46 protein-coding genes (2 of these 46 cut by a window edge) are annotated in these 57,189 nt (G+C 72.0%); 27 read left to right on the top strand and 19 right to left on the bottom strand.

The window, feature by feature from the left end:
• On the bottom strand, positions 1–645 hold the 5' end (the start) of the coding sequence (gene paaN, locus ACZ7MX_RS12920; protein WP_472131586.1) for a phenylacetic acid degradation protein PaaN. 1,038 nt of this gene lie to the left of the window's left edge; the window shows 645 of its 1,683 coding nt (coding positions 1–645); its start codon is at positions 643–645; its stop codon lies off the left edge, out of view.
• A 146-nt stretch (positions 646–791) separates the two neighbouring features.
• Between paaN and ACZ7MX_RS12925 the strand changes: the two genes are divergently transcribed.
• Positions 792–2,318 (top strand): 3-hydroxyacyl-CoA dehydrogenase, encoded by a 1,527-nt coding sequence (locus ACZ7MX_RS12925; protein ID WP_472131587.1) that lies wholly within the window; start codon positions 792–794, stop codon positions 2,316–2,318.
• On the top strand, positions 2,315–2,905 hold the full coding sequence (locus ACZ7MX_RS12930) for a TetR/AcrR family transcriptional regulator (RefSeq protein WP_472131588.1): 591 nt from the start codon (positions 2,315–2,317) through the stop codon (positions 2,903–2,905). Before ACZ7MX_RS12925 ends, ACZ7MX_RS12930 begins: the two co-directional genes overlap by 4 nt.
• A gap of 123 nt (positions 2,906–3,028) precedes the next feature.
• Here the strand turns inward: ACZ7MX_RS12930 and ACZ7MX_RS12935 are convergent, their stop codons facing one another.
• Positions 3,029–3,553 (bottom strand): Lrp/AsnC family transcriptional regulator, encoded by a 525-nt coding sequence (locus ACZ7MX_RS12935; protein ID WP_472131589.1) that lies wholly within the window; start codon positions 3,551–3,553, stop codon positions 3,029–3,031.
• A gap of 225 nt (positions 3,554–3,778) precedes the next feature.
• Between ACZ7MX_RS12935 and pdhA (ACZ7MX_RS12940) the strand changes: the two genes are divergently transcribed.
• The 9 genes from pdhA (ACZ7MX_RS12940) (at position 3,779) to ACZ7MX_RS12980 (ending at position 14,138) form a co-directional block, all read left to right on the top strand.
• Positions 3,779–4,969 carry a pyruvate dehydrogenase (acetyl-transferring) E1 component subunit alpha gene (pdhA, locus tag ACZ7MX_RS12940; RefSeq protein ID WP_467571359.1) on the top strand — a complete coding sequence of 397 codons (1,191 nt, stop codon included), beginning with the start codon at positions 3,779–3,781 and terminating at the stop codon, positions 4,967–4,969.
• Positions 4,966–6,003: an alpha-ketoacid dehydrogenase subunit beta gene (locus ACZ7MX_RS12945; RefSeq protein WP_472131590.1), complete on the top strand. Its 1,038-nt coding sequence runs from the start codon at positions 4,966–4,968 to the stop codon at positions 6,001–6,003. The genes pdhA (ACZ7MX_RS12940) and ACZ7MX_RS12945 overlap by 4 nt, the downstream gene beginning before the upstream one ends.
• On the top strand, positions 6,003–7,484 hold the full coding sequence (locus ACZ7MX_RS12950) for a dihydrolipoamide acetyltransferase family protein (protein ID WP_472131591.1): 1,482 nt from the start codon (positions 6,003–6,005) through the stop codon (positions 7,482–7,484). Before ACZ7MX_RS12945 ends, ACZ7MX_RS12950 begins: the two co-directional genes overlap by 1 nt.
• Before the next feature lie 153 nt (positions 7,485–7,637).
• Positions 7,638–8,522: an NTP transferase domain-containing protein gene (locus tag ACZ7MX_RS12955; RefSeq protein ID WP_472131592.1), complete on the top strand. Its 885-nt coding sequence runs from the start codon at positions 7,638–7,640 to the stop codon at positions 8,520–8,522.
• Positions 8,519–10,108: a molybdopterin molybdotransferase MoeA gene (locus ACZ7MX_RS12960; RefSeq protein ID WP_472131593.1), complete on the top strand. Its 1,590-nt coding sequence runs from the start codon at positions 8,519–8,521 to the stop codon at positions 10,106–10,108. The genes ACZ7MX_RS12955 and ACZ7MX_RS12960 overlap by 4 nt, the downstream gene beginning before the upstream one ends.
• Positions 10,105–11,247, top strand: a complete 1,143-nt coding sequence (locus ACZ7MX_RS12965) for a potassium channel family protein (protein WP_472131594.1) — start codon at positions 10,105–10,107, stop codon at positions 11,245–11,247. Before ACZ7MX_RS12960 ends, ACZ7MX_RS12965 begins: the two co-directional genes overlap by 4 nt.
• A 104-nt stretch (positions 11,248–11,351) precedes the next feature.
• Entirely contained in the window at positions 11,352–12,329 is a 978-nt protein-coding gene (locus ACZ7MX_RS12970; protein WP_472131595.1) for an NAD(P)H-quinone oxidoreductase, read from the top strand.
• Positions 12,330–12,465: 136 nt separating this feature from the next.
• A complete protein-coding gene (locus tag ACZ7MX_RS12975) occupies positions 12,466–13,326 on the top strand; it encodes a hypothetical protein (RefSeq protein WP_472131596.1) in 861 nt (286 codons plus the stop codon).
• A 248-nt stretch (positions 13,327–13,574) separates the two neighbouring features.
• Positions 13,575–14,138 (top strand): bacterial proteasome activator family protein, encoded by a 564-nt coding sequence (locus ACZ7MX_RS12980; RefSeq protein ID WP_030411532.1) that lies wholly within the window; start codon positions 13,575–13,577, stop codon positions 14,136–14,138.
• Positions 14,139–14,201: 63 nt separating this feature from the next.
• On the opposite strand, the gene ACZ7MX_RS12985 is transcribed toward ACZ7MX_RS12980, so the two are convergent.
• Positions 14,202–15,860, bottom strand: a complete 1,659-nt coding sequence (locus tag ACZ7MX_RS12985) for a Stk1 family PASTA domain-containing Ser/Thr kinase (RefSeq protein ID WP_472131597.1) — start codon at positions 15,858–15,860, stop codon at positions 14,202–14,204.
• A 321-nt stretch (positions 15,861–16,181) separates the two neighbouring features.
• Here ACZ7MX_RS12985 and ACZ7MX_RS12990 point away from each other — a divergent pair, with 321 nt between their 5' ends.
• Entirely contained in the window at positions 16,182–17,795 is a 1,614-nt protein-coding gene (locus ACZ7MX_RS12990; protein WP_472131598.1) for a protein kinase domain-containing protein, read from the top strand.
• A gap of 21 nt (positions 17,796–17,816) precedes the next feature.
• Here ACZ7MX_RS12990 and ACZ7MX_RS12995 read toward each other — a convergent pair whose 3' ends face one another.
• Positions 17,817–18,860, bottom strand: coding sequence for a phosphotransferase (locus ACZ7MX_RS12995; protein WP_472131599.1), 1,044 nt, complete (start codon positions 18,858–18,860; stop codon positions 17,817–17,819).
• Between the two features lie 224 nt (positions 18,861–19,084).
• Positions 19,085–19,744, bottom strand: coding sequence for a response regulator (locus tag ACZ7MX_RS13000; RefSeq protein ID WP_472131600.1), 660 nt, complete (start codon positions 19,742–19,744; stop codon positions 19,085–19,087).
• Positions 19,745–20,071: 327 nt separating this feature from the next.
• Between ACZ7MX_RS13000 and pdhA (ACZ7MX_RS13005) the strand changes: the two genes are divergently transcribed.
• From pdhA (ACZ7MX_RS13005) to ACZ7MX_RS13025, 5 genes are all read left to right on the top strand, one after another.
• Positions 20,072–21,289 (top strand): pyruvate dehydrogenase (acetyl-transferring) E1 component subunit alpha, encoded by a 1,218-nt coding sequence (gene pdhA / locus ACZ7MX_RS13005; protein ID WP_472131601.1) that lies wholly within the window; start codon positions 20,072–20,074, stop codon positions 21,287–21,289.
• A 2-nt stretch (positions 21,290–21,291) separates the two neighbouring features.
• The gene (locus ACZ7MX_RS13010; RefSeq protein ID WP_030411526.1) at positions 21,292–22,275 is read left to right on the top strand and encodes an alpha-ketoacid dehydrogenase subunit beta; all 984 of its coding nucleotides are present in this window, start codon (positions 21,292–21,294) and stop codon (positions 22,273–22,275) included.
• A gap of 23 nt (positions 22,276–22,298) precedes the next feature.
• A complete protein-coding gene (locus ACZ7MX_RS13015) occupies positions 22,299–23,780 on the top strand; it encodes a dihydrolipoamide acetyltransferase family protein (RefSeq protein ID WP_472131602.1) in 1,482 nt (493 codons plus the stop codon).
• A 168-nt stretch (positions 23,781–23,948) separates the two neighbouring features.
• The gene (locus ACZ7MX_RS13020) at positions 23,949–24,794 is read left to right on the top strand and encodes a helix-turn-helix domain-containing protein (RefSeq protein WP_472131603.1); all 846 of its coding nucleotides are present in this window, start codon (positions 23,949–23,951) and stop codon (positions 24,792–24,794) included.
• Between the two features lie 48 nt (positions 24,795–24,842).
• A complete protein-coding gene (locus ACZ7MX_RS13025; protein WP_472131604.1) occupies positions 24,843–25,298 on the top strand; it encodes a VOC family protein in 456 nt (151 codons plus the stop codon).
• Positions 25,299–25,304: 6 nt separating this feature from the next.
• Here ACZ7MX_RS13025 and ACZ7MX_RS13030 read toward each other — a convergent pair whose 3' ends face one another.
• Entirely contained in the window at positions 25,305–25,481 is a 177-nt protein-coding gene (locus tag ACZ7MX_RS13030; protein WP_261956762.1) for a hypothetical protein, read from the bottom strand.
• Between the two features lie 199 nt (positions 25,482–25,680).
• On the opposite strand from ACZ7MX_RS13030, the gene ACZ7MX_RS13035 reads away from it, so the two are divergent.
• The 3 genes from ACZ7MX_RS13035 to ACZ7MX_RS13045 all read left to right on the top strand — a co-directional run bounded on the left by ACZ7MX_RS13035 (position 25,681) and on the right by ACZ7MX_RS13045 (position 28,717).
• On the top strand, positions 25,681–26,520 hold the full coding sequence (locus ACZ7MX_RS13035) for a GNAT family N-acetyltransferase (RefSeq protein WP_472131605.1): 840 nt from the start codon (positions 25,681–25,683) through the stop codon (positions 26,518–26,520).
• 116 nt (positions 26,521–26,636) lie between these two features.
• Positions 26,637–27,320: a GntR family transcriptional regulator gene (locus tag ACZ7MX_RS13040; protein WP_472131606.1), complete on the top strand. Its 684-nt coding sequence runs from the start codon at positions 26,637–26,639 to the stop codon at positions 27,318–27,320.
• A gap of 143 nt (positions 27,321–27,463) precedes the next feature.
• Positions 27,464–28,717: an MFS transporter gene (locus ACZ7MX_RS13045; RefSeq protein WP_472131807.1), complete on the top strand. Its 1,254-nt coding sequence runs from the start codon at positions 27,464–27,466 to the stop codon at positions 28,715–28,717.
• 83 nt (positions 28,718–28,800) lie between these two features.
• On the opposite strand, the gene ACZ7MX_RS13050 is transcribed toward ACZ7MX_RS13045, so the two are convergent.
• Both ACZ7MX_RS13050 and ACZ7MX_RS13055 read right to left on the bottom strand, forming a co-directional pair.
• Positions 28,801–29,625: a maleylpyruvate isomerase family mycothiol-dependent enzyme gene (locus ACZ7MX_RS13050; RefSeq protein ID WP_472131607.1), complete on the bottom strand. Its 825-nt coding sequence runs from the start codon at positions 29,623–29,625 to the stop codon at positions 28,801–28,803.
• A gap of 153 nt (positions 29,626–29,778) precedes the next feature.
• On the bottom strand, positions 29,779–30,309 hold the full coding sequence (locus tag ACZ7MX_RS13055) for an LURP-one-related/scramblase family protein (RefSeq protein ID WP_393562653.1): 531 nt from the start codon (positions 30,307–30,309) through the stop codon (positions 29,779–29,781).
• Between the two features lie 64 nt (positions 30,310–30,373).
• On the opposite strand from ACZ7MX_RS13055, the gene ACZ7MX_RS13060 reads away from it, so the two are divergent.
• Entirely contained in the window at positions 30,374–32,176 is a 1,803-nt protein-coding gene (locus ACZ7MX_RS13060) for an NHL domain-containing thioredoxin family protein (protein ID WP_472131608.1), read from the top strand.
• 67 nt (positions 32,177–32,243) lie between these two features.
• On the opposite strand, the gene ACZ7MX_RS13065 is transcribed toward ACZ7MX_RS13060, so the two are convergent.
• The 7 genes from ACZ7MX_RS13065 to ACZ7MX_RS13095 all read right to left on the bottom strand — a co-directional run bounded on the left by ACZ7MX_RS13065 (position 32,244) and on the right by ACZ7MX_RS13095 (position 41,671).
• A complete protein-coding gene (locus ACZ7MX_RS13065; protein WP_472131609.1) occupies positions 32,244–32,897 on the bottom strand; it encodes a DUF4232 domain-containing protein in 654 nt (217 codons plus the stop codon).
• A 171-nt stretch (positions 32,898–33,068) separates the two neighbouring features.
• The gene (locus ACZ7MX_RS13070) at positions 33,069–33,953 is read right to left on the bottom strand and encodes a helix-turn-helix domain-containing protein (RefSeq protein ID WP_472131610.1); all 885 of its coding nucleotides are present in this window, start codon (positions 33,951–33,953) and stop codon (positions 33,069–33,071) included.
• Between the two features lie 188 nt (positions 33,954–34,141).
• Positions 34,142–35,038, bottom strand: a complete 897-nt coding sequence (locus ACZ7MX_RS13075) for an NlpC/P60 family protein (RefSeq protein ID WP_472131611.1) — start codon at positions 35,036–35,038, stop codon at positions 34,142–34,144.
• A gap of 289 nt (positions 35,039–35,327) precedes the next feature.
• Positions 35,328–36,128, bottom strand: coding sequence for a DUF4232 domain-containing protein (locus ACZ7MX_RS13080; RefSeq protein WP_472131612.1), 801 nt, complete (start codon positions 36,126–36,128; stop codon positions 35,328–35,330).
• A gap of 132 nt (positions 36,129–36,260) precedes the next feature.
• Positions 36,261–38,234: an AfsR/SARP family transcriptional regulator gene (locus ACZ7MX_RS13085; protein WP_472131613.1), complete on the bottom strand. Its 1,974-nt coding sequence runs from the start codon at positions 38,232–38,234 to the stop codon at positions 36,261–36,263.
• 1 nt (position 38,235) lies between these two features.
• Positions 38,236–39,531 (bottom strand): M18 family aminopeptidase, encoded by a 1,296-nt coding sequence (locus tag ACZ7MX_RS13090; RefSeq protein WP_472131614.1) that lies wholly within the window; start codon positions 39,529–39,531, stop codon positions 38,236–38,238.
• Between the two features lie 313 nt (positions 39,532–39,844).
• Entirely contained in the window at positions 39,845–41,671 is a 1,827-nt protein-coding gene (locus tag ACZ7MX_RS13095; protein ID WP_472131615.1) for an acyl-CoA dehydrogenase, read from the bottom strand.
• Positions 41,672–41,839: 168 nt separating this feature from the next.
• On the opposite strand from ACZ7MX_RS13095, the gene ACZ7MX_RS13100 reads away from it, so the two are divergent.
• From ACZ7MX_RS13100 to ACZ7MX_RS13110, 3 genes are all read left to right on the top strand, one after another.
• The gene (locus ACZ7MX_RS13100) at positions 41,840–42,313 is read left to right on the top strand and encodes an SseB family protein (RefSeq protein WP_030411509.1); all 474 of its coding nucleotides are present in this window, start codon (positions 41,840–41,842) and stop codon (positions 42,311–42,313) included.
• 186 nt (positions 42,314–42,499) lie between these two features.
• Positions 42,500–43,453, top strand: a complete 954-nt coding sequence (locus ACZ7MX_RS13105) for a pirin family protein (RefSeq protein WP_472131616.1) — start codon at positions 42,500–42,502, stop codon at positions 43,451–43,453.
• 123 nt (positions 43,454–43,576) lie between these two features.
• Complete coding sequence (locus ACZ7MX_RS13110) at positions 43,577–44,731, top strand: AI-2E family transporter (RefSeq protein WP_472131617.1); 1,155 nt, start codon at positions 43,577–43,579, stop codon at positions 44,729–44,731.
• Here ACZ7MX_RS13110 and ACZ7MX_RS13115 read toward each other — a convergent pair.
• The gene (locus ACZ7MX_RS13115) at positions 44,653–46,824 is read right to left on the bottom strand and encodes an ATP-binding SpoIIE family protein phosphatase (RefSeq protein ID WP_472131618.1); all 2,172 of its coding nucleotides are present in this window, start codon (positions 46,822–46,824) and stop codon (positions 44,653–44,655) included. The genes ACZ7MX_RS13110 and ACZ7MX_RS13115 overlap by 79 nt on opposite strands.
• A gap of 332 nt (positions 46,825–47,156) precedes the next feature.
• Between ACZ7MX_RS13115 and aspS the strand changes: the two genes are divergently transcribed.
• Entirely contained in the window at positions 47,157–48,920 is a 1,764-nt protein-coding gene (gene aspS, locus ACZ7MX_RS13120) for an aspartate--tRNA ligase (RefSeq protein ID WP_472131619.1), read from the top strand.
• Positions 48,921–49,111: 191 nt separating this feature from the next.
• Positions 49,112–50,860: a hypothetical protein gene (locus ACZ7MX_RS13125; RefSeq protein ID WP_472131620.1), complete on the top strand. Its 1,749-nt coding sequence runs from the start codon at positions 49,112–49,114 to the stop codon at positions 50,858–50,860.
• A 93-nt stretch (positions 50,861–50,953) separates the two neighbouring features.
• Here the strand turns inward: ACZ7MX_RS13125 and metG are convergent, their stop codons facing one another.
• Both metG and ACZ7MX_RS13135 read right to left on the bottom strand, forming a co-directional pair.
• Positions 50,954–52,669: a methionine--tRNA ligase gene (metG, locus tag ACZ7MX_RS13130; RefSeq protein ID WP_472131621.1), complete on the bottom strand. Its 1,716-nt coding sequence runs from the start codon at positions 52,667–52,669 to the stop codon at positions 50,954–50,956.
• Between the two features lie 257 nt (positions 52,670–52,926).
• The gene (locus ACZ7MX_RS13135) at positions 52,927–54,570 is read right to left on the bottom strand and encodes a vWA domain-containing protein (protein ID WP_472131622.1); all 1,644 of its coding nucleotides are present in this window, start codon (positions 54,568–54,570) and stop codon (positions 52,927–52,929) included.
• 528 nt (positions 54,571–55,098) lie between these two features.
• On the opposite strand from ACZ7MX_RS13135, the gene ACZ7MX_RS13140 reads away from it, so the two are divergent.
• The gene (locus tag ACZ7MX_RS13140; RefSeq protein ID WP_472131623.1) at positions 55,099–56,409 is read left to right on the top strand and encodes an alpha/beta hydrolase; all 1,311 of its coding nucleotides are present in this window, start codon (positions 55,099–55,101) and stop codon (positions 56,407–56,409) included.
• A gap of 122 nt (positions 56,410–56,531) precedes the next feature.
• On the opposite strand, the gene ACZ7MX_RS13145 is transcribed toward ACZ7MX_RS13140, so the two are convergent.
• Positions 56,532–57,189, bottom strand: the 3' portion of a protein-coding gene (locus ACZ7MX_RS13145; RefSeq protein WP_472131624.1) for a polysaccharide deacetylase family protein. Its footprint extends 155 nt past the window's final position; the window shows 658 of its 813 coding nt (coding positions 156–813); its start codon lies beyond the right edge, outside the window; its stop codon occupies positions 56,532–56,534.

The following is a 57,189-nucleotide window of genomic DNA, read 5'->3' on the forward strand; positions in this document are numbered from 1 at the left end:
GTTCCAGGTCGGGAAGGTGTTGCACCCGATCATCAGGGCCACGCCGCGCGGCACCGCCGTGAAGCTCTTGGACAGCTCCAGCGGGTCACGCTTGCCCTGCGGCTTGGACCAGGCCGCCTGCCCCGGGGTGCGGGTCTGCTCGGCGTACGCGTACGCCACCGCCTCCAGGCCGCGGTCCTGAGCGTGCGGTCCGCCGGCCTGGAACGCCATCATGAACGCCTGGCCGCTGGTGTGCATCACGGCCTGGGCGAACTCATGGGTGCGGGCGCTGATCCGGGCCAGGATCTCCAGGCAGACCGCCGCGCGCAGCTCCGGGCCGGCGTCCCGCCAGGCGGGGATCGTGGCGCGCATCGCGGGCAGCAGGACGTCCACGTCCGGGTGCGGGTAGCTGATCCCCAGCTCCGGCCCGTAGGGCGAGACCTCCTGGCCCGTCCAGTCGTCCGTGCCGGGCTGGGTGAGCTCGAAGCGCTTGCCGCGCAGCGCCTCGAACGCGGCCGCACCGTCGGCCGCGGCGGTCTCGCCGTACGCCTTGGGGTGCTCGGGGTGCGGGGACCAGTAGGCGCGGGTACGGATCGCCTCCAGCGCCTGGTCGAGGGTCGGGCGGTGCTTCTCGATCAACTGCGCTGCGGTCATTTCGGCGGCCATCGATGACCAACTCCTCGTCGAGCCGGGCGGAGAGCGGATAGGGCTGGGAGCGGACAGGACAACGGAGTTAGAGTAACCGAACGATCGGTCGGGGCAAGAGGGCCCGGCGAGCCTGTGGAAAAGTCGGTCGGGGAGGATCAGCTGGCATGACGGCAATCGGCACCGGCAACACCGTGGCAGTGGTGGGTACGGGCACCATGGGACAGGGAATCGCGCAGGTGGCGCTGGTCGCCGGCCATCGCGTACGGCTCTACGACAGCGCCCCCGGGCGCGCGGACCAGGCCGCAGGCGCGCTCGTGCGGCGGCTGGACCGGCTGGTGGAAAAGGGCCGGATCACGGCGGCCGAGCGGGACGCCGCCCGCGACCGCCTCTCCCCCGCCACGGCCCTGGCCGAGCTGGTCGACGCCGCGTTGGTCATCGAGGCGATCCTGGAGGAACTGAAGCCCAAACAGGAGCTGTTCAGGTCGCTGGAGGACATCGTCGGCGACGACTGCCTGCTGGCCACCAACACGTCCTCGCTGTCCGTGACGGCGGTCGCCGGCGGCCTGCGCCGCCCCGGCCGCTGCGTGGGCCTGCACTTCTTCAACCCCGCGCCGCTGCTTCCGCTGGTCGAGGTGGTCAGCGGCTTCGCCACGGACGAGGCGGCCGCCGCCACGGCGTACGACACCGCCGCGGCCTGGGGGAAGAAGCCGGTCCACTGCGCCGACACCCCCGGTTTCATCGTCAACCGCATCGCCCGCCCCTTCTACGCCGAGGCCCTGCGCGCCTACGAGGAGCGGGTCGCCGACCCCGCCACCATCGATGCGGTACTGCGCGACGGCGCGGGCTTCAAGATGGGGCCGTTCGAGCTGACCGACCTCATCGGGCAGGACGTGAACGAGGCTGTCACCCACTCCGTGTGGCAGTCCTTCTTCCAGGACCCCAAGTTCACCCCCTCCCTGGCGCAGCGCCGGCTGGTGGAGGCCGGGCTGCACGGCCGCAAGACGGGGCGCGGCTGGTACGACTACTCCGAGGGCGCGCAGCGGCCCGCGCCGCACACCGCGGCGCCCTGCCCGGCTCCGGACGCCGTCGCCCTGCACGCGAAGCTGCCCGGCCCCGCCGCGGTGCTCCGCGAGCTGATCGAGGAGGCCGGTATCAAGGTCACCCGAGACCGCACGCCCGCCGAGTCGGAGGGCTTCCTCCGGCTGCCCGGCGGGGCCTGCCTGGCGCTGACCAACGGCTACCCGGCGACGAGCGTCGTCTACGACAAGTACATCCGCTTCGACCTCTCGCTCGACTACCGGGCCGCCACCCGGATTGCGCTGGCACCCTCGGAGACCTGCTCCGAGTCGGACCTCGCGGAGGCCGTCGGGCTGTTCCAGGCGCTGGGCAAGGAGGTCAGCGTCATCGGCGACGTCCCGGGCATGATCGTCGCCCGGACGGTCGCGATGATCGTCGACTTCGCCGTGGACGCCGCCGCCCGCGGGGTGGCCATCCCTGAGGACATCGACACGGCCATGCGGCTGGGCGTCAACTACCCCGGGGGCCCCATGGAATGGGTTGAACGGCTCGGCGCCCACTGGGTGTGGGACCTGCTGGACTCGATGCACCACCAGAATGCCCAGGGACGCTACGTACCGTCCTGGGCGCTGCGGCGCCGTGCGGACCTCGACGAACAGGTGCTCTCATCATGACCATGGCCAAGCGCGACACCTACACGCCCGATTCGCTGCTCGCCGTCGCCGTCGAGGTGTTCATCGAGCGCGGCTACGACGGCACCTCCATGGAGCACCTCTCCAAGGCGGCCGGCATCTCCAAGTCTTCGATCTACCACCACGTGCGCAGCAAGGAAGAGCTGCTGCACCGTGCCATAAGCCGGGCCCTGGACGGCCTCTTCGGCGTGCTGGAGGAAGAGGCTGCCCTCCAGGGGCGGGCGGTCGAACGGCTGGAGCACGTCACCCGCCGGGTGACCGAGGTGCTGATGGACGAACTCCCCTACGTGACGCTGCTGTTGCGGGTGCGCGGTAACACGGACACCGAACGGTGGGCCATGGAGCGCCGCCGGGAGTTCGACCACGAGGTGGCCGCGCTCCTCAAGCAGGCCGCCGCCGACGGCGACCTGCGGGACGACGTGGACGTCCGGCTCGCCACGAGGCTGCTCTTCGGCATGATCAATTCGATCGTGGAGTGGTACCGGCCCGGGCGGGGCGGCGCGGCGCGCCGCGAGGAGGTCGCCGAGGCCGTGGTGCGCACGGCGTTCACGGGCCTGCGCCGGCTCTGACGGGCCCCTGCGGGGTCCACAGGGGCCCTTGAGCCCCTGACGGCCCGTCCTGCGGCACCGGGCGCCTCAGGCCCGTCCCGCGGCACCGGGGCGCCACAGGCCCGCCCCGCGGCACCGGGCGCTTCACTCCCCCTCGGGACCGAGATCGGTCTCCTCGAAGACCAGCAGGGTGCGGGTGCTGAGCACCTCCGGTATCGACTGGATACGGGTGAGGACCAGCTCCCGCAGCTCCCGGTTGTCCTTGGTGTGCACCAGCAGCAGCACGTCGAAATCGCCGCTGACCAGCGCGATGTGGGTGGCACCCGGCAGCGCGGTGAGCTGCTTGCGCACGGTCCGCCAGGAGTTCTGCACGATCTTCAGCGTGATGTACGCGGAGGCGCCCTGACCTGCCCTTTCCTGGTCGACGAGGGCGCTGAAACCGCGGATCACCCCGTCGTCCATCAGCCGGTTGATGCGCGCGTAGGCATTGGCGCGGGAAACGTGCACCCGCTCGGCCACGGAACGTATCGAGGCCCTGCCGTCGGTCTGCAGCATGCGCAGGATCGACCGGTCGATGGTGTCCAGCGGGCGGGCGACCGGGGCGGCCGTGGCGGGCGGTTCGGGCGTCGCTGGCTGACCGTTGTTATTGGCCATCTGTTCGTCCGGCATATGGTCCCGCCTCCCCTTTGTGGACGCCCTGTCTTCATCTGAAGCTGTGGAGAACCGTTTGTCCACAGGCTGAACCCGCCTGTAGCCAAAATGCATCAGCGACCGAACAATCGGTAGGGAAGGGCTCACCCGCCCCGACCGGTTTCATCCTGCCCATCCGCCGTTCGCCCACCACCCTTCTGCGGCGCCATCGCGCCACCCCTTCGAACCGAGGAGGTGCTCGACATGACGGTCCTTGAGCAGCCCGGCAGCAGCAGGAACAAGAGCAGCCTGGCCGGCCCGCCGCCCGCGTGGCGCCCGCGCGTCGATCCCGCGCCTCTCCTGCCCGACGAGGAGCCGTACCGCATCCTCGGTACGGACGCCGCCGCCCGGCTCGACTCCGGACTGCTGACCCGGCTGTACGCCCAGCTCGTGCGCGGCCGCCGGTACAACGCCCAGGCCACCGCCCTGACCCGGCAGGGACGGCTGGCGGTCTATCCGTCCTCCACCGGCCAGGAGGCCTGCGAGGTCGCCGCCGCGCTGGCGCTGGAGGAGCGGGACTGGCTCTTTCCCAGCTACCGCGACACCCTGGCCGCCGTGGCCCGCGGCCTCGACCCCGTACAGGCGCTGACCCTGCTGCGCGGCGACTGGCACTGCGGATACGACCCGCACGAACACCGCATCGCCCCCCTGTGCACCCCGCTCGCCACCCAGCTCCCCCATGCCGTCGGCCTGGCACACGCCGCCCGCCTCAAGGGCGACGAGGTGGTGGCACTGGCCATGGTGGGCGACGGCGGCACGAGCGAGGGCGACTTCCACGAGGCGCTGAATTTCGCGGCGCTCTGGCAGGCCCCGGTCGTCTTCCTGGTGCAGAACAACGGCTTCGCCATCTCCGTGCCGCTCGCCAAGCAGACCGCCGCGCCCTCCCTCGCCCACAAGGCGGTCGGCTACGGCATGCCCGGCCGCCTGGTCGACGGCAATGACGCGCCCGCGATGCACGAGGTGCTCGGCGAGGCCGTCCAGCGCGCCCGCCGGGGCGGCGGCCCCACCCTCGTCGAGGCCGTCACGTACCGCATCGAGGCGCACACCAACGCCGACGACGCCACCCGCTACCGCACCGACGCCGAGGTCGAGACCTGGCGGGCGCACGACCCGATAGCCCTGCTGGAGCACGAGCTCGCCGGCCGTGGGCTGCTGACCGACGAGTTCGTCGCCACCACCCGGGAGAGCGCCGAGCAGCTGGCCGCCGACCTCCGCGAGCGGATGAACGCCGACCCGGTGCTGAACCCGATGGACCTGTTCACCCACGTGTTCGCCGAGCAGACCGGCCAACTGCGCGCCCAGGCGGCCCAGTTGCGCGCGGAGCTGGAGGCAGAGGCCGCCGGACACACCGAGGACACCGCGGGCACCGCGCCCGCCGAGGAGGCCAGGCCATGACGACCACCGCTCCGGCCACCGCGCGCAGCAAGCCCGCCACCATGGCGCAGGCGCTGACCCGTGCGCTGCGGGACGCCATGGCCGAGGACCCGGCCGTCCATGTGATGGGCGAGGACGTCGGCACCCTGGGCGGCGTCTTCCGCATCACCGACGGCCTGGCCAAGGAGTTCGGCGAGGACCGCTGCACGGACACCGCGCTCGCCGAGGCCGGCATTCTGGGCACCGCCGTCGGCATGGCGATGTACGGGCTGCGGCCGGTGGTCGAGATGCAGTTCGACGCGTTCGCCTACCCGGCGTTCGAGCAGCTGGTCAGCCATGTCGCCCGGATGCGCAACCGCACCCGCGGCGCGGTCCCGATGCCGCTGACCATCCGCATCCCCTACGGCGGCGGCATCGGCGGCGTCGAGCACCACAGCGACTCCTCCGAGGCGTACTACCTCGCCACCCCGGGGCTGCAGGTCGTCACCCCCGCCACGGTCGAGGACGCCTACGGCCTGCTGCGGGCCGCCATCGCCTCCGACGACCCGGTCGTCTTCCTGGAGCCCAAGCGGCTGTACTGGTCGAAGGCCGAGTGGTCGCCGGACACGCCCACCCCGGTCGCGCCCCTGGGCCGGGCCGAGATACGCCGCCGCGGCAGCAGCGCCACCCTGATCACCTACGGCCCCTCGCTGCCCGCCTGTATGGAGGCCGCCGAGGCCGGCCGGGCCGAGGGCTGGGACCTGGAAGTGGTCGACCTGCGCTCCCTGGTGCCGTTCGACGAAGACACGGTCTGCGCGTCCGTACGGCGCACCGGACGGGCCGTGGTCGTGCATGAGGCCGGCGGCTTCGGCGGGCCCGGCGGGGAGATCGCCGCCCGGATCACCGAGCGCTGCTTCCACCACCTGGAGGCGCCCGTGCTGCGGGTGACCGGCTTCGACATCCCCTACCCGCCGCCCATGCTGGAGCGGCACCACCTCCCGGGCGTCGACCGGATCCTGGACACCGTCGCGCGCCTGCAGTGGGAGTCGGACTGGACCGAAGGACGTGGTGCGTGATGGCCGTGGTCCGTGAATTCACCCTGCCCGACCTGGGGGAGGGCCTCACCGAGGCGACGATCGTGCAGTGGCTGGTCGAGGTGGGCGAGGTCGTCGCCGTCGACCAGCCGGTGGTCGAGGTCGAGACCGCCAAGGCGATGGTCGAGGTGCCGTGCCCGTACGGCGGCGTGGTGACCGCCCGCTACGGCGACGAGGGGGCCGAAGTCCCGGTGGGCACCCCCCTGGTGACCGTCGCGGTCGGCGCGGTACCGGACGATCTGGCGGAGCAGGCCCCCACGGCGGGCGCCGGTTCGGGCACCGCCACCGGGACGGCGACCGCCCCCGAGGCACCGCCCGCCGACGCGGCGGAGAACGGCTCCGGCAACGTCCTGGTCGGATACGGCACGAGCGCGGCCGCGGCGCGGCGGCGCCGGATCCGCCCCGCGGACGGCGCGCGCCCCGAGGCGGGCGGCCCGCAGCCCCCGACCGGCGCCGAGCCGGCCACGCCGGCCGAGGAGGCCGGTGTGGACCGCCCGTCCCGCGCCGCGGACGCCGACAGCCGTACGGTGGCCGTCATCTCGCCGCTGGTGCGCCGCATGGCGCGGGAGAACGACCTGGACCTGCGGGAGGTGACGGGCACCGGGCCGGACGGCCTGATCCTCCGTACGGACGTCGAGTCCGCGCTCCGCGCCCGCCGGGAGCGCGCGCCGCAGCCGGCCACCGCAGCCGCCGCGGCCGAAGGGACGGCCCCCGCAGGCGCGACCGCCATGGCCGCCGCCCCCGGTGCCGCCGCCGGCCTCGCCCCCACCCCGGGCGAGGAGCGGATCCCGCTGCGCGGGATGCTCGGCGCGGCCGCCGAGAAGTTCAGCCGCAGCCGCCGCGAGATCCCCGAGGCGACCTGCTGGGTGGACGCGGACGCCACCGAACTCCTCGCCGCCCGCCGGGCGATGAACGTCCCCGGCACGCCCAAGGTGTCCCTGCTCGCGCTGCTGGCCCGGATCACCACGGCCGCGCTCGCGCGCTTCCCGCAGCTCAACGCCACCGTCGACACCCGCACCCAGGAGATCGTCCGGCTGCCCGCGGTCCATCTCGGCTTCGCCGCGCAGACCGACCGCGGCCTGGTGGTGCCGGTGGTCCGTGACGCCCAGGCCCGCACGGTCGAGGACCTCTCCGCCGAGATGGCGCGGCTCACGGAGAGCGCCCGGGCCGGCGGGCTGTCCCTGGCCGAGCTGACCCACGGCACCTTCACCCTCAACAACTACGGCGTCTTCGGTGTCGACGGCTCCACGCCGATCATCAACCACCCGGAGGCGGCGATGCTCGGCGTCGGCCGGATAGCCGCCAAACCCTGGGTGCACGAGGGCGAGTTGGCGGTTCGGCAGGTCGTCCAGCTGTCGCTCACCTTCGACCACCGGGTGTGCGACGGCGGCACCGCGGGCGGCTTCCTGCGGTTCGTGGCCGACTGCGTCGAGCGGCCCGCACTGCTGCTGCGGGGCCTGTGAGCCCGGCCCCCTCCGGACCCGTCCCCTGACGGGCCCGGAGGGGCCCCCTTCCAGATCCGTCGCCCCGAAAGGGATTCGCCGCCCCCTGACGGGCCCGGAGGGCACCGCGCAGGATTCCTGTGTGAGCGTGCCGGGGCCGGTGATACTCAAGAGGTGAACGACCGCACCGACCACGACGTGATCGTCCTGGCCGGCGGCGCGGCCCGGCGGCTCGGCGGGGCGGACAAGCCCGCCCTGTCCGTCGGCGGCCGCCCGCTCCTGGACCGGGTGCTCGCCGCCTGCCCCGATGCGGCCCGCGCCGTGGTCGTCGGCCCCGCGCGCCCGACGGCCCGCGCCGTGCTGCACGCCCGGGAGGACCCGCCGGGCGGGGGTCCGCTCGCGGCGCTGGACGCCGGCCTGCGGCACAGCACCGCCCCCACGGTGCTCGTCCTCTCCGCGGACCTTCCGTTCCTGACCGCCGCGACGGTACGCCGCCTGCTGGCGGCGGCCGCCGCCCCGGCGGACGGGGCGCTGCTCCAGGACGCCTCGGGCCGCGACCAGCCGCTGGTGGCGGCCTACCGCGCGGAACCGCTGCGCCGCGCGCTGGCACGGATCCGGTCCGCCCACGGCACACCCGCCGGCCTGCCGCTGCGCGCCCTGCTGGCCGGGCTCACGCTCGTGCGGGTCCCGGATCCCACGGACACCGCCGCCTTCGACTGCGACACCTGGGAAGACCTCGGCGCGGCGCGCGCCCGGATCAGGGAGCATGGACACGTGCTGGACGAATGGATCACCGCAGTCAAGGCCGAACTGGGCATCGACCTCGATGTCGACGTGGCGGCGCTTCTCGACCTCGCGCGGGACGCGGCGCACGGCGTGGCCCGCCCGGCCGCGCCGCTGACCACCTTCCTGATCGGGTACGCGGCAGGCCAACAGGGCCGGGATGTCAAGGAATTGACCGACCGGGCCGCCGCCCTGGCGAACCGCTGGGCCGCGGAGGCCGAGGGGCCGGCCGGCCCCGGGAACGCCCCCGGCACCGGAACGAAGCCCGCGGAATGACCGACGGCGAGACCGGCGGGGCGTACGGCGCCGCCCGGGACGACCGGCGCGGCGGCGACCCGTTCGAGGACGCGCTCGCACTGGCCAACCACACCCGCGCAGCGGCCACCGGCCCGGCCCGGCGCCCGGATTCCGGCCCCGCCACCCCGCCCGCGGGCGGCCCGTCCACGGCGGACTCCGCTGCCGCCCCCACCGCGTGCGGCAGCCACGACCCGGACACCGCCGCCGGCCGACCGTCCGGACCTTCCGGCCCCGCGGATGACGGCCGGCCGCCGTCCCCCGGCCCGCGCCGCAGGCCGCGCGCCACGCCCTGGCAGCGCGCCCGCGACCTCGCCGCGCACGCCGTCCCCGGGCCGCTCGCGCCGGTGGCCACCCCGCTCGCCGCGGCGCTCGGGCGGACGCTCGCGGTCCCGCTGACCGCACTCACCGACCTGCCGTCGTTCGACACCTCAGCCATGGACGGCTGGGCGGTCTCCGGCCCCGGCCCCTGGCGCGTCGACCGGCCCGCGGGCACCGCCGCTGCGGGCATCCTCGCCGGTCAGGCCCCTGCCGAGGCGCTCCAGGACGGCCATGCCATCGCGATCGCGACCGGTGCTCGTCTCCCGTCCGGCGCCACCGCCGTACTGCGCAGCGAGCACGGCGACGTACGCGAACTGCCCGGCGGCGGCCGGCAGCTGCACGCGCCGCGGGCGGTACCGCCGGGCCAGGACATCCGCCCGCGCGGCCAGGAGTGCCGCCGCGGTGACCACCTCCTGCCCGCCGGCGCGCTGGTGACCCCCGCCGTCCTCGGGCTGGCCGCCGCGGCCGGCTACGACGCGCTGACCGCCTACCCCCCACCGCGGGCCGAAGTGTTCGTCCTCGGCGACGAGTTGCTGGACCACGGGCTGCCGCAGGCGGGCCGGATCCGGGACGCGCTCGGGCCGATGCTGGGCCCCTGGCTGCAGGCCCTCGGGGTGACGGCGGCCGCCCCGCGCCACCTCGCCGACGACGCCGACACCCTGTACACGGCGCTGGCGGAGTCCACCGCCGACGTGGTGATCACCACCGGCGGCACGGCCGCGGGCCCGGTCGACCATGTGCATCCGACCCTGCGCCGCCTCGGCGCCGAGGTGCTGGTGGACGGCGTGGCGGTGCGCCCCGGGCACCCGATGCTGCTGGCCCGGCTGGCCCCGCGCCGGCACCTCGTCGGTCTGCCCGGCAACCCCCTCGCCGCGGTGTCCGGGCTCTGCACGCTGGCCGAGCCGCTGCTGCGGGCGCTTGCCGCCCGCCGGCCGCCCGCCCCGTGCCGTACCCCGCTGACCGCGCCGGTGCACGGGCATCCGCACGACACCCGGCTCGTCCCGGTGGCCTACCGCGATGACGAGCGGTACGGCCTGACGGCCGAGCCGCTGCACTTCCACGGCCCGGCCATGCTGCGCGGGATCGCCGCCGCCGATGCGCTGGCGGTCGTCCCGCCCGGCGGCGCCCAGCGCGGCACCGAACTCGAACTCCTGGAACTCCCCTGGTCAGCGGGGTGGTCGGCGGGCGGGCCGGCGGACCGTGCCGCCCTTGGGGACCCGTTCGGGCCGGCCGGAGGCATCGCGTGAAGCTCCCCTCCCACGACAGCACGGCGCACGAGGTGCCCGAGGACCGCTCCCACCGCCTGATACTGCCGCGCCGGGCGCCGAAGGCGCCGCTGCGGCAGGTCGCCCGCCGGCTGATGATGGCGATGCTGGTGCTGCTGGCGACGGTCTTCATCGTCTGGATGGACCGCGCCGAGTACCACGACAACGCCGACGGCGCGGTCGACCTGCTCGACTGCTTCTACTACGCGACCGTCACGCTCTCCACGACGGGCTACGGCGACATCGTCCCGTACGGCGACAGCGCGCGGTTGCTGAACATCCTGCTCATCACGCCGCTCCGCGTGCTCTTCCTGATCATCCTGGTCGGTACGACCCTGGAAGTGCTGACCGAACGCACCCGTGAGCAGTGGCAACTCAAACGCTGGAGAAACGCCGTGCGCGACCACACCGTCATCGTCGGCTACGGCACCAAGGGGCGGTCCGCCGTGCAGACCCTCCGGGCGACCGGCGTCGGCCGTGACCGCATCGTCCTCGTCGACCCCAGCACCAAGGTGATCGAGGCGGCGGTGGCCGAAGGGTTCGCCGGGGTCGTCGGCGATGCGACCCGCAGCGATGTGCTGCTGCGCGCCGAGATCCAGCGCGCCCGGCAGGTCGTCATCGCCACCCAGCGCGACGACACCGCCGTGCTCGTCTCGTTGACCGCCCGCCAGCTCAACAAGCGGGCCCATATCGTCGCGGCGGTGCGGGAGGAGGAGAACGCCCCGCTGCTGCGGCAGTCCGGCGCCGACGCGGTGATCACCTCGGCCAGCGCGGCCGGCCGGCTGCTGGGCCTCTCCGTGCACAGCCCCAGCGCGGGCGCGGTCATCGAGGACCTGATCCAGCAGGGCAGCGGCCTGGACCTGATCGAACGCCCGGTGGTGAAGGCCGAGGTGGGCAGGTCCGTACGCGAGACCGACGATCTGGTCGTGTCCGTGCTGCGCGGCCACCGGCTGCTCGGCTACGACGACCCGGAGGCCAGCCCGCTGCAGAGCACGGACCGGCTGATCACCATCGTCCGGGCGGCCGTGTCGGAGGAGCCGGACCTGCCCGCCAAGCAGTCGGCGCGGCCGACGCTCCCGGGCACCACCGTCTCCCCGATGCGCCGGCTGGACGACGAATGACGGCCCGTTAACCCCCTCCGACATGCGATGGCGTGACGACGCGTCCGTGGTCACCGGCCCCCGTGCCATCGCTCCGTCCGCGGACGGCGAGTAGCCTCGCGCCCATGCGAGCGATCACTATCCCGGAGCCCGGTGGCCCCGAAGCACTTGTCTGGACGGATGTGCCCGACCCGCAGCCCGGCGAGGGCGAGGTCCTGATCGAGGTCGCGGCCAGCGCCGTGAACCGCGCCGACCTGCTCCAGCGGCAGGGCTTCTACGACCCACCACCCGGAGCCTCGGCGTACCCGGGACTGGAGTGCTCGGGACGGATCAGCGCGGTCGGCCCGGGCGTGCACGGCTGGGCGGTCGGCGACGAGGTGTGCGCACTGCTGGCGGGCGGCGGCTACGCGGAGAAGGTCGCGGTGCCGGCCGGGCAGGTGCTCCCGGTGCCGCCCGGCCTGGACCTGGTCACAGCTGCCGCGCTGCCCGAGGTGACCTGCACGGTCTGGTCGAACGTCTTCATGATCGCCCACCTGCGGCCCGGCGAGACGCTGCTGGTCCACGGCGGCGCGAGCGGCATCGGCACGATGGCGATCCAGCTCGCCAAGGCCGTCGGGGCACGGGTCGCGGTCACCGCGGGCGGCCCCGAGAAGCTGGCCCGCTGCGCTGAGCTCGGCGCGGACATCCTGATCGACTACCGCGAGCAGGACTTCGTCCAGGAGCTCCGCAAGGCCACCGACGGCAAGGGCGCGGACGTCATCCTCGACATCATCGGCGCGAAGTACCTGCAGCGGAACGTGAAGGCGCTGGCCGTCAGCGGTCGACTTGCGATCATCGGGCTGCAGGGCGGGGTGAAGGCGGAACTGAACCTCGCCGCGCTGATGGCCAAGCGCGCCGCGATCACCGGCGCCGGGTTGCGCGCCCGCCCGCTGAGTGAGAAGGCGGCCATCGTCGCCGCCGTACGCGAGCACGTCTGGCCGCTGATCGGCAACGGCCAGGTCCGGGCGATCGTGGACCGGACGCTCCCGATGTCCGAGGCCGCGGAGGCGCATCGCGTCGTGGACGCGAGTGTGCACGTCGGCAAGGTCGTGCTGACCGTCTGAACCCACCGCTCCGGCCTTCCGGAGTCCCCTCCCGGGCCGTCGGTGGATAACCCGGCGGACAGTCCCAAGATGCCGTGCATCTGATCACATGTGACGCTGGGCTGGTCACCCGACGGCTCGGCACGGGAGGGGCACTGTGGTCGCTCCAGGTTTCCGTTCGCGCATTGCCAGCAGTCTGTTGGTCGCCGCCGTCGTCCTGCCCGTTCCGGTGGGAGCCGCCCCCGCGGCGGCCGCGGACCGGCAGGCCACACCGGTGGACCGCTCACCGCAGCTCGTCCGGCCGGGCGATTCGCCGGACGACGACGTGCCGGAGGAGTTCCGGCCCGAGATGCTCGGGGCCGAGGCCCTCGCCCCCGAGGAGTTCGGGAGCGATCTGCCACAGGTCGACGAGCCGTTCGCACCGGGCCGGGGGCACGCCGGCCACCCGGGGGTTCCGGCCCGCTTCCGCGAGCTCCCGGACGGCTTCCCCGGCTTCCCGTACGACATGGCGGGCTCTCCGCACCGGGTGCCGTACCACCACCCGGGCCGCTGGCACGGCCGGTGGCACCACCACCCCCACCCGTTCGGTCCGGGCTTCCACGGGGCGGGCCCGGGCAGTGCGGAGTTCGCGGGCCGCGGCCACTCCCGGAAGGCGGGGCCGGACGATCCGTCCGACTCCGACCGCGCCCACCTGCCCGGCCGTCGCGCTCCGGTGAAGCGGCATGCCCCGGCGGAGGCCGTATCCGACGCCGCACCCTCGCACTCCACGCCGTCGCACCGCGTCAGGACGGCGGAGCGGCGCAGTCACCGCTCGTACGAGATGCTGCCGCCGCTCCCGTCGCCCACCGTCCCCGACGACGCGACCACCGGCACCACGGACGGGGACGGGGACACGGCCCGCCCGTACGCCCTGGAGTCCCCGACGGCCCCGGTCGAGAGGGTGCTGCCGATGGGTGCGGGCCTGGCGCTGACGGGTCTCGGCCTGGCGTTCCTGGGTCTGCGGCTGCGCCGCCGCTGAGGCCGCGGCTTCCCGTTCCCTCTCCCCGTTCCACGTGAAACGAGGAGACGGGGAACGGAACACCGTTTCACGTGAAACGGTCCCGGTTGTTTCACGTGAAACGGTGGAAACGGTTGGCGTGGTTTCACAGGAAACAGCGCGAATGGTGGTTTCACGTGAAACACCGCGGATCAGGTGCCCCGGAAAGGTGGATCACGTTCTCCCGGGGGCACCACCGTCGAGAAGCCCTCGTACGAGAGAATGGCGGCATGGATATGCCGATGAACGAACGGTCGCAGGAGAACCCGCACGTCCTGGTTGTCGGCCCGGACGGCATGGCGCTCGGCAGCGCCGGCTCCGGTGGCGGGGACGACGGCGACGAGCCCCGCGAGGTCCCGGTGACGGACATGGTCGAACAGCCTGCGAAGGTCATGCGCATCGGCAGCATGATCAAGCAGCTGCTGGAAGAGGTGAAGGCCGCTCCTCTCGACGAGGCCAGCCGGGTCAGGCTCAAGGAGATCCACGCCAGCTCGGTGAAGGAGCTGGAGGACGGGCTGGCGCCCGAGCTGGTGGAGGAGCTGGAGCGGCTGTCGCTGCCGTTCACCGATGAGTCGGTGCCGACGGAGGCGGAGCTGCGGATCGCCCAGGCGCAGCTGGTGGGCTGGCTGGAGGGGCTGTTCCACGGTATTCAGACCGCGCTGTTCGCCCAGCAGATGGCTGCCCGCGCCCAACTGGAGTCGATGCGCCGGGCCCTGCCGCCCGGTGTCCTGCCCACGGAGGGCGACGAGGGCAAGCCCGGCCACGGCGGCGCCCGCTCGGGCCCGTACCTCTGACCGTATGCACGAGGGGCCGGCACGCGAGATGCGTGCCGGCCCCTTCTGTATGCGGTGCGACCGTCAGCCGCTGCGACCCGTGGAGATGGTCAGCTCGATCGTGGCGTTCTTGGTCGGGTACCACCAGCTGATGGCGGCCGGGGACTGATCCGTGACGGTGTTCTTGCCCCAGATCGCGCTGTCCTCTTCCTTGACGATCTTGTACTTCCAGCCGGCCGCCCTGATGCATTCCTTCACCGAGTCCAGGTTCTTGAACCGGAACGACGGGAAGAGGATCTTGCCCTTGTCGGCGTAGCTCTTGGTCGGGTTGGTGCACTCGGACGTCAGGATCGTCGCCGTCTTGTCCTCGGGGCGGACGCTCTCGCTGGGCGAGGCGGAGTAGCTGGACGGTGTGACGTCGCCGCCGGTGTCGTCGGTGGAACCGGCGCTCAGACCGATCCCGATCGCTATCGCGGTGACCACGACGACACCGACGATCGCCGAGACCACGATCACCGGGGTGTTGTTCTTCCGCCCGCCGGGCCCGCCGGCCGACGGCATCGAGGCGGTGACCGGCGGCGGGGGCGGGGTGTACGCCGGCGGAGCCTGGTAACCGCCCGTGTTGAACGGCGCCGGACCCGGGATCGGGCCGGGGGCCGGCGTCGGGTAGGCGTTGTTCGGCGGCGGGGGCGTCTGCGGGCCGAAGCCGACCGCCTGCGTCGGCTGATAGGGCTGCTGGACGTTCGGCGGGACCGGCGTCTGCGGGTTTCCGGACGCGGTGGGGAAGACCGCGGAGGACACCGAGGAGCCGCTGGTGCGCGCCCGCGGGCCCTCACCGATGATCAGCGGGGTGGCACCGGACTGGCCGGACCCGGCGATCCGCAGACACTCGTCCCGCATCGCCTCGGCGGTCGGGAACCGTTCGTTGGGGTTCTTCTTCAGCGCCCGGGCCACCAGCGCGTCCACGGCCGGCGGCAGCGAGCGGTTGATGCTCGACGGGACCGGCGGCTCTTCCTGGACGTGGGCGTAGGCGATGGCGAGCGGGGAGTCCGCGTCGAACGGCAGCTGGCCGGTCAGCAGCTCGAAGAGCATGATGCCGACGGAGTACAGGTCGGAGCGGGCGTCCACCCCGCGGCCCAGCGCCTGCTCGGGGGAGAGGTACTGCGGAGTGCCGACCACCATGCCGGTCTGGGTCATGGACGTCACACCGGACTGCATGGCGCGGGCGATACCGAAGTCCATGACCTTGACGACGCCGCGCTTGTTCAGCATGACGTTGCCGGGCTTGATGTCGCGGTGGACCAGGCCCATCTCGTGGCTGACTTCCAGTGCCGCGAGCACATCGGCGGTGATCTTCAGGGCCTTCTCGGTCGGCATCGCGCCGTGCTGGGCGATGTCGGCGTCGAGGTCGGAGCGCAGCGGCTGGCCCGCGACGTACTCCATGACGATGTACGGCACCATGCCGCCGTCGAGCTCGTCCTCGCCCGAGTCGAAGACCGAGACGATATTGGTGTGCGTGAGCTTCGCCACTGACTGCGCCTCGCGGCGGAAGCGCTCGCGGAAGGCCTGCTCGCGGCCGAGCTCGGTGTGCAGTGTCTTGATCGCGACGTCGCGGTCGAGCACGGTGTCGTGTGCGAGGTGCACGGATGCCATTCCGCCGGCCCCGAGAAGATCACGAAGCTGGTAACGTCCTCCGCCGACCGAACGGCCCTCGAATTGGCCCTGAGCGCCGTCCTGGCTCATCGTTCCGCTTCCCCCTAGGCGCACGGCGCACTACCCGTACGTTATAGCGATCAAAATCTGGAATTCCGGAGCCAAGTGTGCCCCAGGGCCCGGACACGTCAAGCTGTGTGCCCGTTCCGTGACCAGATGTGCAAGATCCGGTCACGGACCTGAGACGTTCGGCCCCTGGATCACCGGGGGTGAACTTGCGATGTCAGGCGAACGGCGGGTTTGATGGCCGGTCCACGACGGACCGGTGGGTGCCGCGGAACCTGTAGCGTGCTCTAGCGAAGACCGATGACCTTACCGCTCTCGGGCGGATCGATTCGACGGCGAGGACCGATGGCACCGACGCAGAGCCCCCAGGGCCCGTCCGATCCTGAGGCCACCGGCTCCCATGTCCCTGAGGCACCGGAGATGTGGGGCAACGGCGGGCTGGTCGGCGACGGCCGGTACCGGCTCACGGGGCGCCTCGGGCGCGGCGGTATGGCGGAGGTGTTCGCCGCCGAGGACGTACGCCTCGGCCGCACCGTGGCCGTGAAGCTGCTGCGTGCCGACCTCGCCGAGGACCCGGTGTCCAAGGCCCGCTTCACCCGCGAGGCACAGTCCGTGGCCGGGCTGAACCACCACGCGGTGGTCGCGGTCTACGACTCCGGTGAGGACCTCGTCGGCGGCAACACCGTGCCGTACATCGTGATGGAGCTGGTCGAGGGCCGGACCATCCGCGATCTGCTGCTGAACGCCGACGCCCCGCCGCCGGACCAGGCGCTGATCATCGTCTCGGGCGTGCTGGAGGCACTGGCCTACAGCCACCAGCACGGCATCGTGCACCGTGACATCAAGCCCGCGAACGTGATCATCACGAACAGCGGCGCCGTGAAGGTCATGGACTTCGGCATCGCCCGCGCCCTGCACGGCGCGCAGTCCACCATGACCCAGACCGGCATGGTCATGGGTACGCCCCAGTACCTCTCCCCGGAGCAGGCGCTCGGCAAGACCGTCGACACCCGTTCCGACCTCTACGCCACCGGCTGTCTGCTCTACGAACTGCTCACGCTGCGGCCGCCGTTCACCGGTGAGACCCCCCTCTCGGTCGTCTACCAGCACGTCCAGGACATGCCGGTGCCGGCCTCCGAGGTCGCCGAGGGCGTGCCGCCGGAGCTGGACGGCCTGGTCATGCGGTCGCTGGCCAAGGACCCCGACGACCGGTTCCAGACCGCCGAGGAGATGCGCGGGCTGGTCCAGTACTCGCTGCAGATGCTGCAGGAGCAGGGCGGGCACACCGGCACCTGGAACACCGGCCCGGTGGTCATGCACGAGGGCGGTCACTCCCCTGCCATGGGGACCGCCGCGACCACCGCGCTGCCGCACCCCGACGCCGGCCAGACCACGGCGCAGCCGATCCTCACGCACGGGATGCGGGAGGACGACGGCGGCTTCGAGGGCGGGCCCCGCCCGGCCAGGGGCGGCCGCGGCAAGGTCTGGCTGATCGCGGCGCTCGCACTGATCGCCATCGCGGTCGGCGTGGCCTTCGCGCTGCAGAACACCAAGGACCAGAACCAGAAGCACGAGACCCCGGCCACGCAGTCGCCGACGCCGAAGAAGCACAAGGAGACCACCGAGCCGACGACCGAGGAGCCGACCACTCCGGAGACCCAGCCGGAGGGCACCGGCGGCGACGGCGGTTCGTACACCCGGGAGCCGACGACGCAGCCGAGCACCCCGCCGACCTCCGAGCCGCCGACCTCGCAGCCGCCGACGACCGAGGAGCCGACCACCGAGCCGCCCACCGACACCACCGGTGGCACGGCCGACGGCGGCACGGCGGACGGCGGGACGGCCGACGGCGGCACCGCGGACGGCGGGACGGCCGACGGCGGCGCGACGGCCGGGACGGACAGCGGGGCGACCTCGGGCGCGGACAGCGGCACCACGCTGGGCACGACGGGCGGCTGACCGGCCGCGCGCCGTCACGGGTCAGCGGGTGAACGCGTCGTGTACGGCGCGGTATTCGCGGGTCCACCACACCGCCAGGGCGGCTGCCGCCGGGAACTGCGGATCGGTGCGGCGGTCGCCGAGCTGGTAGCGCCAGGTGAGCATCCAGAAGTCGTTCAGCCGCTCCCACCACACCCGGTGGACGGCCGCGGCCAGTTCGTCGGCGCCGGCTCCGCAGGCGCTGCGGTAGGCACCGGCGTATGCCGCGACCTTGGCCAGGTCCAGGGTGCCGCAGGGGCGTACGAAGAAGATCGCGGCGGCGCGCACCGCCTCCTCGGCGCGGGGCTGGACGCCCAGCCGGTCCCAGTCGACGATCGCGGTCGGCTCGGTGCCGCGGTAGAGCAAGTTCAGCGGGTGGAAGTCGCCGTGTACCCAGCCGGCGGCGGGCTCCGCACCGGGGGCGGGGCGCCGGTGGACCTGCCGTTCCAGGAGGGCCCGGCGCTCCAGCAGCCGGTGCTCGGCGAGCTCGTCGAAGCTGGTGCGCGGGCGGGCGCAGCGGGCCAGGTCCAGCAGCTCGTCGATGGTCTCGAAGGTCCGCTCGGGGTCGGCGCCGGCGTCCGTGCAGGGCAGCCGGGGCGGATGCGGTTCGTTCGCCATGACCTGTGCCAGCGCGGTGTGCACGAGCCCGAGCAGGGCGCCGAGCCGGCGGGACTGGCCGGCGGTCAGCGCGGTACCGCTCAGGTGCCGCCCCTCGACCCAGGGGTGCAGGGCGTAGCAGCGGCCGTCGAGGACGGTGACGGTGCGGCCGTCGGCGTCGGCGACGGGCGGGGCGACCGGCAGGCCGAGCGCGGCGAGCCGCCGGGTGGCCCGGTGCTGGCGGGTGAGCGCGGCCAGGTCGCCGTCCAGGTGGTGCTTGAGGAAGTAGCGGCCGCGGGTGGTGGCGAGGAAGTAGCCGTGGTTGAGCAGGCCCTCGGCGACGGGTTCACAGGACAGCGGCGCGCCGGCGCCGGTGTAGTGGCGGAGCAGGGATCCGAGGGCGTCTTTGTCGGGCGTCGCCGCCGTCCGGACTACAGATGAGCGCAGCACGCGCCAGATGTTAGATCAACTACACCTATGCGGGTGGGGGTACCGGAAAGCCTCACCCAGAGTGAGCGAGATGGAGGGCCGGCACCCCGGTGAGGTGGTGCAGGGTGACGAACTCCGGCTCGAAGCGCAGGAAGGCTCGATGCGCAGGAAGTGCAGGAAGACTCGACGGCACGGTGGGGGTCGGTGGGAGGAGCCCGCGGTGTGGCCGCCCCGTAAGTCGTCGGTCAGCGGCGCTCCGCCTGCCGGCGCGCCACATAGGCGGCGGCCTGGGAGCGGCGCTCCATGCCGAGCTTGGAGAGCAGGCTGGAGACGTAGTTCTTGATGGTCTTCTCGGCGAGGTGGAGCCGTTCCCCGATGGCGCGGTTGGTCAGGCCCTCGCCGATCAGGTCGAGGATCTTGCGCTCCTGCTCGGTCAGGCTCGCCAGCCGGTCGTCCCCCTTGGCGGCGTTGCCGTCGCGCAGCCGCTCCAGCACGCGGGCGGTGGCCACGGGGTCGAGCAGCGACTTGCCGGCGGCCACGTCACGTACGGCGGAGAGCAGTTCGTTCCCCCGGATGGCCTTGAGGACATAACCGGACGCACCGGCCATGATCGCATCGAAGAGCGCCTCGTCGTCCGCGAACGAGGTGAGCATCAGGCACTTGATGTCCGGATTCTGTGAACGGATCTCGCGGCAGACCTCGACCCCGCTGCCGTCCGGCAGCCGGACGTCCAGCACGGCCACGTCGGGACGCGTCGCAGGGATCCTGACCAGGGCATCTGCGGCGGTGCCGGCCTCGCCGACCACCTCGATGTCGGCCTCGACCGCGAGCATTTCGTGGACCCCACGGCGGACGACTTCATGGTCATCGAGCAGAAATACCGTGATTTTTCCGTCTTCGGGCACGGGCCCAGTCTCACACATCAAGTCTTCCCGTGCTCCAGGTCACCGATATAACGTGCCGTTGTCCCGGCGGCCTGCAACGCTGTGACCAGGAGTTGTTCCAGCCTTTGTGATTTTACTTGGAAATCCAAGCAAAATCGCAGGTCAGCGCCGTTTCCACTTCGGCTTTGACAATGGGTAACGTGCAATGAGCAGGCCACTGTCCGGGAGCTTTGTTCCACCCGGATCCGGCCGCGTTCGCACACACCCCGTGCGCCGTATCGGATACCGGGTGAGCCGCAATACGGCCACCGGCGGACCCCGGGGGCCGGACAGACGGAGGAGCAGCACGTGACCGTGGAAGGCACTGCGCAGCGGAAAAACACCCGCGGCAGCAGCAAGCGCACCACCGCCAAAAAGGCGACGCCGGCCAAGAAGGCGTCCCCGGCGAAGGCCCGTACCAACGGCCGGCCCGACGAGGCGGAGCAGGATCAGCTCGTACAACTGCTGACCCCGGAAGGGAAGCGGGTCGAGCACCCGGACTACGCCATCGACCTTTCCCCCGAAGAACTGCGCGGCCTCTACCGCGACATGGTGCTGACGCGGAAGTTCGACGCCGAGGCGACCACCCTCCAGCGCCAGGGCGAGCTGGGCCTGTGGGCCTCGCTGCTGGGCCAGGAGGCGGCCCAGATCGGCTCCGCCCGTGCCCTGCGTGACGACGACTACGTCTTCCCGACGTACCGCGAGCACGGCGTGGCCTGGTGCCGCGGGGTCGACCCGACGAATCTGCTGGGCATGTTCCGCGGCGTCAACAACGGCGGCTGGGACCCGAACAGCAACAACTTCCACCTCTACACCATCGTGATCGGTTCGCAGACGCTGCACGCGACCGGCTATGCGATGGGCGTCCAGAAGGACGGCACGGATTCCGCGGTCATCGCGTATTTCGGTGACGGTGCCTCCAGCCAGGGCGATGTCGCGGAATCCTTCACGTTCTCCGCGGTGTACAACGCCCCCGTCGTGTTCTTCTGCCAGAACAATCAGTGGGCCATTTCCGAACCCACCGAGAAGCAGACCCGGGTGCCGCTCTACCAGCGCGCCCGCGGTTTCGGATTCCCCGGCGTACGGGTCGACGGCAACGACGTGCTGGCCTGTCTCGCGGTGACCAAGGCGGCGCTGGAGCGGGCACGCACCGGCCAGGGCCCGATGCTGATCGAGGCGTTCACGTACCGGATGGGCGCGCACACCACCTCCGACGACCCGACGCGCTACCGCGGGGACGAGGAGCGGGTGGCCTGGGAGGCCAAGGACCCGATCCTGCGGCTGCGGGCGTACCTGGAGGCCGAGGGCCTGGTCGACGACGCGTACCTCGCGACCATCGACGAGGAGAGCGAGGCCCTGGGCAAGCGGGTCCGCGACGCGGTGCGCGCCATGCCGGACCCGGACACCATGGCGATCTTCGAGAATGTCTATGCCGACGGGCACGCGCTCGTCGATGAGGAGCGCGCGCAGTTCGCCGCGTACCAGGCGTCGTTCGTCGATGCCGATGTCCTGGCGGAGGGGAACTGACCATGGCCGTCCACGAGAAGATCACCATCGCCAAGGCGATCAACGCCTCGCTCCGCGCCTCCATGGAGGCCGACCCCAAGGTCCTCGTCATGGGCGAGGACGTCGGCAAGCTCGGCGGCGTCTTCCGGGTCACCGACGGGCTGCAGAAGGACTTCGGCGAGGACCGGGTGATCGACACCCCGCTCGCCGAGTCGGGCATCGTCGGCACCGCGATCGGGCTGGCGCTGCGCGGCTACCGCCCGGTCGTCGAGATCCAGTTCGACGGCTTCGTCTTCCCCGCCTACGACCAGATCGTCACCCAGCTCGCCAAGATGCACGCCCGCGCGCTGGGCAAGATCAAGGTGCCGGTCGTCATCCGCATCCCGTACGCGGGCGGCATCGGTGCGGTCGAGCACCACTCCGAGTCCCCCGAGGCGCTGTTCGCGCACGTCGCGGGCCTCAAGATCGTCACTCCCTCGAACTCCTCCGACGCCTACTGGATGCTCCAGCAGGCCATCGCGGGCGACGACCCGGTCATCTACTTCGAACCCAAGCGGCGCTACCACGACAAGTCGCGGCTGGACACCGAGTCGATCCCGGACCCGCTGCACAAGGCCCGGATCACCCAGAGCGGCTCGGACCTGACGCTGGCTGCCTACGGCCCGATGGTGAAGGTCTGCCTGGACGTTGCCAAGGTCGCGGCCGAGGAGGGCAAGTCGGTCGAGGTCGTCGACCTGCGCTCGCTCTCCCCGATCGACTTCGACACCCTGCAGTCGTCGGTGCAGAAGACCGGGCGCCTGGTCGTCGTCCACGAGGCGCCGGTGTTCTTCGGTGCGGGCGCGGAGATCGCCGCCCGGATCACCGAACGGTGCTTCTACCACCTGGAGGCCCCGGTCCTGCGCGTCGGCGGCTTCCACGCCCCGTACCCGCCCTCCCGGCTGGAGGACGAGTACCTTCCGGGTCTGGACCGGGTGCTCGACGCCGTCGACCGTGCGCTGGCGTACTGAGGGTTTGAGGAGAGTTCGTAACCATGACTACAGGCACCGCCAACGCCCAGCGCTTCCGCGAGTTCAAGATGCCCGACGTGGGCGAGGGGCTCACCGAGGCCGAGATCCTCAAGTGGTACGTCCAGCCCGGTGACACCGTCACCGACGGCCAGGTCGTGTGCGAGGTCGAAACCGCCAAGGCCGCCGTCGAACTGCCCATCCCCTACACCGGGGTGGTGCACGAGCTGCGCTTCGGCGAGGGCGTCACCGTCGACGTCGGCACCGCCATCATCGCGGTGGACACCGACCCGGGCGCGGGACCGGCCGAGGCCCCCACGACCGCGAGCGCGCCGCAGGAGGCCGCACCGGCCGAGGAGGACGCCGAGCCGCAGGGCCGGCAGGCGGTACTGGTCGGCTACGGCGCCGCGCCGTCCTCGACCAAGCGCAGGGCGCGCAAGCCGCAGGCCGGTGTGCCGGCCCAGCCTGAGCCGGTGAAGGCCGCGCTCCAGGCCGAGCTGAACGGACGCCCCGCGGCGCAGCCAGCCGCTCCCGCCGTACCGCAGCCGGGCGCCACGGTGACGCCGGACGCCCGGCCCGTGAGCGCCGGAACCGCCGGGCGGCCGCTGGCCAAGCCGCCGGTGCGCAAGCTCGCCAAGGACCTCGGCATCGACCTGGCGACCATCTCCCCGACCGGGCCGGACGGCATCATCACCCGTGAGGACGTGCACGCGGCCGCCGCCCCGGCGGCGACGCAGGCACCGGTCGTGGAGGCTCCCGCCGCGCCGGCCGCCGCTCCCGCGGTGACCGGTGTCGTGGACGCCGCGGCCCGCGAGCGGCGGGTGCCGGTCAAGGGCGTACGCAAGGCCACCGCGCAGGCCATGGTGGCCAGCGCCTTCACCGCGCCGCACGTCACGGAGTTCATCACCGTCGACGTGACCCGCACGATGAAGCTCGTCCAGGAACTGAAGCAGGACCCGGACATGGCCGGCCTGCGGGTCAACCCGCTGCTGATCGTCGCCAAGGCCCTCCTGGTCGCCCTCAAGCGGCACCCGGAGGTCAACGCGTCCTGGGACGAGGCGAACCAGGAGATCGTCTACAAGGACTATGTGAACCTCGGCATCGCCGCGGCCACCCCGCGCGGGCTGATCGTCCCCAACATCAAGGACGCCGGGTCCAAGACGCTCCCGCAACTCGCCGAGGAACTGGGCGAATTGGTCGCCACCGCCCGCGAGGGCAAGACCTCTCCGGCGGCCATGAGCGGTGGCACCGTCACCATCACCAACGTCGGTGTCTTCGGCGTCGACTCCGGTACGCCGATCCTCAACCCGGGGGAGTCGGCGATCCTCGCCGTCGGTGCGATCAAGCTCCAGCCCTGGGTGCACAAGGGCAAGGTGAAGGCGCGCCAGGTCACCACCCTCGCGCTGTCCTTCGACCACCGTCTCGTCGACGGTGAGCTGGGCTCCAAGCTGCTCGCGGACATCGCGGCGGTGCTGGAGCGGCCGAAGCGGCTGATCACCTGGGGCTGACCCGGGATGCGGGGCCGGTCGGGCAAGGGCGTCGTTTCACGTGAAACGACGCCTGGGGCCGGGGGCGGTGTTTCACGTGAAACACCGCCCCATGCCCACGCCGGGCCGGCCCGCCCTCATGCCCGGGGCGCGCCCGCTGCCGTCCCGTCCGGTGCCGTCGACGAGCAGTTGACCGCCCGGCCCGCGCCCGCGCTCCGGCCGTACGTCAGCTCCTACGCCGCATACCGCCAGGCCGGGGTCCCGCCCGCCCTCCACCGCGGGCTGCCCTCGCCCCGGCTGACCCTGATCTTCACCCTCGACGAACCGCTCACCCTGGCCGGCCACCCGGACCCCGGCCAGGCTCCCGGCAGCTACGCCACCCTCCTCGGCGGATTGCACACCCGTCCCGCGCTGATCACCCATCAGGGCCGCCAGTCCGGCATCCAGCTCGGTCTGCACCCGCTGGGCGCTCGGGCGCTGCTGGGCCTGCCGGCCGGTGAGCTGGCCGGTATCGATCTCCCCGCGGAGACGGTGCTCGGGCCGCGGGGCCGGGACATCGCCGAGCGGTTGCGGGCGGCCGCCGGCTGGCCGGAGCGGTTCGCGCTGCTGGACGCCCATCTGCTGCGGTGGCTGGACCGGAAGCCGGGTGGTGCGGGGCCCGCCCCGGCGCCCGAGGTCGCCCGCGCCTGGCAGCTGCTGACCGCCTCCCGGGGCGCCGTACCGGTCGCGTCGCTCGCCGCCGACACCGGCTGGAGCGCCCGCCATCTGACCTCCCGCTTCCGACACGAAACCGGCCTGACGCCCAAGACCGCCGCCCGCGTCATCCGTTTCGACCGTGCCCGACGACGGCTGGGCGCCGCGGCCCGTACCGGCTCGCCGCCGCTCCTCGCCGAACTGGCCACCGACTGCGGCTACTTCGACCAGGCGCACCTCGCCCGGGAGTTCCGCTCGCTGGCCGGCTGTCCGCCCAGCCGGTGGCTCGCCGAGGAGTTCCGAAACGTCCAAGCCCCGGCGGACGGCCGCGCGAAAGGCTGAGGCCGGCGGCCCACCCGGGGCCGTACCGACCGAGGAGGAACGGCGCTCATGCCGCAGACCACGCCTGGGACCACCGCATCCCCGCACGACTCCGTGACCGCACCCGCGCCCCAGGTGTGGCCGATGCTCCGGGCCCGGGACGCCCGCGCCCTGATCCGGTTCCTGACCGAGGCGTTCGGCTTTGAAGTGTCCGCGGTGTACGGCGACGGGGAGCGGGTCGCGCACGCCGAGCTCTCCTGGCCCGAGGGCGGCGGCATCATGCTCGGTTCCGTCCACGAGGCGGACGACGACCCCTGCGGGCTGCAACCGGGGGCCTTCGGCGCCTACGTGGTCACCGGCCGGCCCGACGCGCTGTGTGCCCGCGCCCGGGCCGCCGGCGCGGAGATCACCGACGAACCGGCCGACACCGACTACGGGTCGCGGGGCTTCAGCGCCCGCGACCCGGAGGGCAACCGCTGGTCCTTCGGCACCTACCGCGGCGCGCCGCAGCCGGTCCGTTCGTAGGGCCGGTCAGCCGCGGATGAGCTCCACGGCCCGGCTGAAGTGGGCCACCGGCCCGGTCGGGCCGGACTCATCGGCGTGTGCGGCGCCGCGGGTCAGCGCGACCCCCGCCCACAGACCGGCGACGATCAATGCCAGTACGACGGTGTTCCGCGCACGACGGCCGGCGTTCGTCCTGGACTGCATGGTCAACTCCCCTTGGAATCCCGGAGCCTCCCCGGCTCCACGCCTCCATTCACCCATGGAATCCGGGCCCCTCCGTACGCGCCAGGTACGGACTCGGGTCAGACCTGAGGTGGACCCGCCGTCCGCCTGTGGTCCCCCTTGCGACCGGGGCCGGGAAAGGGTTTGCCGTCGCCGTCCGGAGCCGCTTACCGTCGGCGGAATGAGCCGCGACATGATCATCCGCCGGTACCGGGACGCTGACCAGGACGTTGTCGTCGATCTTTGGTCGAGGGCCGTGCGCCGGGCGCATCCGTTCATCGAGGGGGAGGGCGAGGGCGAGCGCGCGCGGATCCTCCGCGAGGTGTATCTCGTCCGGGCCGAGAACTGGGTCGCCGAACGGGCGGGCGCGGTCATCGGGCTGCTCGGCCTACTCCCCGGCGGCGAGATCGGCGGGCTGTTCGTCGCGCCGGAGGCCCAAGGCGGCGGCGTGGGGCGGCAGTTGGTGGAACACGCGGCGGCGCGGTACGGCGCGCTGACCCTGGAGGTCTTCGAGGGCAATGCCCGCGCCCGCCGCTTCTACGCGCACCTGGGCTTCACCGAGCGGGGGCGGCGGGTGGACGAGGAGACCGGCCACCCGCTGCTCGTGCTGGAGCGGGCGGCACCGCTGAAGTCGGTGAGCTGGCTGCACGTGCGGGAGGGCCGCCTGCTGAGCGTCCGCACGCGCGGCAACGACACGTTCTACCTCCCCGGCGGGAAGTACGAGCCCGGGGAATCCGCCCCCGAGGCGCTGTCGCGGGAGCTGTCCGAGGAACTCGGCCTCGACGTCCCCGCCGGGACCCTGACGGAGGCGTTCGTCATCCATGACGTCGCGCACGGCAAGAACGGCCGCCGGCTGCACATGACCTGCTTCACCGGCGGGCCGCAGGACATCGTGCCGGTGCCGGGCCGGGAGATCGCCGAGTACGCCTGGTTCGACCGCCGGGAGGCGCGCGAGCGCTGTGCCCCGGCGCATTCCCAGGTCGTGGACCGCCTGGTGGCCCAGGGGCGGATGCCGGGCTGACGTACGGACCCGAGCCGTCCGTCGATCGTCCGCGCTCGTCCGCCTGTCCGCCCCCCGATCGTCCGCATCACGGAATCACGTGTCGGACGCATACCTGTTGTATCTATCCTGTGCGCATGCCCTCAGCGTCCACGCCCACCGCCCCCGCCAGAGAATCCGCCGCCAAACAACCGCCCGCCGCCGAGCGGGTCTACGCACATGTCAAGGACGCCGTACTGCAGCGCCGCTACGAGGGCGGCATGCTGCTCACCGAAGGCGAGCTGGCCGACGCGGTGGGCGTGTCACGGACGCCGGTGCGCGAGGCGCTGCTGCGCCTGGAGGTCGAGGGGCTGCTCAAGCTCTACCCGAAGAAGGGCGCCATGGTGCTGCCGGTCTCCGCACAGGAGATCGCCGACGTGGTCGAGACCCGGCTGCTGGTCGAGAAGCACGCCGCCGCCAAGGCGGTGTCCGCGAGCGAGTCGCTGCTCACCGAGCTGACCGAACTGCTGGACACCATGCGCGAGCAGGCCGCGTCCGGTGACCTGGCCGCCGTGTCCGTCACCGACCGCGCCTTCCACGCCGCCATCGTGCGCAGTGCCGGCAACCAGATCCTGATCCGGCTCTACGAGCAGCTGCGCGACCGCCAGTTGCGGATGGGCGTCGCGGTGATGCACGCCCACCCCGACCGGATCGCCAAGAACATCGCCGAGCACGCCGAGATCCTCGACGCGCTGCGGGCCGGCGACGCGGCCGCCGCCACCGACGTCGTGCACCGGCACGTCAGCTGGGTCCGCAACCTGGCCCAGGGAGACGCGCGATGAGCGGTGGCACCGGCGGACCGGACGGCTCCATAGACGGCGGCTCCGGCCCGGGTCCGGGCTCCGTGGGCGGCGGTTCCGCCCGCTCCGGCTCAGGCGGCGGCGCCCGGCTGCTGCCCGCCGACCCGCCCGGCGGCCCCCGGGCCATGGCGGTCTGGGGCATCGGCGTCGCCGTCTACTTCGTCGCGATCACCTACCGCACGAGCCTGGGCGTGGCCGGGCTGGACGCCGCCGAACGCTTCCACATCAACGCCTCGGCGCTGTCGACCTTCTCCATCCTCCAGCTGCTGGTGTACGCGGGGATGCAGATCCCCGTCGGCCTGCTGGTCGATCGGCTCGGCGCCAAAAAGGTGCTGACCCTCGGCGTCGTCCTCTACACCGCCGGCCAGTTCGGCTTCGCGCTCTCCGCTTCGTACCCCATGGCGCTCGGCTCGCGCGCGCTGCTGGGCTGCGGGGATGCGATGACCTTCATCAGCGTGCTGCGGCTGGGTTCGCGCTGGTTCCCGGCCCGGCGCGGCCCGATGATCGCCCAGATCGCCGCGCTGGTCGGAATGGCCGGCAACCTCATCTCCACCCTCGTCCTCGCCCGCTTCCTGCACACCTTCGGCTGGACCCCGACCTTCGCCGCCAGTGCGGCCGGTGGCATCGTCGTGCTGATCGTGCTGCTGGCCTTCCTCAAGGACCACCCCGAGGGCTTCGAGCCGCCGCCGGCCCCGGCCGGGCACACCGGCACCGGGTTCGTGCGCCGGCAGATCGCGGACGCCTGGCGGGAGCCCGGCACCCGGCTGGGCATGTGGGTGCACTTCACCACCCAGTTCCCGGCCATGGTCTTCCTGCTGCTGTGGGGCCTGCCGTTCCTCGTCGAGGCACAAGGTCTGTCCCGCGGCACCGCCGGCGAACTGCTCACCCTGGTGGTGCTCTCCAACATGGCCGTGGGGCTGGTCTACGGCCAGATCATCGCCCGCCACCACGCCGCCCGTATGCCACTGGCACTGGGCACGGTCGGCGCCACCGCCCTGCTGTGGGCGAGCGTGCTGAGCTGGCCGGCCGACCATGCGCCCATGGGCCTGTTGATCGCACTCTGCGCCGTGCTGGGCGCCTGCGGTCCGGCGTCGATGATCGGCTTCGACTTCGCCCGGCCCGCCAATCCGCCCGAGCGCCAGGGCACCGCCTCCGGCATCGTCAACATGGGCGGCTTCACCGCGTCGATGACGACGCTGCTCGCGATCGGCGTCCTGCTGGACGCGACCGGCGACAACTACCGGATCGCCTTCGCCTCGGTCTTCGTCCTCGAAGCGGTCGGCGTCTCACAGATCCTGCGGCTGCGCCGCCGTGCCGCCCGCCGCGAGCGTGAACGTCTGGTCGTCAGCCGCGTGGAGGCGGTGCACGTTCCGGCCTGAGCGGCGCTGTTTCACGTGAAACGGGGGCCGGCCGACGCGGAGTGGTCCGCCGGCCCGAGTTCACTACGGCGTGACCGCGTGCGCTACGGCGTGACCGCGAAGTTGTCCAGGATCGCCTCGGCCAGCTCCTGGTCACCATCGATCTTGATCTGCTCGGCGACCGCCGCCGGGCGGATGCGGCCGCAGGCCAGCTGGTGGAAGATGTCCCAGTCCAGGGCGAGGGTCACCGTCGGGCCCAGCGAGACGCTGCCGTCGATGGTGGCGTTGCCCTCGTTGTCGATCCGGACCGTACGCAGGAACTCCACCGGGCCGCTGACGTCGAAGACCACCACCGAACCGGCGGGCGCCTGGGCCCTCTTGGAGACGATGCCGGGCAGTACCTTGACCAGCAGATCGCGCGTCACCTGCGCGCCGGGGGAGTCGAGATTGCCGGGCTTACCGAGCGCCCGGCGCAGGTCCTGCTCATGTACCCAGACGTCGAACGCCCGCTGCTGCAGCACGAATTCCAGCGTCCGGTCCTCATCGAGCGGGCTGCGCACCACCGCGTCGGGCTCGCGGGACTCGTTGCGCAGCTGCCGGGAACGGCGGATGACGGTGTATTCGAGCTCGCTGAGCATTTCCGGCGCGGTGTGGTGCCGGCGGACGTCGACCTGCACCTCCATGCGGCGCGCCGACTCACTGCGGACGTGGTAGAGGTCGCGCGGCAGCGTGTGGATCGGCCGTGGGTCGCCCAGCATTTCGCATTCCAGGCCGATGATGTGGGAGACCACATCGCGAACCGACCATCCTGGCAGGCACGTCGCCCGGTTCCACTCGCCTTCGACGAGCGGAGTCACCAGCTCGGTTATCGCTTCTATGGAGTGCGTCCAGGCATCGATGGAGGACTGAAGGCTGGGATGGACGGTCACGGGACCCCTCGGACGGTTCGTACGCGGGCTGCTGTCTGTGCAGTTAAGTTACCGCTGCGCACGGGCACCCCGGCAGTGCTTTCGGGGGACCATCGTAGGACGATGTCCCGCGGCCGCAGCGGGTTCCGGCGCAGGGTTCCGGGCGCCCGCGGCTCAGTCCCCGCCGCGCTCCCGCTCGGCCAGCCGGATCACGCACACCGCGACGGCGATCAGCAGCGCCGGATCCGCGTCGTCCCGTACGACCTTGACGGCATAGGTGTCGCGCACGGTCAGCCAGCGCCGCGAGATGTCGGCGAGCAGTTCGCCCTCGTACTCGACGGCGAACTCCCGGTCCAGGATCTTGCCGCTGACGTCCAGCACGGTGCCGTCCGCCAGCTCCACGCGGTAGTGGTTGCGCAGCAGCGAGAGGCGCTTGCGGCGGATGGTGGCCAGCGGCGCGTCGTCCCGCTCGATCGTCATCGTGTCGCGCAGGGCCAGCATCTTCTTCCGGATGGTGATCAGCACCCGGCCTTCGGCGTCCTTCAGCTCGAAGGTCTCCCGCATCCGGAGCGCCTTGCCGTCCACGAGGAAGGCGTGGCGGCCGTGCTCGTCGTCGATCCAGTAGTCGTCGCCGATGCCGAAGATCCGGTCGCGGACGAGGAAGGTGCCGGAGCGCGGCGGCTGCGCCGCGGGTGAGGGCTGCATGGCTGACCTGTTCCCCGACGCCCCTGCGGAATGCGCACGCACCTGAGTGACGTTGAATGTCCACATGGCTTCACGTGCGCGCGTCCGGGCCCCCGAGCTGACCGGCAAGGGCGGCTGGCTGAACACCGGCAACAAGGATCTGACCCTCTCCGACCTGCGAGGACGCATCGTCGTCCTGGATTTCTGGACGTTCTGCTGTGTGAACTGCCTGCACGTCCTGGACGAGCTGCGGGAGCTGGAGGAGAAGCACCGCGACACGGTCGTGATCATCGGTGTGCACTCCCCGAAGTTCGTGCACGAGGCCGAGCACCAGGCGGTGGTGGACGCCGTCGAGCGGTACGGCGTCGAGCACCCGGTCCTCGACGACCCCGAGCTCGCCACGTGGAAGCAGTACGCGGTCCGCGCCTGGCCGACGCTGGTGGTGATCGACCCCGAGGGGTACGTCGTCGCCCAGCACGCCGGCGAGGGCCATGCGCACGCCATCGCCACGCTCGTCGAGGAGCTGGAGGCGGAGCACGAGGCGAAGGGCACCCTGCGGCGCGGCGACGGCCCGTACGTACCGCCGGAGCCGGTCGCCACCGACCTGCGCTTCCCCGGCAAGGCGGTCCGGCTGCCGGGCGGCAGCTTCCTGGTCTCCGACACCACCCGCCACCAGCTCGTCGAGCTGGCCGAGGACGGCGAGCGGGTGCTGCGCCGGGTCGGCAGCGGTGAGCGCGGCCTGACCCCGGACACCTTCAACGAACCACAGGGCCTGGCCCTGCTGCCCGACGGCAAGGTCGCCGTCGCGGACACCGTCAACCACGCCCTGCGCGTCTTCGACCCCGTCAGCGGCACGCTGGAGACGGTGGCCGGCACCGGCAAGCAGTGGTGGCAGGGCTCCCCGACGTCCGGACCGGCGCGCGAGGTGGCGCTCTCCTCCCCGTGGGACATCGCCTGGTGGCAGGACCGGCTGTGGATCGCGATGGCCGGTGTGCACCAGCTGTGGACGTACGACCCGGCCACCGGCACGGTCGAGGTGGCCGCCGGCACGACGAACGAGGGCTTGGTGGACGGCCCGGCCGCCGAGGCCTGGTTCGCCCAGCCGTCCGGGCTCGCGGCGGCCGCCGACCGGCTGTGGATCGCGGACTCGGAGACCAGCGCGGTCCGCTGGGTCGAGCCCGCGGAGGACGGATACGTCATCCGCACGGCCGTCGGCACCGGCCTCTTCGACTTCGGCCACCGCGACGGCGCCGCCGGGCAGGCGCTGCTCCAGCACCCGCTGGGCGTCACCGCGCTGCCCGACGGCTCGGTCGCGATCGCGGACACCTACAACCACGCCCTGCGCCGCTACGACCCGGCGAGTGGCGAGGTGACGACGCTGGCGACCGATCTGCGTGAGCCGTCCGACGCGGTGCTGGTCGACGACGACATCGTGGTCGTCGAGTCCGCACGGCACCGGCTGACCCGGCTGCGGCTGCCCGAGGAGGCGGTCCGGGTGGAGGCGGTGGCGCACCGCACCCAGCGTGCGGCCACCGAGGTGGCGCCGGGCGCGCTCCGGCTCGATGTGGTCTTCCAGGCCCCGGCGGGCCAGAAGCTCGACACCCGCTACGGCCCGTCGACCCGGCTGCTGGTCAGCGCGACCCCGCCGGAACTGCTCGCCGACGGTGCGGGCGCCGGCACGGACCTCAGCCGGGAGCTGGTGCTCGCGGACGGGGTGACCGAGGGCGTGCTGCACGTCTCGGCGATGGCCGCGTCCTGCGACGACGCCCCGGACATCGAGTACCCCGCCTGCCATGTCCACCAGCAGGACTGGGGCGTTCCGGTGACCGTCACCGAGGACGGCGTGGCCCGGCTCGGGCTGGTGCTGGCGGGACTGGACGCCGCATAGCCGGCGGCGCTCGGGCCCGTTGACGGGGCCCGGGCCGTGCCGGTGGGGCGGCGGAGGTGGTGCCGGATCAGTTCCCGACGCCGGCGACCACTTCGGCCCCGTGGATGCTGCGCGACCAGTTGGTGACCTTGCTCCGGCCGACGGAGATGTGCAGCCGCTTCTCCGCGAAGTTCAGGGTGACCGGGCCGCGGGTGGTGGAGCTCGCGGAGGAACCCATGAAGTCGATGGTCACCGACTTCTGCTCGGTGCCCTTGCTGGCCGGCGTGTTGGTCGGGATGACCGCGTACGCATAGCCCTTGGCGGGCACGTCGATGGTCGCGCCGCCCAGGACACCGGGGTCGCCCGTCCTCAGCGGCAGCGGCGCCTTGGCGTTGTTGAAGCGCAGCTGCGGGCCGTTGTACAGCCGGCAGGTGCTGCTGGTGGTGTTCTTGAACTTCACCGTCACATGACTGTCCGGGCCGGTCTGCTGGGAGAACGTGACCCGGTAGGTGCTGGGCCAGCAGGGGGACACCCGGCGCGACGCCGCTCCGGCTCCCGCGCCTGCCGCGGCCGCACCACCGCCGATGATCTTCCGCTTCTTGCTCTTGGAGGACGAGGAGGAGGTCTTCTTCGACTTCTTCGAGGAGTGGCTGTTGCAGCCGGTCAGCGCGAGCGAACCGGCGAGCCCGAGGGCCAGCGCGGCGTACGCGGCGGAGCGGCGGCGGGAGCGGGGTGCGGTCATGGGTGGAGTCCCCCAGTGGGTCGCTACGGTCAGCGAGGTGCGTCTGTCATGGCATGGCCACGATATCGATTGCGGTTCGATCTTCCAGTGCGGGTTCGCGGCCGCTCCGGCCGGAGCGGCGTCACCGCAGGTCAGCGGGGCCCGGCGGAGTCGCAGTCCGGAAAGGCAGGGTCAGGAGCCCTCCGGACAGGTCGGCAAGGTGGTGTTGTCGAGCTGTTCCGGGCGGATGCGGATCCCGGGCACCCACATCCGTGCGCCGTCGTGATCGACCCGGAACCAGATGCTGCTGTGCCCGCCCGCCTCGTCGGTGACCGTCACACCGTTGGCGATCCGGCACACCGCACGCAGCACGTCGCCGTGCCAGACGTGGGCCGCGATGTTGGAGCGCTGGTAGACCCGGTAGGGGTCACGGGCCAGCCCGAGCGCACAGTTGTCGGTGCGGGGGCGCTGGCAGGCCCGTTCGACGTTGTTGACGGTGATCCGGGCGGACCCGCTGCCCTTGGCCGAGGTCTCGGATCCCTGCACTCCGCCTGCATCCACGCGGTCGGGCGAGGAGCCGTCCGACGTCCGGTCCGGGCCGGTCAGCGCCGGAAGGGCCACCGCGGCACCGGCCAGCACCGCGGCCGTCCCGAGCGCGGCGAGCACCAGCGGCAGCCGACGCCGTCCTGCCTCCTGCTCCGTCCCCTGCTCCACCGGCTTGTCCGTCCCGCCCGCTTCCTGTGCGAGGTCAGGGCCTGAGTGCGCTGCCTCCTGGGCCCGGTGCAGCAGATCGACGAGCGCGGGCAGCCGGTCCTCGGCGGTGAAGGAGAGCTTGCACCACTGCACCAGCAGCCGTTCATCGGGCAGCCCCTGGCCCCGCAAATAGCGTGAGAGGGACGAGCGGCTCGCCGGTAACCGGCCCTCCACCTCTTTGAGGCTGTAGCCGAGTTCACGATGCATACGGCGTAGAGCGGTGGCGAACTCACGGGCGGGGCCGGAGAGATCGTCGGGAAGAGGGGCCAGTGGCTTACGTCGGGGATGAGCGGCGTGGTTCTCATTGCCAGGCACATCCCGCATTCCAGCACAGGGGACATGCGCGCGCGAGGGGCACTTCCGCTCCCCTGTGACGGAAGTGCCCCTCGTTACACGATCCGGATCGGACCCGGATCAGCTGGTGACGTTTCACGTGAAACGGACCGAGCGTCAGCGCCTCGCACCAGCCCCCTCGTTTCACGTGAAACAGCGACGCGAGGTCGTACGGTGCGTCAGTCGCCGAACATCACCGGACGGTAGGGCGTGAACTCCGCGTCCCCGCCCGGCAGGCCATAGGTCAGCGTCCGGTGGTCGGTGCCGTGGCCGCCGCGCTGCTCGTAGGCCGTGTACGAGGAGTGTGCGTCGTTGTTCCACTTCTCGAAGATCACGACGTGCCGGTTGTCGTTGTCCCCGGACGCATCGATGAGCAGGTCACCGGGCTTGAGTTCGCCGAGCGAAATCGGCCGGGTGATACCGCGGTTGGTGGCCAGCCCCACGGTGTTGGTGCCCGGCGTCGGCAGCCCGAGCGCCATGGACGCATAGCCCGAGCAGTCCTGGCGGTAGCCGTCCTTCCAGACCTGGGCCTGGCTGTACGGGACCTGGGCGCCGTTGTCGGCGGTGAGCCAGATGGCGGCCCGGTTCAGCATCTCCTGGCGGGAGCCGCCGGGCTGCGGCCGGCCGCCATCGCCGTGGACCGGCACGCCCGGCAGCCGGTCCTGCGGAACGTCCACCGCGACCACCGTGAGGAAGCCGCTGACCGGTCCCGTGAGGTGGGCCATGTACGTCGAGCAGGCGCTGCCCTGGCACACCCGGTGCCCGGTGTCGACCTGGTGGTCGGCGGTGATCCGGTCCTGGCCCGCGGCGGTCTTGTTGATCATGCCGACGGCGGCGGAATTGATGTCGGGGCCGGCGTGCACCACCCATCGCGTCCCCCAGGTGGGAAAGTCCACGGCGGCCGTCGCCTGCCGGCCGTCGGCCGCCGCCTGCCGTATGCCGCTGGCGGCCGCAGGGCCGGGCTCGCTGCCGTGGGCCGGCACCGCGAGTCCGGCGACGCCGATTCCCGCGGCGACCACCGCGGGCAGCACCTTCCGCAGCTCGGCCCTGCCACCGCTGCGTGCGTGCTCCTCCATGCCGATTCCCCTCCGTAGGCGGCCGGTCGGCCGGATGGCCGGCGCCGGTCGGTGAGCCGCCGGGTGGTCCCGCCGCGGCGACGGTGAACATCGTGGGACGGCGGAAGGGGGCCGACCCGGTGTTCGGTGTCCCCTGAGACATCTCCGCCGCGTGCACGGGGGTGACCTGCGGAGATGCCGGCCGGATGGGACGTGACGGGCCCCTGCGTGAGACACGACGGGACAAAGAGAAGGGCGCCCGCTGGGGGATGCGGGCGCCCTCGTTCAAGGGGGGCGGTGGCGTGGTGCCTTACCAGGCAGTGGCGTCGCCCGCGTCCGACTGCCAGTACGTCACCCACGCGCTGTCGTCGACGTACACCGCGCCGCCCGGCAGCACCACCTTCGCCGAGCCGCCGACGCTGCCCTTGCCGTCACGGCCCGGCAGGCTGACGGACAGCGCGGTCCGCCGGCCGCCGTTGCGGCCGGAACCGTCGGCCGCGGAGGTCAGCACACCGGCGTAACCCGACTCCCCGGGCGCGAGGGTGACCACCGCCTGCGGCCTGCTCTCCGGCAGGTCGGCGAGCGGCGACTGGGCGTCGTCGAAGCGCAGTTTGGGAGCGTAGTAGAGGTCGCAGGTGGCGCCGGAGGTGTTGGTGGCCACCAGCAGCAGGTGGTTGACCGGCCGCTGCAGCGGCTTGGCGACGATCCGGATCGCTGCGGCGTCACAGGCGGAGTGCCGGACGCCCGGGGTGCCGTGCCCGGCGGTCCCGCCGGCAGGACGAGCGTCGGTGCCGCCGGCCGCGCCGGGTACGGCGCGCCGTGCGGAGGCCTGCTCCGCCGCGCCGCCGTCGGGCCGGGCCCCGCTCCCCGCCGCACCGGCCTGCTTCTCCGGCAGCTTGCGGGCCGCCCGGGCCGCCGGGTCCTGGACGCCCGGCGCCGCGGGGTGGAACGGCTTGGCCGCGCTGGTCTGGAGCGGGTTGTCCTGGCCGCCGCAGGCGGTGAGGGTGAGCGCGGCCGCCGCGGTCAGACCGGCGGCGGCGATCCGCAGCGTGCCGCGACGGGCGGTACGGGCGGTGCGAGGGCTGCTGGTGCGGTCCTGACGCTGCGGCATTGCGGTCTCCCCCGGGTCGGTCGGTCGATGCCCTCAGGTTGCCGCCCGCCGCTGCCGTGCCACTAACGCGCGCCTAACGTCCGTGCCCGCCGACGCTTTCGACGCCTCACGTCCTCGCCGTCCCCCGCGCCGCTACGCCCCGCCCGCGCCGCTTCCCCCGCCCTCGCCGCGCTCGTCCCGGGCGAACAACTGCGTCAGCGTGCTGATCGTGTAGACATCGGTGGCCTCCTCGTCCACCAGATGCATTTCGGCGAGCCGGTCCAGGCCGTCCTGGGTGCGCTCCGGGTCGTAACCGGCCAGCGCCGCCGCCACCGCCGCGTTGAGGTGCCCGTCCGCACTGGTCGCCAGCGCCGACAGCAGCCGGGCGTCGTCCGCGGACAGCCGGGCGACGGACATCCGCAGCGCCGCCGCGATCCCGGTGTCCTCCGCCGACAGCAGCGCCAGCCGCCGCTGTTCGTCGCGCAGGGCGGCCGCGAGCCGGGCCAGCCGCCAGCGCGGCCGGGCGGTCAGCTGGGCGGCCGCGGCCCGCAGCGCCAGCGGCAGCCCGTCGCACAGGTCGACCAGTTCGCGCGCGGCGGCCGGGTCCTCGGCCACCCGCTCCGGCCCGAGCATGGCGCCGAGCAGCGCCGCGCCCTCTTCGTGGCCGAGCGCCTGGAGACCCACCGGCCGGGCGCAGTCGGTGGCGACCAGGCCGTCGAGCCGGCTGCGGCTGGTGACGACCGTGGCGCAGTGCGGCCCGCCGGGCAGCAGCGGCCGTACCTGTGCCGAACTGCGGGCGTTGTCGAGGACGACCAGCAGCCGGCGCTCGGCGACCAGCGAACGGAACAGTGCGGAGGCGGCCTGCGCCGAGCCGGGGACCTGCTCCTGAGGGGTGCCGAGCGCGAGCAGGAAGTCGCGCAGGATCTCGGCCGGCGCCGCCTCGTCGCCCTCGCCGAAACCGCGGAGGTCGGCGAAGAGCTGGCCGTCGGGAAAGGCGTCGGCGTGCAGATGTGCCCACTGCACGGCACAGGCGGTCTTGCCGACGCCGACCGGTCCGGCGACCACCGCGAGCGGGCTCTCACCGGTCGTACGGTCCATCAACGCGTCGGTCAGGGCCGCGAGTTGGGGCTCCCGGCCCAGGAAGCGGGCCGGCGGCCGGGGCAGCAGCCGCGGCGCGGCACCGGTCCGCTCGGCCCCGGCACCCGTACCGCCCGATACGGGACCGAAGGGCGGAGCGGCGGAAAGCACACCCTGGGGTCCCGGGCCGTCGGCCCCCGAACCCGCTGGGCTCCCCGGAACGGGTCCCCGGCCGCCGTTCGTGAGCTGCGCCGCCTCCCGGTCGCCGTCCGTCGCCGGCTTCGTCGCGCTCCCGCGCCCGCTGTCCGCCGCCTCGGCGCGCAGGATCTCCTCGTACGCGCTGCGCAGCCGCTCGCCGGGGTCGACGCCCAGTTCCTCGTTGAGCAGCCGGCGGGTGCGGTGGAACCACTCCAGCGCATCGGACTGCCGCCCGGTGCGGAACAGCGCCCGCATCAGCCCGGCGATCAGCCCTTCCCGCAACGGGTGGTTGGCGGCCGCGGAGTAGAGGATCGCCACCGCCTGGTCGTGCTCGCCGAGTGCGCCGTGTGCCCGGCCCAGCGCCTCCACGGCCGCCAGCCGGCGCTCCTCCAGCGCATGCGCCGCGGCCGCGAACGGCGGGCTGGTGACCGTGCCGGTCAGCGCCGGCCCGCGCCACAGGCCCAGCGCCTCGCGCAGCAGCGCCACCGCGTCGGCCGGGGCCGCCTCGGGACGGGCCAGCGTCACCAGCTCGCTGAACCGGTGGGCGTCGATCAGCTCCTCCGGCAGCCGCAGCAGATAGGCCGAGCCGTGGGTGGCCAGCTCGATGCCGTACGCATCGGCGCCGCCCTCGGCGAGCGTGGCGCGCAGCCGGGAGACGTGCCCCTGGACGACCGTGCGCGCATGCTCGGGCGGCTCGTCCTCCCACAGGGAGTCGATCAACTGCTCCAGCGGAACAGTGGTGTTGGGCTGCAGCAACAGCAGCGCCAGCACACTGCGCCGTTTTGCGGGGCCGAGCGGCAGCTCCCGGGAGCCGGCCGTCACGGCGATCGGGCCGAGCAGCGAGAAGTCCAACTCAGCCCTCCAGGAAGGCCGTCAGGGCGTTCGCGAGCAGGTAAGGGTCCTCGGCGCCGCACAGTTCGCGGGCCGAGTGCATGGACAGGATCGCCACGCCGATGTCGACGGTCGCGATGCCGTGCCGGGCCGCGGTGATCGGCCCGATGGTGGTCCCGCACGGCATCGAGTTGTTGGAGACGAAGCTCTGCCAGGGTACTCCGGCGCGCTCGCAGGCCGCCGCGAAGACGGCCCGCCCGCTGCCGTCCGTGGCGTAGCGCTGGTTGACGTTCACCTTGAGGATCGGACCGCCGTTGGGCATCGGCTGGTGTCCCGGCTCGTGCCGCTCGCTGTAGTTGGGGTGGACGGCGTGCCCGGTGTCGGACGACAGGCAGATGGTGCCGGCGAAGGCCCGCGCCCGGTCCTCGTACGAGCCGCCGCGGGCGAACACCGAGCGCTCCAGGACCGTGCCGAGCAGCGGACCGTCGGCGCCGGTGTCGGACTGGCTGCCGTTCTCCTCGTGGTCGAAGGCGGCCAGCACCGGGATGCTGGTCAGCGCGGAGCCCTGGGCGGCGGCCGCGGTGAGCGCGGCCGTACCGGCGTGCACGGACAGCAGGTTGTCCATCCGCGGCCCGGCGACCAGTTCGCGGTCGCGGCCCAGATATGCCGGTGGCTCGATGCTGTGCACCATCAGGTCCCAGCCCTTGATGTCCCCGGCCGGGACGCCGATCTCCTCGGCGACGAAGGCGATCAGATCGCCCTCGGCCACCTCGCCCAGGCCCCAGATGGGCGTCATGTGCCGCTGCTTGTCGAGCTTGAGGCCCTCGGCGTTGACCGAACGGTCGAGGTGCACGGCGAGCTGCGGCACCCGCAGCAGCGCCCGGTCCACGTGCACGAGCCGGTGCTCCCCGCCGTCGAGCGTCACCCGTCCGCTCAGGCCGAGATCGCGGTCGAGCCAGGTGTTGAGCAGGGTGCCGCCGTAGATCTCCACGGCGACCTGCCGCCAGCCGCGGGCGCCGGTGTCCGGAATCGGTTTGACCCGCAGATTGGGAGAGTCGGTGTGAGCCCCGACAATTCGGTACGGACTCGCCGCGTTCGCGCCCTCGGGGACGTACCAGGCGATGATCGCGCCGCCGCGCAGCACGTACCGTCCGCCGCTCTCGCCGTCCCAGGCGTCGGTCTCCGCGACCTGCCGGAAACCTGCCTTTTCCAGCCGTTCCGCCGCATTGGCGACCGCGTGGTACGGCGACGGACTGGCGGCGAGGAAGGACATCAGGTCGTCGGTGTGGCCGCGATCGAAGCGGGCGGAGTTGGTCATGGATTCAGCATAAGGAGCCGGGCCCCGCATTCCCCGTGCGCGTGCGGAGTGACTCCGCTCCCTTCCGGCCACGATGTCTGCATTCCAGAGCGAGAACCCCACTGGAACGAACGATTCCGCTCTGGTGGGCGGGTGGGTCGGACCAAGAATGACGAAGCCCGCCTCCCCGGGGGAAGGGAGGCGGGCACCGTCAGTCTGGACTGCCTCTATGAGAGAGCTCTAAGAACGCCGGGACAGCGGCCCTCAGGAAGGCCGCGCGCCGGGGCAGCGGACCCTGCCCCGGAACGCGGACCTGCCGTTCCCTGCGCGTTCTTTAGAACGCGGCCTCGTCGAGCTCCATCAGGGACTGGTCGACGGACTCGGCGAGGGAGCGCTGGACGGAGACGCCCGGCAGGATGTTGTGCGCGAAGAACTTCGCCGCGGCGATCTTGCCGGTGTAGAACGGCTTGTCCTTCGCCGAGGCGCCGGCCAGCTTCTCCGCGGCCACCGCCGCGCCCTTGAGGAGGAGGTAGCCGACGACGACGTCGCCGGAGGCCATCAGCAGGCGGGTGGTGTTGAGGCCGACCTTGTAGATGGACTTGACGTCCTGCTCGGTCGCGGCGAGGTCGGTCAGCATGGCGCCGACGATCGCCTCCAGGTCGGCGGCGGCCTTGGCCAGCTCGCCGCGGGCCTGCGCCAGCTCCTCACCGCCGGTGTTGTCGGCGAGGAACTTCTTGATCTCCTCGGACAGCACGGTCAGCGCCTGGCCCTGGTCCCGGACGATCTTCCGGAAGAAGAAGTCCTGGCCCTGGATCGCGGTGGTGCCCTCGTAGAGGGTGTCGATCTTGGCGTCGCGGATGTACTGCTCGATCGGGTACTCCTGGAGGTACCCGGAGCCACCGAAGATCTGCAGCGACTGCGCCAGCTGCTCGTAGGACCGCTCCGAGCCGTAGCCCTTGACGATCGGCAGCAGCAGGTCGTTGAGGCGGTTCGCGGCGCTGGCGTCCTCGCCCGCGGCCTCCTTGGCGATGATCTCGTCCTGGACCGTGGCGGTGTAGAGCACCAGGGCGCGCATGCCCTCGGCGTACGCCTTCTGCGTCATCAGGGAGCGGCGCACGTCGGGGTGGTGGGTGATGGTGACGCGCGGCGCGGTCTTGTCGGTGAAGGCCGCCAGGTCCGGACCCTGCACGCGCTCCTTGGCGTACTCCAGGGCGTTGAGGTAGCCGGTGGAGAGGGTGGCGATGGCCTTCGTGCCGACCATCATCCGGGCGAACTCGATGATCTTGAACATCTGGCGGATGCCGTCGTGCTTCTCGCCGAGCAGCCAGCCCTTGGCGGGGTGGTTGGCGCCGAACGTCATCTCGCAGGTGTTGGAGGCCTTCAGGCCCATCTTGTGCTCGACGTTCGTGGCGTAGACGCCGTTGCGCTCGCCCAGCTCGCCGGTCTCCCAGTCGAAGTCGTACTTCGGCACGATGAACAGCGACAGGCCCTTGGTGCCCGGGCCGTGGCCCTCGGGGCGGGCGAGGACGAAGTGCACGATGTTCTCGGACATGTCGTGCTCACCGGACGTGATGAAGCGCTTGACGCCCTCGATGTGCCAGGAGCCGTCCTCCTGCTGGGTGGCCTTGGTGCGGCCGGCACCGACGTCCGAACCGGCGTCCGGCTCGGTCAGCACCATGGTCGAGCCCCACTGCTTCTCGACCATCAGCTGGGCTATGCGGTGCTGCTCCTCGGTGCCCTCCTCGTGGAGGACGCCGGCGAAGGCGGGGCCGGAGGCGTACATCCACACGGCCGGGTTGGCGCCCAGGATGCTCTCGGCGAAGGCCCACAGCAGGGAGCGCGGCGCGGTGGTGCCGCCGATCTCCTCCGGGATGCCCAGCCGCCACCACTCGGCGTCCATGAACGCCTGGTAGCTCTTCTTGAACGAGTCGGGGACCGGCGCGGTGTTGGTGTCCGGGTCGAAGACCGGGGGGTTGCGGTCGGTGTCGGCGAACGACTCGGCGAGCTCGTTCTCGGACAGCCGGGCGATCTCGGACAGCACGCTCTTGGCGGTGTCGACGTCCATCTCCGCGAACGGTCCGGTGCCGTACACGCGGTCACGGCCCAGCACCTCGAAGAGGTTGAACTCGATGTCGCGGAGATTCGACTTGTAGTGGCCCATGGGTACGGCTCCGTAAGGGTTCGGGAGAGGACCCCAAGGGTGGGACCTCAGACGCAATACCGGCTAGTAGCTAGCATGATGCTACCCACGGGTAATAAGAATCAACCCCTTCCGCCCATCTGTGACGAGCGTCCCCCGGTGATGCGCCGACTCAGTACTCTGGGGCGCATGTACGGCTACGACCAGAACGCGGGTGCCGGGCAGCAGTACGGCGCGCCTCCGCCACCGCCGCAGCAGCCGGCCCCCGGGGGCTACGGCGAACAGCCGCTCTACCCCGAGCCGTCCCCGCCCTCGCTCGCCGACGCGGTGCGCGCCTTCACCACCGGCTCGATGTCGGCCGAGGACTTCCAGGGCATCTTCTCGACGTCCAAGGTGTACTGCCCGCGCGGTGACAACCCCGGCTTCCTGGCGCTGCACAACACCCAGCAGCCGGTGATCCCGATGTTCACCTCGCTCAAGGAGCTGCGGCGGTACGCGGGCAAGGAGTCCAAGTACTTCGTGATCACCGGTGCGGAGGTGCTCGACCTGCTGCCGACCGGCTACGGCTTCGTCCTCGACATGGAGGGCGACCACCGGATGGTCTTCGACGCCAAGGCCGTGGAGCAGATGGTCGACTTCGCGATGCGGCGGATGTACGGCTAGGCACCCTTGCCCCGCAGGCGGCTGAGCGCCCCGCGGAGACCCCGGCGTTCTTCAACGGCCGGCCGACATTGTTCGGCCGGCCGTCTGCTTTGGTCCGGTGACCTGCGGAAACGCCCGGGGGAATGCCGACGCCTTGCAGGTTGTTCAGCATTCAACTAAGTTTGGTGAGCGACCGAGGAGGCCGTCATGCCCGCTGTGACCGTAGAGAACCCGCTGACCCTGCCCCGCGTGGCGGCACCCGCCGCGGCGCAGACCCGTCCCGTGCTGGGCGTCGCCACCGCGCCGAGCGGATTCGAGGGCGAGGGCTTCCCGGTGCGCCGGGCCTTCGCCGGCATCGACTACAAGCACCTCGACCCGTTCATCATGATGGATCAGATGGGCGAGGTGGAGTACGCGCCCGGAGAGCCCAAGGGCACGCCCTGGCACCCGCACCGCGGCTTCGAGACCGTCACGTACCTGATCGACGGCACGTTCGTGCACCGTGACTCGCACGGCGGCGGCGGGGTCATCAACGGTGGTGACACACAGTGGATGACGGCGGGCTCCGGCCTGCTGCACATCGAGGCGCCGCCGGAGTCGCTGGTCATGTCCGGCGGTCTCTTCCACGGCCTCCAGCTGTGGGTGAACCTGCCGAAGAGCGACAAGATGATGGCCCCCCGCTACCAGGACATCGGCGGCGGCCAGGTCAAGCTGCTGACCTCCGCCGACGGCGGGGCGCTGCTGCGCCTGATCGCCGGCGACATCGACGGCCACCACGGCCCGGGCATCACGCACACGCCGATCACGATGATGCATGTGTCGGTGAACCCCGGCGCCGAGCTGACCCTCCCGTGGCGCAAGGATTTCAACGCCCTCGCCTACGCCCTGGCCGGCCGCGGCACCGCCGGCGCGGAGGGACGCCCGTTCCGCATGGGCCAGACGGTGGTGTTCGGAGCCGGCGACTCGCTCACGATCCGGGCGGACGAGACCCAGGAGTCGCGCAGCCCCAACCTCGAGGTGGTGCTGCTGGGTGGGCTGCCGATCCGCGAGCCGATGATGCACTACGGCCCGTTCGTGATGAACACCCATGCCGAACTGGCCCAGGCCTTCGAGGACTTCCAGGCCGGCCGACTCGGCACGATCCCCGCCGGGGAGCACTGACCCGGCGTCGGACCTCGTGACGAGGGGCGGTGTTTCACGTGAAACGCCTCGTTTCACGTGAAACACCGCCCCGGCGCGTTCCCCCGCCCGTTTCCGGAGCGTGCGCCATGGTGGACTGTCCGGGTGCGAAACGATGCGGATCATGACCGGAGCGGCTCCGGCCCCGAACGGCCGCTGACGGAGAAGCCGTTGCTGCCGGTCGAGGCCCGCCGTGCGGCGGCCTGGTGCGTGGTGGCGCTGCTGGTCGCGTCCGTGCTGGCCGTCGGCGTATGGCTGTGCGTCTTCCTGAGCGCGGCGGTCACGCCGGTGCTGCTGGCGCTGCTCGGCAGTGCGCTGCTCGGGCCGCTCTACCGGCGGCTGGTGGCGATGCGGCTCAACCGCTCACTGGCGGCCGGATTGACCTGCGCCGTCCTGCTGGTGGTGGTCGGCGGCGCCGGATACGTCGTCGTCAGTGCGCTGGTGGACACCGGGGACCAGATCATCGCCTCGCTCAAGGATGCCGGCCAGGGCCTCTCCAAGAACTTCGGCACGGCCGGTGCGTCGCTCGGCGATCTGGCCTCCAACGCCAAGAGCCTGGTCACCAGGTTCGGCGGCGAGGCCGCCTCCGGGCTGCTGGCCGGGGTCAGCGTCGTCGGCCAGTTCATCGCCGCCGCGGTCCTCGCCCTGCTGCTGACGTTCTTCTTCCTCCGCGACGCGGACAAGGCCGTCCGCGCGCTGCACGACTGGGCGCCCGGCAATTCGGGGCCCCAGCTCGAACGGATGGCCCGCCGCGGCTTCCAGGCCATACAAGGCTTCATGCGCGGCACCACCTTCATCGCGCTGATCGACGCCCTGTGCATCACCGTCGGCCTGCTGATCCTCCAGGTGCCGGGCGCACCGGGCCTGGGCGCACTGGTCTTCGTCGGCGCGTACATCCCCTACCTCGGCGCGTTCATCTCCGGCGCGGTGGCGATCCTGGTCGCGTTCGCCGACCGGGGCTTCGTGATCGCGCTGTGGGCGCTCGGTGTCGTCCTCGCCGTCCAGGTGCTGGAGGGCCACGTCCTGCAGCCGATGATCCAGAGCCGCACGGTCCAGATGCATCCGGCGACGGTGATGCTGGCGATCACGGCCGGCGCGAGCGTGGCCGGCATCCTCGGCATGCTGCTGTCCGTCCCGCTGACCGCCGCGGTCTCCGGCGTCCTGCACGAACTGCGCAAGCACTACGCGGCGGACTCGGACTCCGCCTCGGACTCCGGCTCCGGCGACACCGGGCCCAGCGCGTCCCCCACGTCCTCGTAGAGCTCGAACCACGTCGACTTGCCGTCCCCGCGCGGATCCACGCCCCACCTCCCGGCCAGCAGCTCCAGCAGCACCAACCCCCGGCCCGAGGAGGCCAGTTCGCCGGGGCTGCGCCGGTGCGGCAGCTCGTCGCTGCTGTCGGAGACGTCGACCCGGACCCGGCGGGCGCCCCGCTCCCCGGAGATCTCGGCGACCAGCAGCGCGTCCCCGTCGGTGTGCAGCAGGACGTTGGTGACCATTTCGGAGACCATCAGCACCGCCGAGTCGACCTGGTCCGGGTCGGCCCAGTCGTGCAGCACCTCGCGGACCTGCCGGCGCGCCTCGGCTATCCGGTGCGGTTCGGCCTGGGCCACGGAGAGCGCGGTGCGCCGTACGGGCTGCTGCGCCAGCAGTCCCCCGGTGCCGACGCCGCAGCTGCCGCCCTCACGGCACAGCAGCAGAAGGGCGATGTCGTCCTCGCGGCGGTCCACCAGCGGCCCGGTGGTGTGGTGCGAGGGCGGCCCGTGCACGGCCTGGACCAGGGCGTCGGCGAGCCGTTCCAGGTCCCCCGCGTCCGCGCCGACCTCGTGCGACTCGATGATGCCGCGCAGTCGCGACCATCCGGTCTCCAGGTCGTGCCCGCCGGTCTCGATCAGCCCGTCGGTGCAGACCATCATCGTTTCGCCGGGCTCCAGGACGAGGCGGGTGGTGGGGTAGTCGGCGTCCGGGACGATGCCCAGCGGCAGCCCGCCCGCGGTCGGACGGATCAGCATCGTCCCGTCGCACAGCCGGATCGCCGGTTCGGGGTGGCCGGCCCGTGCGATGTCCAGCAGCCCCGTCGACGGGTCCACCTCGATGTACAGACACGTGGCGAACCGCTGGTCCTCGCCGTGGCCGCGGAACTCCGTCGCGTTGATCCCGGCCAGGAACCGGGATGCCCGCGAGAGCACCGCGTCCGGGTGGTGCCCCTCGGACGCATAGGCCCGCAGCGCGATCCGCAGCTGCCCCATCAGGCCCGCGGCCCGTACGTCATGACCCTGCACATCCCCGATGACCAGCGCGATCCGGCCCGACGGCAGCGGGATCATGTCGTACCAGTCGCCGCCCACCTCCAGCCCGCCGCCGGTCGGGACGTAGCGCGCCGCGACCGTCATCCCCGGGATGTCCGGCTGCACCGTCGGCCGCATGCTGCGCTGCAGCCCGAGCGCCAGCTCCTGCTGTTCCTCCTGCATCCCGGCCCTGGCCAGCGCCTGCGCCAGCATCCGGGCGACGGTGGTCAGCACCGAGCGCTCGTCGGGCGTGAAGGCGACCGGCTCGGCGAACCCCGCCATCCAGGCACCGATCGTCCGGCCCGCGTTGACCAGCGGCAGGAACGCCCAGGACGTCCGGCGGAAGCGGGCGGCCAGCGGCCAGGTGGCCGGGTAGCGGCCGCGGTACTCCTCGGGCGTGGGCAGATAGACGGCCCGGCCGGTGCGGATCACCTCCGCGGCCGGGTACTCCGTCTCCAGCGGCATGTCGAGGAACGGCTGCTCGTCGCCGGGCCGGTGGCCGTGGTGGCCGATGACCGACACCCGGTCGCCCTCGATCCCGAAGACCGCGAGTCCCTCCGGCATGAAACCGGGCATCGACAGCCCCGCCGCCACCCGCAGTACCTCGGCGGTGGACCGGGCCTCGGCCAGCGCCCGCCCCGCGTCCAGCAGGAACGCCTCGCGCGAGCGGCGCCGGTCGCCGGTGATCGTGGTGTGCGCGGCGGAGGTACCGGGAAGTGGCCCGGGCACCTCCTGGAGGGTGCCGACCAGCTCGAAATCACCGTCGACCATGCGGGGCCGGGACCGGGAGCGGACCAGCCGCAGCACCTGCCCCCGCTCGTCGACGACCCGCAGCCGGGCCTCGGCCAGCGTCTCCTCGGCGGCCGCGAGCTGCACGATCCCGTTGACCTCGGCGAAGTCGACGGGATGAAAACGGGAACGCACCGCCGCCTCGGTCAGCTCCACCGGCTCGGCCGGCAACCCGAGCAGCCGGGCCGCTTCGGCGTCGAGGCTCACCCGTCCCGTGGCGTTGTCCCAACGCCAGAGGCCGGTCGCGAGGGCAGCCAGGAGGTCCTTGGTGCGCATTGCCTCACTTTAGGAGTGTTTGCCGGAGGCCGACCAGAGAACGGAACGTGACCCTCGTCGCAGTCGCCGCCCCCGGCGTACCCGGTGATCGCGCCGGAATCGCGCCGGAATCGCGCCGGAATCGCGCCGGGAGCGCTCCGGGAATCGCTGATGCGTATATGTCAACGAAGTGGCGGGGGCCGGGGCGGTAACCTGGAGCGGTTATGTCAATCCTGGGGTGGCCTTTCGGGTGATCCACGGGGAGAGCGGCCGGGCGTGAAGCACCGGACCCCGACCCCCGCCCCCCTCCCGACAACTCCTCACCTCGACACTCGCGACGACTTGGATGAGCGATGCACCGGTACCGGTCCCATAACTGCGGCGAGCTCCGAGCCGCGGACGTCGACACCGACGTCCGCCTCAGCGGCTGGCTGCACAATCGTCGTGACCTGGGCGGCATCCTCTTCATCGATCTGCGCGACCACTACGGTCTCGTCCAGCTCGTGGCCCGTCCCGGCACCCCCGGCGCCGAGGCGCTGGACAAGCTGACGAAGGAGACGGTCGTCCGCGTCGACGGCAAGGTCGTCTCGCGCGGCGCCGAGAACGTCAACCCGGAGCTGCCCACCGGCGAGATCGAGATCGAGGTCACCGAGGTCGAGGTCCTGGGCGCGGCCCAGCAGATCCCCTTCACGATCAACGCGGACGACGGCGTCAACGAGGAGCGGCGCCTGGAGTACCGCTTCCTCGACCTGCGCCGCGAGCGCATGCACCGCAACATCATGCTGCGCTCGGCGGTCATCGCGGCCATCCGTCAGAAGATGGTCGCCCTCGGCTTCAACGAGATGGCGACGCCGATCCTCAGCGCCACCTCCCCGGAGGGCGCCCGCGACTTCGTCGTGCCGTCCCGTCTCCACCCGGGCAAGTTCTACGCGCTGCCGCAGGCCCCGCAGCAGTTCAAGCAGCTGCTGATGATCTCGGGCTTCGACCGGTACTTCCAGATCGCGCCGTGCTTCCGCGACGAGGACGCCCGCGCGGACCGTTCGCCGGGCGAGTTCTACCAGCTCGACGTCGAGATGTCCTTCGTCGAGCAGGAGGACGTCTTCCAGCCGGTCGAGAAGCTGATGACCGAGCTGTTCGAGGAATTCGGCGGCGGCCGGCACGTCACCTCGCCGTTCCCGCGCATCCCGTTCCGCGAGGCGATGCTGAAGTACGGCTCAGACAAGCCGGATCTGCGCGCCCAGCTCGAACTGGTCGACATCACCGACGTCTTCGAGGGCTCGGAGTTCAAGGCGTTCGCGGGCAAGCACGTCCGCGCGCTGCCGGTGCCGGCCGTCCAGGACCAGCCGCGCAAGTTCTTCGACCAGCTCGGCGACTACGCGGTCCAGCAGGGCGCCAAGGGCCTGGCGTGGGTGCGCGTCGGCGAGGACGGCTCGCTGACCGGCCCGATCGCCAAGTTCCTCACCGAGGAGAACGTCAAGGTCCTCACCGAGCGCCTCGGGCTGGAGGCCGGCCACGCGGTCTTCTTCGGCGCGGGCGGGTTCGACGAGGTCTCGAAGATCATGGGCGCGGTCCGCGTCGAGGCCGCCAAGCGCGCCGGCCACTTCGAGGAGAACGTCTTCCGCTTCTGCTGGATCGTCGACTTCCCGATGTACGAGCGGGACGAGGAGACCGGCAAGATCGACTTCTCCCACAACCCCTTCTCGATGCCGCAGGGCGGCATGAAGGACCTGGAGGAGAAGGACCCGCTGGACATCCTGGGCTGGCAGTACGACATCGTCTGCAACGGCGTCGAGCTGTCCTCCGGCGCGATCCGGAACCACGAGCCGGACATCATGATCAAGGCCTTCGAGATCGCGGGCTACGACCGTGAGACCGTCGAGGAGAAGTTCGCGGGCATGCTGCGCGCCTTCCGCTTCGGCGCCCCGCCGCACGGCGGTATCGCCCCCGGCGTCGACCGCATCGTCATGCTGCTCGCGGACGAGCCGAACATCCGCGAGACCATCGCGTTCCCGCTGAACGGCAACGCGCAGGACCTGATGATGGGCGCGCCGACCGAGCTGGAAGAGGCCCGGCTCAAGGAGCTCCACCTCAACGTCCGCAAGCCGCAGGTGAAGTAGCCGTCACCGGCAGGGGCCGGACCGGCTCCCGCCAGGCCGCAGGGGCGGTGTTTCACGTCGTTCGTTTCACGTGAAACACCGCCCCTCGCCCTCTTACGGCCCGGTGCCTCGGGCGTGCACCGCGCGGCCCCTGTGCTCCAACCGCACCACACATGTGGCCGGGTGGGCGCCGCCCCCGCAGGGTGGTGCCCATGCAGCAAGCCAGCCTCCTCCCCGGCACGACCGGCCTGGGCCCGTGGGACCGTCCGACGCGCCCCGCACCGGGCAGTGATCTGCGATGGCTGATCACCGTGGCCGCCGTCTTCACCGCCGGGCAGCTCTATTTCGCCGTCTCCACCCCCGGCTTGGGATGGGACGAGACGGTCTATGTCAGCCAGGTCGACCCGCACACCCCGGCCGCGTACTTCAGCGCCCCGCGGGCCCGCGGTGTCACCCTCCTCCTCGCCCCGGTCGTCGCCCTCACGACCTCGGCGCCCGCGCTGCACTGCTACCTCGCGCTGCTCTCCGGCGCCGCTCTCCTGCTCACCCTCTGCATCTGGCGGCGCCTGCTGCCGCCGCCCGTCCCGGCGCTCGGCGGCGCGCTGTTCGCCGGGCTGTGGGTCACCCTCTTCTACGGGCCGCAGGCCATGCCCAACCTGTGGGTCGGCTACGCCGCGCTCATCGCCACCGGCTGCTTCCTGCTCGCGGTGCGCCAGCCGCCCGTACAGCTGGCCCCGGGGGCCGGTCGGGGCGCCGCCACCGGCCTCGCCGCCGCGGTGGCACTGGTCGCGCTGATGCGCCCCACCGACGCCGTATGGCTGGCCGTTCCGCTCTTCCTGGCCGGCTTCGTCGTACCGACCTGGCGCCGGTCCACCGTCCTGCTCGCCCTGCCGGCCGGTCTCGTCCTCGGATGCGCCGAGTGGATCATCGAGGCGTACGTCTCGTACGGCGGCTTCCCCGCCCGGCTGCGGCAGGCCGCGGAGATCCAGGGCGGCCTCGGCTGGCACCCGTCCTTCGCCGACCACGCCCGGGCGCTCCAGGGAAAGACCCTGTGCCGCCCCTGCCACCTGGCCTGGGAACATCCGGTGGCGGCGGCATGGTGGTGCGTGCTCCCGCTGGCGGTGTTCGGCGCGGTCTGGGCCGCGGTACGCGCCCGCGAACCCGGCGGCGCGCCGCACCGCTACGGACCGGTGTGGCCGCCCGGCCACGGACCGCACCCCGGCCGGCGCGACGCCCTCCGGCTCGACCCCGTACGGCTGGGCAGCCTCGTCCTGGACGCGGCCCGAGCCAACCGCCTCGGCACCGGCGGCGCGGGCCAGCGGGACGGGCAGAGCTGGCCGACCCTCCGCCTCCACGACCCCGACGGCTCGCTGCACCGTTACGGCGCGGCACCCGTCGTGCTCCCGTCCCTGGTCGGCCTCTGCCTCGCCGCCCCCTACCTCCTGGCGATCGACTACGCCGCCCCGCGCTTCCTGCTGCCCGCGTACGCCCTGCTGATGATGCCCGCCGCCTGGTTCCTGTGCCGGCTGGCACTCCTCCCCCGCCGGCGGCACGCCGCGGCGGTGGCCCTGCTGGCCCTCGTACTGCTCGGCCACGAGGCGGTCCAGCTGGCGATCCTGCACAAGATGCAGCGCGGCACGGTACGCGCCCAGACCGACATCGGCCGGATCGCCCGGACCCTGCGCACCGCCGGTCTCCGGCCGCCGTGCGCCGTCAGCGGCGAGGAGGCGGTCCGCGTGGCGTACCAGGCCGGCTGCGCGTCCCGCCAGCCCGCCGGCCACGACGCCAGCATCACCCCGGCCGCCCTGACCCGGCTCGGCGCCCGCCGCCCCGCCGCCGTCCTCCTCACGGCCGGCCACCGGCCCCCGCACTACGCCCGCGGCTGGCGCAAGGTCCCCCTTCCGCCGACCCCCGGCCTGAAGCGGCTGACCGCCTACGTCTCACCGGGCACCAAGCCCTGAGCGCCGCCCGCCCGCAGCCGACCCCACAAAGCACCTGCGCCCGCCCCACCCTCAAGGGCGGGACGGGCGCATACAGGCAGGTGACCAGGAGGGTCAGCCCTCCGCACCACCGAAACGCTCGCGGTACGCGTCCAGGTCCTCCTCGGTGATCTTCGCGAAGAGCACCGGCGGCACTGTGAACGGCGTCCCCGCCGGCACCGACGCCAGCGCCTTCGCCTCGTCCTGCGAGACCCACACGGCAGTGTCGTCCGCCAGCGCGAACGCGCTCCGCATCGCCTTCGCCGACGCCGGGATGAACGGCTCGGAGACCACCGCGTACAGGTGGATCAGGTTCATCGCGGTGCGCAGCGTCAGCGCCGCCGCGTCCTTGTCCGTCTTGATCTCCAGCCAGGGGGCCTTCTCCTCCAGGTAGGAGTTGCCCGCGCTCCACAGGGCGCGCAGCGAGGCCGACGCCTTGCGGAACTGCAGCGCCTCCATGTGGCCCTCGTACTCCGCCAGCAGCCCGGCGATCTCCTCGCCCAGCTTCTGCTCCGCGGCACCGGCCTCGGCACCCGCCGGAACCTCGTCGCCGAACCGCTTGCGGGAGAACGACAGCACCCGGTTGACGAAGTTGCCGAGCGTGTCCGCGAGGTCCTTGTTCACCGACGACGAGAACAGCTCCCAGGTGAAGGAGGTGTCGTCCGACTCCGGCGCGTGGGCCATCAGGAAGTAGCGCCAGTAGTCGGCCGGCAGCAGCTCCAGCGCCGCGTCCGTGAAGACGCCCCGGCGCTGCGAGGTGGAGAACTTCCCGCCGTAGTAGTTCAGCCAGTTGAAGGCCTTGAGGAAGTCGACCTTCTTCCACGGCTCGCGGGTCCCCAGCTGCGTCGCCGGGAACATCACGCTGTGGAACGGCACGTTGTCCTTGGCCATGAATTCCGTGTAGCGGACGTCCTCGGCCTCGTACCACCACGACTTCCAGTCGCGGTTCTCCGGGTCGACGTCGGCCCACTCCTTCGTCGCGCCGATGTACTCGATCGGCGCGTCGAACCAGACGTAGAAGACCTTGCCCTCGGCCGCCAGCTCCGGCCACACGTCCGCCGGCACCGGGACGCCCCAGTCCAGGTCACGGGTGATCGCCCGGTCCTGCAGGCCCTCGGTCAGCCACTTGTGCGCGATCGAGGAGGCGAGGGTCGGCCACTCCTTGCTGCCGTTGCCCTCCAGCCAGCCCTCGACCTCGTGCTGCAGCTTCGACTGGAGCAGGAACAGGTGCTTGGTCTCCCGCACCTCCAGGTCACCGCTGCCGCTGATCGCCGACCGGGCGTCGATCAGGTCGGTCGGGTCCAGCACCCGGGTGCAGTTCTCGCACTGGTCGCCGCGCGCCTTGTCGTAGCCGCAGTGCGGACAGGTGCCGACGATGTAGCGGTCGGGCAGGAAGCGGTCGTCGGCGACCGAGAAGACCTGGCGGATGGCCCGCTCCTCGATGAAGCCGTTCTCCTGCAGCTTCCGCGCGAAGTGCTGCGTGAGCTCGACGTTCTCCGGCGAGGAGCTCCGCCCGAAGTAGTCGAACCGCAGCCCGAAGCCCTCGTAGATCGCCTTCTGCTTCTCGTGCTGCTCACCGCAGAACGCGTCGACCGACTGCCCGGCCTCCTTCGCCGCGAGCTCGGCCGGGGTCCCGTGCTCGTCCGTCGCACAGATGTAGAGCACGTCGTGCCCCCGCTGCCGCAGATACCGGGAATACACGTCGGCCGGGAGCATGGACCCCACCATGTTGCCCAGGTGCTTGATCCCGTTGATATACGGAAGGGCGCTGGTGATGAGGTGTCGAGCCATTGCCGGCTGCTCCCAAGTCGCTACGGTGAGTGAGGATTTGCTTTACGGAACGTCAATATCGTACTGGACGGGGTGGGGGTGCCCGCGCGGTTGTTTTGCAGTGCGGACAGCGTCCGCGGCGGCTCGACGGCGGGGGGCTCGCCCTTCTGGCAGGGGCGCGGGCTGCCGCAGCCGGCCCCTCCCCGGACAGCCACGCGGCCGCGGCCGGGCCGTGGGGCCCGGCCGCGGCCGGAGGGGGTAAGGGGGACCAGGGCGGGTCAGTCGTCCTTGAGGACCTTGGCGGTGCGGGCCTCGGTGAGCCACTCGGGGAATTCGACCATCAGCTGCTGGTAGAGCTCGTCGTGGGAGAGGCTGCGGGGGTCGCGGCCGGCGTGGAAGAAGCCGGCGTTGTCGACCGCGCGCTTTTCCGGAACGGTCAGGTCGTCGAGCTTGCGGAGGAAGTCGAAGCCCTTGGCCTCCGGGTCGCCGAAGCCGATGAACTGCCAGAAGATGGGCAGCTTCGCCGCCTCGCAGAGTGCCTTTTCGGCGGCCGGCTTGGAGGTCGGGGCGCCGTCGGTCTGGAAGATGACGAAGGCCGGGGCGGTGGTGCCGGACTTCTTGTAGTGGTCGACGACGGCGTTGACGGCCCAGTGGTAGTTCGTACGCCCCATGTGGCCGAGGCCGGCGTGCAGTTCCTCGATGCGGCCCTCGTAGTTGGTGAGGTCCAGATCGGCGGTGCCGTCCACGTCGGTCGAGAAGAAGACGACGGGCACGGTGGGCTCGTCGTCGAAGTGCGCGGAGAGGGCGAGGGCCTGCTCGGCGAGGTTCTGGACCGTGCCGTCCTTGTAGTAGTTGCGCATCGAGCCGGAGCGGTCGAGGACGAGGTAGACGACGGCACGCTGGGCGGTGAGGCCGTGCTTCTCCAGGGTGGCGCCGGCAGAGGTGTGGAGGGGGCGGAGGCCGGCGGGAACTCCCTTCGCCTTCGGGACGGTCGCGGCCTCCGGCTCCGGTGCCGCTTCGGCCTTCGGGGCGTCCTCGGCCTTCGGTGCCGCTTCGGCCTCCGGGGCCGGCTCGAGGTCCGTCGCGTCCTCCGCCTTCGTCGCGTCCTCCGCCTTCGGGGTGGACTCGGCCTCGGGCTCGACCTCGACCTCGACCTCGGGCTCGGCTGCCGGGGTTTCGGCTGCCGGCTCCGGCGTCGCGTCCTTCACCGGCTCCGGCTCGGCCTCAACCTCGGCCTCAACCTCGGCCTCAGCCTCCACCTGCTCGTCGGCCTCCGCCTCCGGCGCCACGGTTCCGGCGTCCGTCGTGGCCGCCGGTTCGGCGATCGCCTCCGCCTCGGGGGTGGCCTCTACCTCGGGGGTGGCCTCTACCTCAGGGGTGGCCTCTACCTCGGGCGTGGCCTCTGCCTCAGTGGTGGCCTCTGCCTCAGAAGTCGCCTCCGCCTCAGGGGTGGCCTGCGGTTCGGGGGCGGTGGGCGGCTCCGGCTTGGTGGTCGGGGCCGGGTTGTCGAACGCCTGGCTCACGAGGTCGGAGGCGGCGGTGTCGGGCGCGGCGGTGTCCGCCTCGGGGGTGGGGGCCTCGGCCTTGTCGTCGTCCTTGGCCCGGGGCTCTGCCGCGTTCTCCCGTACGGGCGGCTCCTCGTCCACCGGGGAGCCCTGGGCAGGCAGGGTGGCCGTCGTGGGCGTCGGGGCCGGCTCGGGGCTCGGGTGCTCCGCGGGTGCCGTGCGGGCGGCCGGGACCTCGGCCTCGGCAGGCTTGTCGGACGGCTTGGGGGACGTGGCGGGCGCGGCCGGGGTGGACTCCTCGCGGGCCTCGGGGATGGTCGCGGATTCCGGGGCGGCGCTGTTCTGTGCCGCGCCGGATTCTTCACGGGTCGCCTTGGAGCGACCGAAAGCGTTGCGCAGCAGACTCCGAATGCCCATCGGCGAACCTCTCTTGCGTGTGGTGGGTGCGGTGCGGCGTATGTCCGTGAAGCACGGACATGTCCCTGACCAGGACGGATACGTAAGCGTAGCGGCCGGGAGCGGCCTCATCGTGGGACCCTGCGGCTCGTGTGGTGGGCCATCCGTGGGCTGTTCGGGGGCCATTTAGGGCGATCCGGTGTCGGGTCGGGTTTCGGCCGGGGTCGTCGCGACATCGCTGTGGCACGGCGCCGGGATATCACATCCATGACGGCAGGACCCCGGGGGCGGAGCGTGGAGGCCGCGGCGGAGGGGGAGTTGGTCCGGACCTGTGCCGGTGCGAGGGGTTCCGGGGAGCCTTCCGGGGTGCTCGCACATCACGCCGCGGAAACGATGTGGCAAGAGGTAAGTAAGAACTGAGTCGTTCAGGTATCCGATGCGCAGGTGTGCCCGTCTTCTCCGGTGACCATTGTCCGGAGCCGCCCGTTGTGCCTTAGGCGGCCGTAAGAAGGCAAGAACCCTTCCGAGGGTGACGGGAGATGTGGGCGCATGGGGCTGACCAGTCAGTCGCTCGAATACACGGTGATCGTGCTGGCGGTTGCCTGCGTGGCCGCCACGGTGTGGCTGTGGCCCCGGCTGTCGCGGCGCGGGATCGGACCCGTCCTGGGCCGGCTGGGCGCCATCGTGGTCACCCAGGTGTCCATCGTGTGCGCGCTCGCGCTCGCCGTGAATACGAACTTCGAGTTCTACGGCAACTGGGACGAGTTGCTGGGCAACAACGAGAAGGCGCCGCCGGTGGCCGTGAGCCAGGGCGGCGGGCAGTACGCGTCCGTCGGGAACATGAAGGGCGGGCTGATCCAGCCGGCCGGCCCCCAGGGGCTGGACCGGGTGACCGGCCTGCCCAAGGGGCCCGCCAATCGGGTCGGCAAGACCGAGTCCGTACGGATCATCGGGCGCCGGACGCGGGCCATCAACCCCGGGTTCGTCTACCTGCCGCCGCAGTACTTCCAGCAGCAGTACCGCCGGCAGCGGTTCCCCGTCATGGTCGTCATCAGCGGCTACCCGGGCGGGATCATGAACCTCGCGCAGCATCTGCAGGTACCGCAGAACGCCGGCCGGCTGATCTCCCAGGGGCGGATGCAGCCGACCGTGATCGTGATGGTGCGGCCGACGATCGCACCGCCGCGCGACACCGAGTGCGTGGACGTGCCGGGCGGGCCGCAGGCGGAGACGTTCTTCACCAAGGACCTGCCGGACGCGATGAAGGCGACGTACCGGGTGGGTCACGACCCCAGCGCCTGGGGCGCGTTCGGGTACTCGTCGGGTGGTACGTGCTCGCTGCAGCTGGCGATGCGCAACCCGAAGGTGTACACCTCGGCGGTCTCGCTCTCGGGCGACTACGCGATCAAGGACGACCTGACCACCGGCAGCCTGTTCGGCGCCGGGCCGGAAGGTGCCCAGCGTGAGCGCGAGCACGACCTGCTGTGGCGGCTGAAGCACCTGCCCGCGCCGCAGGTCTCCACGCTGGTCGCCAGCAGCCGTAAGGGCGAGGCCGATTACGGCGCCACCATGCAGTTCATCCACGCGGTCAAGGCGCCGATGACGGTGGACTCGATCATCCTGCCGCAGGGCAGCCACCAGTTCACGACCTGGCGGCGCGAGGTCGTGCCGGCCCTTGAGTGGCAGAGCCAGCAGCTGACGTTCCCGCAGGACACCGTGCCGCTGCCGGCGCAGCGCAAGCCGGGGGCCAAGGTGGGCCAGGGCGGCGCCCCGGCGAAGCCGACCGGGCCGGCCAAGGCCCCCGGGACGGCCGATGACAAGGGCCGTCGGCGGGTGGAGGCCGAGCGGCCGCAGGGCTGAGCGAGCCCGAACCCGCCGGAACGCACTGGTAGTCATAGCCGTGAGCCCGGCCCCTTCGTGGGGCCGGGCTCACGGCATTCCCGGGCGGGCCGGCGTCCCCGCGCCGGTAACGGCCTTCGCTGCTACGGCCGGTACACCATCCCCGGCTCCGGCTTCGCCGGGGAGAGCAGCCGGGAGACCGTGACGATCGTGTAGCCGCGCTTCTTCAGCTCCTTGAGGATGCCCGGGACGGCCGGGACCGTGCCCGGGTAGATGTCGTGCAGCAGGATGATGCCGTCGCGCTCGGTCTGTTCCAGCACCCGCTTGGTGATCAGCGCCGAGTCGTTGGTCTCGTAGTCCTTGGCGGTCACGCTCCAGAGGACCTGGGCCAGTCCGAGTTCCTTGCTGACCTCGGAGACCGTTTGGTCGGTGCGGCCCTGCGGCGGGCGCATCAGCGTGGGCGTCTTTCCGGTGATCTTGCGGACCGCGTCCTGGACCCGGGAGAGCTCGCGCTTGGCCTCGGCGGGCTCGATCTCGGTGAGGATCTGGTGCGACCAGGTGTGGTTGGCCAGTTCGTGGCCCTCGGCGTCGATCCGCCGTACCTCGGCGGGGCGCTTCGCGATGTGGTTCTTGCCGAGCATGAAGAAGGTCGCGTGCACCTTCTCCTTCTTCAGGATGTCCAGCAGGCGGTCGGTGTTCTCGCTGGGGCCCGCGTCGAAGGTGAGCGCGACGCACTTGGCCTTGCGGCAGTCGACGTCCTGACCGCCGCCCGCACCCCCACCCTTGCCGTTCTTCGCTCCG

The sequence above is a fragment of the Streptomyces sp. NPDC107765 genome, assembly GCF_055657085.1.

What these genes read in the sequence shown, in the direction of transcription:
- ACZ7MX_RS12925 (WP_472131587.1), top strand. Translation starts at nt 792, where the DNA reads ATGACGGCAATCGGCACCGGCAACACCGTGGCAGTGGTGGGTACGGGC.
- ACZ7MX_RS12930 (WP_472131588.1), top strand. Translation starts at nt 2,315, where the DNA reads ATGACCATGGCCAAGCGCGACACCTACACGCCCGATTCGCTGCTCGCC.
- ACZ7MX_RS12935 (WP_472131589.1), bottom strand. Translation starts at nt 3,553, where the DNA reads ATGCCGGACGAACAGATGGCCAATAACAACGGTCAGCCAGCGACGCCC.
- pdhA (WP_467571359.1), top strand. Translation starts at nt 3,779, where the DNA reads ATGACGGTCCTTGAGCAGCCCGGCAGCAGCAGGAACAAGAGCAGCCTG.
- ACZ7MX_RS12945 (WP_472131590.1), top strand. Translation starts at nt 4,966, where the DNA reads ATGACGACCACCGCTCCGGCCACCGCGCGCAGCAAGCCCGCCACCATG.
- ACZ7MX_RS12950 (WP_472131591.1), top strand. Translation starts at nt 6,003, where the DNA reads ATGGCCGTGGTCCGTGAATTCACCCTGCCCGACCTGGGGGAGGGCCTC.
- ACZ7MX_RS12960 (WP_472131593.1), top strand. Translation starts at nt 8,519, where the DNA reads ATGACCGACGGCGAGACCGGCGGGGCGTACGGCGCCGCCCGGGACGAC.
- ACZ7MX_RS12970 (WP_472131595.1), top strand. Translation starts at nt 11,352, where the DNA reads ATGCGAGCGATCACTATCCCGGAGCCCGGTGGCCCCGAAGCACTTGTC.
- ACZ7MX_RS12980 (WP_030411532.1), top strand. Translation starts at nt 13,575, where the DNA reads ATGGATATGCCGATGAACGAACGGTCGCAGGAGAACCCGCACGTCCTG.
- ACZ7MX_RS12985 (WP_472131597.1), bottom strand. Translation starts at nt 15,860, where the DNA reads ATGAGCCAGGACGGCGCTCAGGGCCAATTCGAGGGCCGTTCGGTCGGC.
- ACZ7MX_RS12990 (WP_472131598.1), top strand. Translation starts at nt 16,182, where the DNA reads ATGGCACCGACGCAGAGCCCCCAGGGCCCGTCCGATCCTGAGGCCACC.
- ACZ7MX_RS13010 (WP_030411526.1), top strand. Translation starts at nt 21,292, where the DNA reads ATGGCCGTCCACGAGAAGATCACCATCGCCAAGGCGATCAACGCCTCG.
- ACZ7MX_RS13015 (WP_472131602.1), top strand. Translation starts at nt 22,299, where the DNA reads ATGACTACAGGCACCGCCAACGCCCAGCGCTTCCGCGAGTTCAAGATG.
- ACZ7MX_RS13025 (WP_472131604.1), top strand. Translation starts at nt 24,843, where the DNA reads ATGCCGCAGACCACGCCTGGGACCACCGCATCCCCGCACGACTCCGTG.
- ACZ7MX_RS13030 (WP_261956762.1), bottom strand. Translation starts at nt 25,481, where the DNA reads ATGCAGTCCAGGACGAACGCCGGCCGTCGTGCGCGGAACACCGTCGTA.
- ACZ7MX_RS13035 (WP_472131605.1), top strand. Translation starts at nt 25,681, where the DNA reads ATGAGCCGCGACATGATCATCCGCCGGTACCGGGACGCTGACCAGGAC.
- ACZ7MX_RS13040 (WP_472131606.1), top strand. Translation starts at nt 26,637, where the DNA reads ATGCCCTCAGCGTCCACGCCCACCGCCCCCGCCAGAGAATCCGCCGCC.
- ACZ7MX_RS13045 (WP_472131807.1), top strand. Translation starts at nt 27,464, where the DNA reads ATGGCGGTCTGGGGCATCGGCGTCGCCGTCTACTTCGTCGCGATCACC.
- ACZ7MX_RS13055 (WP_393562653.1), bottom strand. Translation starts at nt 30,309, where the DNA reads ATGCAGCCCTCACCCGCGGCGCAGCCGCCGCGCTCCGGCACCTTCCTC.
- ACZ7MX_RS13060 (WP_472131608.1), top strand. Translation starts at nt 30,374, where the DNA reads ATGGCTTCACGTGCGCGCGTCCGGGCCCCCGAGCTGACCGGCAAGGGC.
- ACZ7MX_RS13065 (WP_472131609.1), bottom strand. Translation starts at nt 32,897, where the DNA reads ATGACCGCACCCCGCTCCCGCCGCCGCTCCGCCGCGTACGCCGCGCTG.
- ACZ7MX_RS13070 (WP_472131610.1), bottom strand. Translation starts at nt 33,953, where the DNA reads ATGCGGGATGTGCCTGGCAATGAGAACCACGCCGCTCATCCCCGACGT.
- ACZ7MX_RS13075 (WP_472131611.1), bottom strand. Translation starts at nt 35,038, where the DNA reads ATGGAGGAGCACGCACGCAGCGGTGGCAGGGCCGAGCTGCGGAAGGTG.
- ACZ7MX_RS13080 (WP_472131612.1), bottom strand. Translation starts at nt 36,128, where the DNA reads ATGCCGCAGCGTCAGGACCGCACCAGCAGCCCTCGCACCGCCCGTACC.
- ACZ7MX_RS13090 (WP_472131614.1), bottom strand. Translation starts at nt 39,531, where the DNA reads ATGACCAACTCCGCCCGCTTCGATCGCGGCCACACCGACGACCTGATG.
- ACZ7MX_RS13095 (WP_472131615.1), bottom strand. Translation starts at nt 41,671, where the DNA reads ATGGGCCACTACAAGTCGAATCTCCGCGACATCGAGTTCAACCTCTTC.
- ACZ7MX_RS13100 (WP_030411509.1), top strand. Translation starts at nt 41,840, where the DNA reads ATGTACGGCTACGACCAGAACGCGGGTGCCGGGCAGCAGTACGGCGCG.
- ACZ7MX_RS13105 (WP_472131616.1), top strand. Translation starts at nt 42,500, where the DNA reads ATGCCCGCTGTGACCGTAGAGAACCCGCTGACCCTGCCCCGCGTGGCG.
- ACZ7MX_RS13115 (WP_472131618.1), bottom strand. Translation starts at nt 46,824, where the DNA reads ATGCGCACCAAGGACCTCCTGGCTGCCCTCGCGACCGGCCTCTGGCGT.
- aspS (WP_472131619.1), top strand. Translation starts at nt 47,157, where the DNA reads ATGCACCGGTACCGGTCCCATAACTGCGGCGAGCTCCGAGCCGCGGAC.
- ACZ7MX_RS13125 (WP_472131620.1), top strand. Translation starts at nt 49,112, where the DNA reads ATGCAGCAAGCCAGCCTCCTCCCCGGCACGACCGGCCTGGGCCCGTGG.
- metG (WP_472131621.1), bottom strand. Translation starts at nt 52,669, where the DNA reads ATGGCTCGACACCTCATCACCAGCGCCCTTCCGTATATCAACGGGATC.
- ACZ7MX_RS13135 (WP_472131622.1), bottom strand. Translation starts at nt 54,570, where the DNA reads ATGGGCATTCGGAGTCTGCTGCGCAACGCTTTCGGTCGCTCCAAGGCG.
- ACZ7MX_RS13140 (WP_472131623.1), top strand. Translation starts at nt 55,099, where the DNA reads ATGGGGCTGACCAGTCAGTCGCTCGAATACACGGTGATCGTGCTGGCG.